Source organism: Streptomyces qinglanensis (assembly GCF_900111245.1).
Taxonomy (GTDB): Bacteria; Actinomycetota; Actinomycetes; order Streptomycetales; family Streptomycetaceae; genus Streptomyces; species Streptomyces qinglanensis.
Genome location: NZ_FOGO01000014.1, coordinates 56,546 through 113,844 on the forward strand (window position 1 = coordinate 56,546; position 57,299 = coordinate 113,844).

47 protein-coding genes and 3 pseudogenes (2 of these 50 running past the window's edge) are annotated in these 57,299 nt (G+C 72.7%); 34 read left to right on the forward strand and 16 right to left on the reverse strand.

All coding sequences use genetic code 11. The features are described 5' to 3' along the window. From BMX65_RS25090 to BMX65_RS25100, 3 genes are all read right to left on the reverse strand, one after another. Nucleotides 1-663: the 5' portion of a methionyl-tRNA formyltransferase gene (locus BMX65_RS25090; protein WP_244905678.1), read on the reverse strand. The gene continues 6 nt to the left of window position 1, outside the view; the window shows 663 of its 669 coding nt (coding positions 1-663); its start codon is at nt 661-663; its stop codon lies beyond the left edge, outside the window. A 251-nt stretch (nt 664-914) separates the two neighbouring features. Then, on the reverse strand, nt 915-1,454 hold the full coding sequence (locus BMX65_RS25095) for a DUF6879 family protein (protein ID WP_075002630.1): 540 nt from the start codon (nt 1,452-1,454) through the stop codon (nt 915-917). Continuing rightward, entirely contained in the window at nt 1,441-1,656 is a 216-nt protein-coding gene (locus BMX65_RS25100; RefSeq protein ID WP_075002631.1) for a hypothetical protein, read from the reverse strand. The genes BMX65_RS25095 and BMX65_RS25100 overlap by 14 nt, the downstream gene beginning before the upstream one ends. 248 nt (nt 1,657-1,904) lie before the next feature. On the opposite strand from BMX65_RS25100, the gene BMX65_RS25105 reads away from it, so the two are divergent. Continuing rightward, a complete protein-coding gene (locus BMX65_RS25105; RefSeq protein WP_075002632.1) occupies nt 1,905-4,349 on the forward strand; it encodes an ATP-binding protein in 2,445 nt (814 codons plus the stop codon). Nucleotides 4,350-4,563: 214 nt separating this feature from the next. Here BMX65_RS25105 and BMX65_RS25110 read toward each other — a convergent pair whose 3' ends face one another. Next, nucleotides 4,564-5,385 carry a TetR/AcrR family transcriptional regulator gene (locus BMX65_RS25110; RefSeq protein ID WP_075002633.1) on the reverse strand — a complete coding sequence of 274 codons (822 nt, stop codon included), beginning with the start codon at nt 5,383-5,385 and terminating at the stop codon, nt 4,564-4,566. A gap of 95 nt (nt 5,386-5,480) precedes the next feature. On the opposite strand from BMX65_RS25110, the gene BMX65_RS25115 reads away from it, so the two are divergent. Together BMX65_RS25115 and BMX65_RS25120 are read left to right on the forward strand one after the other, a co-directional pair. Continuing rightward, complete coding sequence (locus BMX65_RS25115; protein WP_075002634.1) at nt 5,481-6,485, forward strand: ATP-binding cassette domain-containing protein; 1,005 nt, start codon at nt 5,481-5,483, stop codon at nt 6,483-6,485. After that, entirely contained in the window at nt 6,482-7,312 is an 831-nt protein-coding gene (locus tag BMX65_RS25120) for an ABC transporter permease (protein WP_075002635.1), read from the forward strand. Before BMX65_RS25115 ends, BMX65_RS25120 begins: the two co-directional genes overlap by 4 nt. A 57-nt stretch (nt 7,313-7,369) precedes the next feature. On the opposite strand, the gene BMX65_RS25125 is transcribed toward BMX65_RS25120, so the two are convergent. Next, a complete protein-coding gene (locus BMX65_RS25125; protein WP_075002636.1) occupies nt 7,370-7,762 on the reverse strand; it encodes a PNPOx family protein in 393 nt (130 codons plus the stop codon). 106 nt (nt 7,763-7,868) lie between these two features. Beyond that, nucleotides 7,869-8,987: a phosphoserine transaminase gene (gene serC / locus BMX65_RS25130; protein ID WP_075002637.1), complete on the reverse strand. Its 1,119-nt coding sequence runs from the start codon at nt 8,985-8,987 to the stop codon at nt 7,869-7,871. Nucleotides 8,988-9,125: 138 nt separating this feature from the next. On the opposite strand from serC, the gene BMX65_RS25135 reads away from it, so the two are divergent. Beyond that, nucleotides 9,126-9,488, forward strand: a complete 363-nt coding sequence (locus BMX65_RS25135; RefSeq protein WP_075002638.1) for an MmcQ/YjbR family DNA-binding protein — start codon at nt 9,126-9,128, stop codon at nt 9,486-9,488. Nucleotides 9,489-9,776: 288 nt separating this feature from the next. Continuing rightward, entirely contained in the window at nt 9,777-12,719 is a 2,943-nt protein-coding gene (locus tag BMX65_RS25140) for an FAD-binding and (Fe-S)-binding domain-containing protein (RefSeq protein ID WP_075002639.1), read from the forward strand. 59 nt (nt 12,720-12,778) lie between these two features. Here the strand turns inward: BMX65_RS25140 and BMX65_RS25145 are convergent, their stop codons facing one another. Next, nucleotides 12,779-13,438 carry a dioxygenase family protein gene (locus BMX65_RS25145; protein ID WP_075002640.1) on the reverse strand — a complete coding sequence of 220 codons (660 nt, stop codon included), beginning with the start codon at nt 13,436-13,438 and terminating at the stop codon, nt 12,779-12,781. A 115-nt stretch (nt 13,439-13,553) separates the two neighbouring features. Beyond that, nucleotides 13,554-14,483, reverse strand: coding sequence for a helix-turn-helix domain-containing protein (locus tag BMX65_RS25150; protein WP_244905679.1), 930 nt, complete (start codon nt 14,481-14,483; stop codon nt 13,554-13,556). A gap of 243 nt (nt 14,484-14,726) precedes the next feature. On the opposite strand from BMX65_RS25150, the gene BMX65_RS25155 reads away from it, so the two are divergent. From BMX65_RS25155 to BMX65_RS25195, 9 genes are all read left to right on the forward strand, one after another. Next, nucleotides 14,727-15,593, forward strand: a complete 867-nt coding sequence (locus BMX65_RS25155) for a TIGR03084 family metal-binding protein (RefSeq protein WP_079172067.1) — start codon at nt 14,727-14,729, stop codon at nt 15,591-15,593. Continuing rightward, on the forward strand, nt 15,590-17,425 hold the full coding sequence (locus BMX65_RS25160; protein WP_075002641.1) for an acyclic terpene utilization AtuA family protein: 1,836 nt from the start codon (nt 15,590-15,592) through the stop codon (nt 17,423-17,425). Before BMX65_RS25155 ends, BMX65_RS25160 begins: the two co-directional genes overlap by 4 nt. Continuing rightward, the gene (locus tag BMX65_RS25165) at nt 17,422-19,167 is read left to right on the forward strand and encodes an acyl-CoA carboxylase subunit beta (protein WP_239502216.1); all 1,746 of its coding nucleotides are present in this window, start codon (nt 17,422-17,424) and stop codon (nt 19,165-19,167) included. Before BMX65_RS25160 ends, BMX65_RS25165 begins: the two co-directional genes overlap by 4 nt. A gap of 29 nt (nt 19,168-19,196) precedes the next feature. Next, nucleotides 19,197-21,164, forward strand: a complete 1,968-nt coding sequence (locus tag BMX65_RS25170) for an acetyl/propionyl/methylcrotonyl-CoA carboxylase subunit alpha (RefSeq protein WP_075002642.1) — start codon at nt 19,197-19,199, stop codon at nt 21,162-21,164. 151 nt (nt 21,165-21,315) lie between these two features. After that, nucleotides 21,316-22,482 carry an acyl-CoA dehydrogenase family protein gene (locus BMX65_RS25175; RefSeq protein ID WP_075002643.1) on the forward strand — a complete coding sequence of 389 codons (1,167 nt, stop codon included), beginning with the start codon at nt 21,316-21,318 and terminating at the stop codon, nt 22,480-22,482. Then, entirely contained in the window at nt 22,482-23,267 is a 786-nt protein-coding gene (locus BMX65_RS25180; RefSeq protein WP_075002644.1) for an enoyl-CoA hydratase family protein, read from the forward strand. The genes BMX65_RS25175 and BMX65_RS25180 overlap by 1 nt, the downstream gene beginning before the upstream one ends. Nucleotides 23,268-23,485: 218 nt before the next feature. Next, nucleotides 23,486-24,016 carry a TetR/AcrR family transcriptional regulator gene (locus tag BMX65_RS25185; RefSeq protein ID WP_070032733.1) on the forward strand — a complete coding sequence of 177 codons (531 nt, stop codon included), beginning with the start codon at nt 23,486-23,488 and terminating at the stop codon, nt 24,014-24,016. Nucleotides 24,017-24,052: 36 nt separating this feature from the next. Continuing rightward, nucleotides 24,053-24,790 carry a hypothetical protein gene (locus tag BMX65_RS25190; protein WP_075002645.1) on the forward strand — a complete coding sequence of 246 codons (738 nt, stop codon included), beginning with the start codon at nt 24,053-24,055 and terminating at the stop codon, nt 24,788-24,790. Between the two features lie 166 nt (nt 24,791-24,956). Beyond that, on the forward strand, nt 24,957-26,846 hold the full coding sequence (locus BMX65_RS25195) for a serine/threonine-protein kinase (RefSeq protein ID WP_079172069.1): 1,890 nt from the start codon (nt 24,957-24,959) through the stop codon (nt 26,844-26,846). Nucleotides 26,847-27,191: 345 nt separating this feature from the next. Here the strand turns inward: BMX65_RS25195 and BMX65_RS25205 are convergent, their stop codons facing one another. Beyond that, a complete protein-coding gene (locus BMX65_RS25205; RefSeq protein ID WP_075002646.1) occupies nt 27,192-27,692 on the reverse strand; it encodes an ATP-binding protein in 501 nt (166 codons plus the stop codon). Nucleotides 27,693-27,872: 180 nt separating this feature from the next. Between BMX65_RS25205 and BMX65_RS25210 the strand changes: the two genes are divergently transcribed. From BMX65_RS25210 to BMX65_RS25240, 7 genes and pseudogenes are all read left to right on the forward strand, one after another. After that, the gene (locus BMX65_RS25210) at nt 27,873-28,781 is read left to right on the forward strand and encodes a helix-turn-helix domain-containing protein (protein WP_075002647.1); all 909 of its coding nucleotides are present in this window, start codon (nt 27,873-27,875) and stop codon (nt 28,779-28,781) included. Continuing rightward, on the forward strand, nt 28,778-28,984 hold the full coding sequence (locus BMX65_RS25215; protein ID WP_079172071.1) for a DUF397 domain-containing protein: 207 nt from the start codon (nt 28,778-28,780) through the stop codon (nt 28,982-28,984). The genes BMX65_RS25210 and BMX65_RS25215 overlap by 4 nt, the downstream gene beginning before the upstream one ends. 115 nt (nt 28,985-29,099) lie before the next feature. Further along, entirely contained in the window at nt 29,100-29,345 is a 246-nt protein-coding gene (locus BMX65_RS25220) for a hypothetical protein (RefSeq protein WP_019359492.1), read from the forward strand. Between the two features lie 373 nt (nt 29,346-29,718). Further along, nucleotides 29,719-31,012 (forward strand): annotated as a pseudogene (locus tag BMX65_RS25225) (IS256 family transposase). 55 nt (nt 31,013-31,067) lie between these two features. Then, nucleotides 31,068-31,754, forward strand: coding sequence for a cytidylate kinase family protein (locus BMX65_RS25230; protein ID WP_075002649.1), 687 nt, complete (start codon nt 31,068-31,070; stop codon nt 31,752-31,754). A gap of 65 nt (nt 31,755-31,819) precedes the next feature. Beyond that, entirely contained in the window at nt 31,820-32,050 is a 231-nt protein-coding gene (locus tag BMX65_RS25235; protein ID WP_075002650.1) for a hypothetical protein, read from the forward strand. Between the two features lie 188 nt (nt 32,051-32,238). Continuing rightward, a complete protein-coding gene (locus BMX65_RS25240) occupies nt 32,239-33,228 on the forward strand; it encodes an LLM class flavin-dependent oxidoreductase (RefSeq protein WP_075002651.1) in 990 nt (329 codons plus the stop codon). A 140-nt stretch (nt 33,229-33,368) separates the two neighbouring features. Here the strand turns inward: BMX65_RS25240 and BMX65_RS32260 are convergent. Then, nucleotides 33,369-33,487 (reverse strand): annotated as a pseudogene (locus BMX65_RS32260) (IS5/IS1182 family transposase); the annotation flags it as partial. Nucleotides 33,488-33,763: 276 nt separating this feature from the next. On the opposite strand from BMX65_RS32260, the gene BMX65_RS32580 reads away from it, so the two are divergent. Beyond that, complete coding sequence (locus BMX65_RS32580) at nt 33,764-34,063, forward strand: hypothetical protein (RefSeq protein WP_143081886.1); 300 nt, start codon at nt 33,764-33,766, stop codon at nt 34,061-34,063. A 106-nt stretch (nt 34,064-34,169) separates the two neighbouring features. Here BMX65_RS32580 and BMX65_RS25250 read toward each other — a convergent pair whose 3' ends face one another. After that, nucleotides 34,170-35,261: a citrate synthase 2 gene (locus BMX65_RS25250; RefSeq protein ID WP_075002653.1), complete on the reverse strand. Its 1,092-nt coding sequence runs from the start codon at nt 35,259-35,261 to the stop codon at nt 34,170-34,172. Between the two features lie 552 nt (nt 35,262-35,813). Here BMX65_RS25250 and pdxH point away from each other — a divergent pair. Together pdxH and BMX65_RS32265 are read left to right on the forward strand one after the other, a co-directional pair. Beyond that, complete coding sequence (gene pdxH, locus BMX65_RS25255) at nt 35,814-36,440, forward strand: pyridoxamine 5'-phosphate oxidase (protein ID WP_075002743.1); 627 nt, start codon at nt 35,814-35,816, stop codon at nt 36,438-36,440. Between the two features lie 554 nt (nt 36,441-36,994). Next, complete coding sequence (locus tag BMX65_RS32265; RefSeq protein WP_107437572.1) at nt 36,995-38,590, forward strand: PAS domain-containing protein; 1,596 nt, start codon at nt 36,995-36,997, stop codon at nt 38,588-38,590. Here BMX65_RS32265 and BMX65_RS25270 read toward each other — a convergent pair. Beyond that, nucleotides 38,581-39,360, reverse strand: coding sequence for an SIS domain-containing protein (locus tag BMX65_RS25270; protein WP_075002654.1), 780 nt, complete (start codon nt 39,358-39,360; stop codon nt 38,581-38,583). The two genes, BMX65_RS32265 and BMX65_RS25270, sit on opposite strands and share 10 nt — an antisense overlap. Before the next feature lie 258 nt (nt 39,361-39,618). On the opposite strand from BMX65_RS25270, the gene BMX65_RS25275 reads away from it, so the two are divergent. Both BMX65_RS25275 and BMX65_RS25280 read left to right on the forward strand, forming a co-directional pair. Next, nucleotides 39,619-40,314, forward strand: a complete 696-nt coding sequence (locus BMX65_RS25275; protein WP_075002655.1) for an iron-dependent transcriptional repressor DtxR — start codon at nt 39,619-39,621, stop codon at nt 40,312-40,314. Between the two features lie 917 nt (nt 40,315-41,231). Continuing rightward, nucleotides 41,232-42,170 carry an alpha/beta fold hydrolase gene (locus BMX65_RS25280; RefSeq protein WP_075002656.1) on the forward strand — a complete coding sequence of 313 codons (939 nt, stop codon included), beginning with the start codon at nt 41,232-41,234 and terminating at the stop codon, nt 42,168-42,170. A gap of 359 nt (nt 42,171-42,529) precedes the next feature. On the opposite strand, the pseudogene BMX65_RS25285 reads toward BMX65_RS25280, so the two are convergent. Further along, nucleotides 42,530-43,237 (reverse strand): annotated as a pseudogene (locus BMX65_RS25285) (bifunctional DNA primase/polymerase); the annotation flags it as partial. A 296-nt stretch (nt 43,238-43,533) separates the two neighbouring features. On the opposite strand from BMX65_RS25285, the gene BMX65_RS25290 reads away from it, so the two are divergent. The 4 genes from BMX65_RS25290 (at nt 43,534) to purU (ending at nt 49,008) form a co-directional block, all read left to right on the forward strand. Continuing rightward, entirely contained in the window at nt 43,534-44,925 is a 1,392-nt protein-coding gene (locus BMX65_RS25290) for an NsdA family TPR-like regulatory protein (RefSeq protein ID WP_075002657.1), read from the forward strand. A 384-nt stretch (nt 44,926-45,309) separates the two neighbouring features. Further along, entirely contained in the window at nt 45,310-47,232 is a 1,923-nt protein-coding gene (locus BMX65_RS25295; RefSeq protein ID WP_239502215.1) for a hypothetical protein, read from the forward strand. A 214-nt stretch (nt 47,233-47,446) separates the two neighbouring features. Then, a complete protein-coding gene (locus BMX65_RS25300; RefSeq protein WP_075002745.1) occupies nt 47,447-47,947 on the forward strand; it encodes an SCO4402 family protein in 501 nt (166 codons plus the stop codon). A gap of 134 nt (nt 47,948-48,081) precedes the next feature. Beyond that, nucleotides 48,082-49,008: a formyltetrahydrofolate deformylase gene (gene purU, locus BMX65_RS25305; protein WP_075002658.1), complete on the forward strand. Its 927-nt coding sequence runs from the start codon at nt 48,082-48,084 to the stop codon at nt 49,006-49,008. 115 nt (nt 49,009-49,123) lie between these two features. Here the strand turns inward: purU and BMX65_RS25310 are convergent, their stop codons facing one another. After that, complete coding sequence (locus BMX65_RS25310) at nt 49,124-50,251, reverse strand: zf-HC2 domain-containing protein (protein ID WP_075002746.1); 1,128 nt, start codon at nt 50,249-50,251, stop codon at nt 49,124-49,126. A gap of 110 nt (nt 50,252-50,361) precedes the next feature. After that, nucleotides 50,362-50,937: an RNA polymerase sigma factor gene (locus BMX65_RS25315; protein ID WP_075002659.1), complete on the reverse strand. Its 576-nt coding sequence runs from the start codon at nt 50,935-50,937 to the stop codon at nt 50,362-50,364. A gap of 402 nt (nt 50,938-51,339) precedes the next feature. On the opposite strand from BMX65_RS25315, the gene BMX65_RS25320 reads away from it, so the two are divergent. Continuing rightward, on the forward strand, nt 51,340-51,720 hold the full coding sequence (locus BMX65_RS25320; RefSeq protein WP_019359510.1) for an STAS domain-containing protein: 381 nt from the start codon (nt 51,340-51,342) through the stop codon (nt 51,718-51,720). 100 nt (nt 51,721-51,820) lie between these two features. On the opposite strand, the gene BMX65_RS25325 is transcribed toward BMX65_RS25320, so the two are convergent. Continuing rightward, nucleotides 51,821-53,503 (reverse strand): class I adenylate-forming enzyme family protein, encoded by a 1,683-nt coding sequence (locus BMX65_RS25325; RefSeq protein ID WP_079172072.1) that lies wholly within the window; start codon nt 53,501-53,503, stop codon nt 51,821-51,823. Nucleotides 53,504-53,660: 157 nt separating this feature from the next. Between BMX65_RS25325 and BMX65_RS25330 the strand changes: the two genes are divergently transcribed. The 3 genes from BMX65_RS25330 to BMX65_RS25340 form a co-directional block, all read left to right on the forward strand. Further along, nucleotides 53,661-54,851: an amidohydrolase family protein gene (locus tag BMX65_RS25330; protein WP_075002660.1), complete on the forward strand. Its 1,191-nt coding sequence runs from the start codon at nt 53,661-53,663 to the stop codon at nt 54,849-54,851. Nucleotides 54,852-55,071: 220 nt separating this feature from the next. Then, nucleotides 55,072-56,241, forward strand: a complete 1,170-nt coding sequence (locus tag BMX65_RS25335; protein ID WP_075002661.1) for an acyl-CoA dehydrogenase family protein — start codon at nt 55,072-55,074, stop codon at nt 56,239-56,241. An 8-nt stretch (nt 56,242-56,249) separates the two neighbouring features. Further along, nucleotides 56,250-57,299, forward strand: the 5' portion of a protein-coding gene (locus BMX65_RS25340; protein ID WP_075002662.1) for an acyl-CoA dehydrogenase family protein. The gene runs 87 nt beyond the window's last position; the window shows 1,050 of its 1,137 coding nt (coding positions 1-1,050); it begins with the start codon at nt 56,250-56,252; the stop codon falls past the right edge of the window.

Consider the following 57,299-nt stretch of genomic DNA (forward strand, 5'->3'; position numbering starts at 1 on the left):
GTCGGCCCCCGGTGGCTCTCCCGGCGGCTGCCCTGCTGCGGACTCCGTGATCCACAGCGGCCTCCCGTCGTCACCGCACGCGACCGAGAACCCGTCGGCTGGTTCGAGACTGGTGCGGATGATGTGCAACCAGGTGTCGCCGACCTTGGCGACCGGTCGGTCGGGTGACCGCATGAAGCGGTGCGTCCTGACCTGGTTGTGGATCGTGTCGGCGCTGTCGGACCAGCGGATGACGGAGAACGCGGCTTCCATGAATCCCGCATAGCTGGCTTTGGAGTGATCCTGCGGCTCGCCCGTGTGACCGGCTGCTGCCCGGTCCAGTGATCTGCGGAGCAGATCACGAACGACGGGCATTGCCTCCGCACAGTACGTTGCCCAACTGATGTCGTCGGCGAGGCCGATTCCGTCCTGCTGGGCAAGAATGTTTCCCGTGTCGAATTCGCTGTCCATCCGGTGAACGGTGACACCGCTGCTCGGGTCGCCGTTGCGGATCGCCCAGAGCAGCGGCGCCGGGCCGCGGTACTTCGGCAGCATGGACACGTGGATGTTGAGCACGCCCAGCCGCGGAACGGCCAGCACGGGAGGGGGAAGCTTCCAGGCGAAGCCGAAGACGATCAGCAGATCGGGCCGGTGGCTCTTCAGTGCGAGAGCGAGACCGTCCATGCTCCCCGGGAGCAGCAGGTCCATCCCGGGCGGAACGGCATCGAGAATCGATGCCGTTGCCTCGCCGGCGTCAGGGAGGTTTCGGCCACCTGAGCGAAGGGAGCGGCCGTAGAAATAGGCGACCGGAAGGTGACCGGCGTCCGTGCAGGCCGCATGGACGGTGGAGAACTCGGCAGGGCCGGAAGAGATCACACCGATGCGCAGAGGGGCTGACATCTGACTGTTCTCCTGGTCGAGCGGAGCGGCGGTACTCAGCTTGCTGATCTGGGCAAGATGTACTCGTCGTGCGGGGTGCCCAGTTTCCAGGCCGATTCAAAAGCCTTCGTGCACAGCTCCACCACGTGTGGGTCGGTACTCAGTTCGTTGCCGCGCCAGCCGCCGTCCCCGGTGAAATGATTGAACAGTACAGTCGCGCTGTCGAAGATCCAGCAGTCGTTGCCCGGCAACGCCAGGCCGGAGGCGCGTGCACGAGGCAGCCAGTGGACCTCTTCCCCCGCCGCGATGTTCTGCGGCGTTCCCTCGTGCTCGAACTGAATGTACTCGGATGCCGGTTCGGAAATGATGCGGGTGCGGCGAATCCGTACCCCGCGCGTTGCGGTGGCCCGCATCAGGTCCAGCCAGTCGGCCTTGCTCGCGGCGTCCTGTTCAGGCCCCCATTTCCCGGCCCGCCACTTCTCGACATCGGCCAGCTCCTCGGCCACCGCATAGTGATCACGCATTTCCAGATGGCACGCCGATACCCGGCAATCATTGAAGAGCCGGGCCCAGCCCTCCGCATCAAGAGATTCCATTCGACTCCTCCTTTGACAGGTAGGAGAAAATCGAGGCAGGTACCCGGACGACTGTTTCACCGCTGGGGATCTTCATCTGTGCCAGATCGGCGGGGTCGCTGACCACGTAGCCTTGTACGATGAAGTCCCCGCTGTCCTCGTCCCGGTACAACCGCGGTGAACCCCCTTGTCCGGTGGAGCCGCCGACGAACGTAATCCTCATGATCGTCCCTCACCTCTCGGTATTCTGAACCACTCCAGAGTGCGGCAGCGAACAGCGCGTTCGAAAAGAACTGCCTGGTATATCCCTGATCAACTCTACTGATCTGTACCCGTGACGGGCCCTCAAGTGTGCATCTCGCAGGTACGGGGGGACAGAAACAAGCCATTCAATGGTTCCCCCTGACGGATGACCGATTCGGTGTGTCGGTTGGGGGGTAGTCCGAGCAAGGTGTTCGGCGAGGAGGGGATGTGACGGAGAGAGCGGGCGGGCAGGGACCGGAGCCGGAGGCCGCGGCTCACGTGGGCCCCCGCAACGATCTCTCGGGCTCCGCACGTAATGTCGTCCAAGCCGGCCAGGTCAGCGGCGACGTGCACGTCCACACGGCGGCGCTCGCCCCCGCACCCCGCCCCGCGCAACTGCCCGGGGACGTGCGCGGCTTCGTCAACCGGTCCGACGAGTTGAGCGCCCTGGACGGACTGCTGGACGCCCGTACGGGCAGTCATCAGGATTCCGATTCCGACGTGTTGCGCATCGCCGTTGTCGTCGGTACGGCCGGTGTGGGCAAGACGTCGCTCGCCGTACGCTGGGCACAACGTGCCAAGGAGCATTTCCCCGACGGGCAGTTGTACGTCAACCTGCACGGATACGATCCGGGACCGCCGATGACCGTCACGGACGTTCTCGGTCGGTTCCTGCGTGCGCTGGATGTGCCGGTGGGGCGTATCCCGGCCGGTGAGGAACCGCGCGCGGAACTGTTCCGATCGGTGATGGCCGGCCGGCGCGTGCTCGTCGTTCTGGACAACGCCGCTACCGTCGGCGTGATCCGTCCGCTGCTACCGGGGTCTCCGGGGTGCCTGGTGGCCATCACGAGTCGTACACGAATGTCGGGTTTGGTGGCACGGGAAGGTGCATATCGTGTGAGTGTGGAGACGCTGTCGGAAGCCGAATCCGTCCGACTGTTGCGCAGCACCATCGCCGCGTACCGCACCGATGACGCCGACGCGGAACTGGCCGAACTGGCCCGCCTGTGCGCGCGGTTGCCGCTCGCCCTTCGGATCGTGGCCGAACGTGCCGCAGCCCGACCGAGAATGCCGCTGCGTGACCTGATCACGGACCTGCGCGACGAGTCGGGACTGTGGGACGCGCTGTCGGCGACGAGCGAGGAGGGCGCCGAGGAAGCGGACGCAGTACGGACAGTCTTCGCCTGGTCCTACCGAGCCCTCCCCCCGCACGTTGCCCGCATGTTCCGGTTGCTGGGCCTGCATCCGGGGCCCGACTTCCGGGTGGAGGCCGCTGCCGCTCTCTCGGGCCTGAACCCGGTCCGCGCCCGGCGCCACCTCGACAACCTGGCCGGCGTCCACCTGTTGGAAGAGTGCGGGCATGACCGCTACCAGTTCCACGACCTGCTGCGCGCGTACGCCATCGACCAGGCCCAGCGTGAGGAATCGGCCGACGATCGGCGTGCCGCGCTGGAGCGTGTCCTGGGCTGGTATCTGCACTCCGCTGCTGCCGCCGCCCGAGCGGGCTCGTGCGCGTACACCATGCCGCTGCCCCTCGAACCGGTGGACGACCGAGTCTGCCCGATGTCCTTCGACGACGGGAAGCCGGCGATGGCCTGGTACGAAGCCGAGCGCGACAACCTCACCACAGCAGTCCGCATCGCGAGCTCTGCCGGGATGGACCGGATCGCCTGGCAGATCCCGGCTGCCCTGACGATGGTCGTCGCAGACCGGGAACCGGCCGACGCTTGGCTGCCCGCCCAGCGAGTGGCCCTCGAGTCCGCCCGCAGAGCCGGCGACCGATACGGGGAAGCAATCACTCTCGACAATCTGGGCATCGCCTACCGGCACCTGTTCCGGCTGCCCGAGGCCGAGGAGTGCTTCGACGCTGCCCAGAGTGCCTTCCGGGACCTCGACAGCCCCTTCGGATGCGCGCGGGCCGCCAACGGGATGGGTGTGGCATATATGCTCGCGCATCGCGTCGATGACGCCGCGGCCTGCTTCGAGCAGGCGCTGGAGCAGGCGCACGCACTCGGTGACCCGGTCTACGCAGGGGCATTCACCCGCAACCTCGGATGGGCGCTCCTGGAGCAGGACGATCTCGACCAGGCGGAGCGCCGGCTGAGTCGGGCGGCGACGCTGCTGGCCGACGCGGAAGAGCCGCTGGAGCGGGCCGAGGCGCTCACCCTGCTGTCGACGGTTCATCGGCGGGCCGGACGCTTCTCGCGGGCGAACCACATGGCTGAGCAGGCGTTGGCCGTCGCGGGCGAGGCCGACGGAAAGCTCTTCGAAGCCCTCGCTCTCCTGGAGTTGGGACGTGTCTGCTCGGCCCGGGAGAACGGCGCCGAAGCTCTCGGGCATCTGCATCAGGCATCTCTACTGTTCCGACGAGTCGGCCGTACCGATCTGCAGGCCGCCGCGTGGGACGCGACCGGGGAGGCGTATCTCCTGCTCGGGCGCGCCGACGACGCTGCGGCGTTCCATCGCCGGGCCGCCACGGCGTTCCGCGCCAGGGGCGACAACTGGTCGTCGGCGCTCTCCCTGGCCCGCCTTGCCGACGCGTTGACCAAGCAGGGGATGTCCCACGAAGCGCAGGAACATCGCGGCGAGGCTCTTCGCCTGCTTGCAGGCTTTCCTGACAGGGCGGCGGAAGCGAAACGGGCGGAGCTGCGGGCGGCCCGGATGGAGACGTGAGCCGACGCGTGGGCTCGTCGTCAGCGCGAACCGCACTGCCGGTGTTCGGTGGCGGCGACGAAGACGGCCCGGGCAGTTGTGCCGGAGACGACGGCCGGTCCGTGGGGAGCCCCGGACGGGGACGCCGCCGGGGCAGTCGTCCGGCATCTCCATGCAGCCACGCTCCCCGTGGCCGGGGTAGCTGCACGTGCGTCGTACCGGCAGAGCCGAGGTGTCAGGACTCGTCCTCGACGGGGCACCCCCGGAGGGCTGCTCTGCGCTGGTCCAGCAGGTGCTGGAAGCCGTCCAGGAGGGCGCGGACGGCGAAGCGGGTGCTGTCGGCCGGATCGGCGGTGAAGGCGTCGTCGGGGAGGGCGGCCAGCCGGGAGAGGCCGCCCTCTTCCATGCCGCGCACGATGTAGGGCTCCTGGGTGCGCCAGAACTCCTCGTCCGTGACGCCGGACTGCAGGGCCGCCTGCTGGTACAGCACGTGGGAGCGGGCGGCGCCCATGACGAGGTTCTCCAGGGCGACCAGGACGTTCATCTTCTCCTGGCCGCCGAGCGGGAGGTCCTCCAGTGCCGCCAGGGCGAAGTCGAGCCCGGCCGTGGAGCGGGGGCCCAGGACCGGGCGGGCCTGGTTGATCTGGAGCAGCCAGGTGTGGGTGGTGTACAGCTCCCAGGAGCGTTCGGCGATCAGTTCGAGCGTGGCCCGCCAGTCCTCGCCGGGGCGCTGCTCCCGTTCGTCCGGTACGGCCTGCACGTGGTCGTACATCAGGGCCACCAGTTCGTCCTTGCCCGGCACGTAGCGGTACAGGGACATGGTGCCGACGCCGAGTCCGGTGGCGACGCGGCGCATGGAGAGGGCGGTCAGGCCCTCGCGGTCGGCGATGTCCACGGCGGTGCTGACGATCTGCGCGAGCGTCAGCCCGGGTTTGGGGCCGCGCGCGGGGCGGTCCTGTCCCGTCCGGCCCCACAGCAGGTCCAGGCTGCGGACGAGCCGGGTGAGTCCGTCGCGGCCGTGGTCTGCGGGGTCCGTGCCCGGGTGGTTGCTCGTCATGGTCGGGCCATCGTAGGGAATTCTCTTGCCGGTATCTGCGTAGGCTGTACGCTGTTTTATCTGAGTACGGTGTACCCAATTCGAGGAGGGGATGCATGTCCGCACCACCGCTGGACCAGTACTCCGTCGTGGCCGAGGGGCTGCGCAGGACCTATGGCGACGCACGCGCGCTCGACGGGCTCGACCTGGCCGTGCCGCGCGGCACCGTCTTCGGACTGCTGGGGCCGAACGGCGCCGGCAAGACCACCGCCGTACGCGTACTGACCACCCTCGTCCGGCTCGACGGCGGCCGAGCCGCCGTCGCCGGGCACGACGTGAGCCGCAGCCCGCGCGCCGTACGCGGCAGGATCGGACTCACCGGGCAGCACGCCGCCGTGGACCGGATCCTCACGGCGCGGCAGAACCTGGAGATGTTCGGCCGCCTCTTCCACCTCGGCACCGCCAGCGCCCGGCGCCGGGCAGCCGAACTCCTCGACCGGTTCGGGCTCACCGAGGCGGCCGACAAGCAGCCGCAGGGCTTCAGCGGCGGTATGCGGCGCCGCCTCGACCTGGCCTCCAGCATGATCCTCGCCCCGGAGGTGCTCTTCCTGGACGAGCCGACCACCGGGCTCGACCCGCGCGGGCGCAGCGAGGTGTGGGACGCGGTGCGCGGACTGACCCAGCAGGGCACCACCGTCGTCCTGACGACCCACTACCTGGACGAGGCCGACAAGCTCTCCGACCGGATCGCCGTCATCGACCGGGGCCGCAACGTCACCGAGGACACCCCGGCCGGACTCAAGCGGACTGTCGGTGGCGACCGCATCGAGGTCGTCGCCGCCGAGGCCCGTGATCTGCCCGTCGTGACCGCCGCCGTCGCCCGTGTCGCGAAGCGAGGTGCCGAGCCGGAGAGCGACGCCGCCGAACTACGCGTCCACGCACCCGTCTCGGCCGGGGTCCCCGCGCTCACCGAGGTGGCGCGCGGCCTCCAGGACGAGGGTGTGACGGTGGCCGACATCGGCCTGCGCCGCCCCACGCTGGACGAGGTCTTCCTCGCCCTGACCGGCAGATCCGGCGGCGAGCAGCGGGAGAGCGCGGAGCACCCGGAGGCCGCCGTATGAGTGTCGTCGCGCCGGCCGCGGAGCGGCAGCACGCAGGGCAGCGGCTGTACTGGGCGGTGGCCGACTGCTGGACGATCGTCCGCCGCGACCTGACCCACCTGGCGAAGCAGCCGTCCATCGTCGCCTGGCAGCTCGGTTTTCCCCTCGTCTCCGTGCTGCTGTTCGTCTACGTCTTCGGCAGTGCGATGGAGGTCGGCGAGGGGGTGGACTACAAGAGCTACGCGATGCCCGGGATGTTCGCCATGACCATGGCGTTCGGCTTCATGAACACGGCGGTCGCCGTCGCCGTGGACAAGGAGCGCGGGGTCACCGACCGGTTCCGCTCCATGCCGATGGCGCCCTCCGCCGTGGTGACCGGGCGCGGGGTCTCCGACCTCCTGCACGCGGCGCTCGACCTGGCCGTGCTGGCGGCGATCGCCCTGGCCATCGGCTGGCGTTCGGACGGCGGGCTGCTCAGCACGGTGTGGGCGTTCGTGCTGCTGCTCCTGCTGCGCTTCGCGCTCATCTGGGCCGGCGTGCTGCTCGGCCTGCTCGCCAGGAACCAGGAGTCGGCGGGCAACCTGTTCGCCGTCGCCTTCCCCTTCGGCATGGTCTCCAGCGTCTTCACCCCGCCCTCCGCCATGCCGGACTGGCTGGGCACCCTCGCCATGTGGAATCCCGTCTCGGCCACCGCGAACGCCGTCCGCGAGCTGTACGGCAACCCGCTGCCCGGCGGAGGAAGCTGGATCGAGGAGCACGCGGAGCTGATGGCGGTGGTGTGGCCGCTGGCGCTGACGGCCGTCTTCCTGCCGCTCGCCGTCCGCAGGTTCCAGCACCTCGGCAGGTGACGCCCGGACGCTGACGGCGGGGCCCCGGCAGCCGACCTGCGCGCGGGAGCCGTGCGGCTACTCGCCGACCAGCCGCAGCTCGTAGTGGACCGGCCGGTCGAACATCAGCCGGTAGCCGAGCGGCACCAGGAAGCCCTGGGTGAGGGGGTGTCTGCGGGCGAGCTGGGCGGCGGCGTGCCGGGCCTCGCTGTCCCGCAGCTCCCGCACCCGGGCCTTCATCGGCGCCCCGGCGGGGGTGCCGGTGAGGGTGGCGGCGGCCAGCTCCACCTCCGGGTAGCGCTCGATGTGCTCCCGCTGCCGGGCGCGGGCGTGCGTGCGCACATACGCGTGGTCCCCCTCGACGGCGATCTGCGCGCCGTGCCCGAAGGGCGTGCCTTCCCTCTCGTAGGTCGTCAGCCGTACCCGCCGTTCCCGGGCGAACAGCTGAAAACCGGTGCTGGGAGTGCTCATGCGGCATCCCGTACCCGATCGCGGGCGCGGGGATGCGCCGCGGCCGCACGCGAACGCCGGACGGGCTACGCGGTAGCCCGTCCGGCGCTCCGGTGCTCCGAGGCCGTCAGAGGCGCTCGATCACCCAGTCGACGCACGCGGTCAGCGCTTCCACGTCCGCCGGCTCCACCGCCGGGAACATGGCGACGCGTAGCTGGTTGCGCCCCAGCTTCCGGTAGGGCTCGGTGTCCACGATGCCGTTGGCCCGCAGCACCTTGGCCACCTCGGCGGCGTCCACGCTGTCCGCGAAGTCGATGGTGCCCACGACCTGGGAGCGCTGGTCCGGGTCGGTGACGAAGGGCGTCGCGTAGGACGCCTTCTCCGCCCAGTTGTAGAGCCGCGCCGAGGAGTCGGCGGTGCGGGAGACGGCCCACTCCAGGCCGCCCTGCCCGTTGAGCCAGTCCAACTGCTCGCCGAGCAGGAAGAGCGTGGCCAGCGCCGGGGTGTTGTACGTCTGGTTCTTGCGCGAGTTGTCGATCGCCGTCTGCAGGTCGAAGAAGGCCGGGATGTGCCGGTCCGAGGCCGCGATCCGCTCCGCGCGCGCGACGGCGGCGGGCGAGAAGACCGCGATCCACAGCCCGCCGTCGGCCGCGAAGGACTTCTGCGGCGCGAAGTAGTAGACATCCGTCTCGGTGATGTCGACCGGCAGGCCCCCGGCGCCGGAGGTGGCGTCCACCAGCACCAGTGCGCCGTCGTCGGCGCCCGGTACCCGGCGCAGCGGCATGGCGACGCCCGTGGAGGTCTCGTTGTGGGTCAGTGCGTAGGAGTCCACGCCCTGCTCGCCGCGGGCCTCGGGGTGGGTGCCCGGGTCGCTCTGGATGACGCTGGGCTCGCCCAGCCAGGGCGCCTGCTTGGCGGCCTTCGCGAACTTGGAGGAGAACTCGCCGAACGACAGGTGCTGGGACCTGTTCTCGATCAGGCCGTGGGTCGCCACGTCCCAGAAGGCGGTGGAGCCGCCGTTGCCGAGTACGACCTCGTACCCGTCCGGCAGCGAGAAGAGGTTCCGTACGCCGTCACGTACCTGTCCGACCAGGTTTTTGACGGGCGCCTGCCGATGTGAGGTGCCCATGAGCGAGGTACCGGTCGCAGCCAGGGCGCTGAGCGCCTCCGGACGCACCTTGCTGGGGCCCGAGCCGAAACGGCCGTCGGCGGGCTTGAGGTCAGCGGGAATCTGGAGATCAGCCACGGGGCCAGCCTAGTGCCGCCGTCCAGACCGCCTCGGCAGCCGTCCAGCGCCTGAGACGGGCGGCCGGACCCGCCGGGGGCCGGGCGGCGGATCCGCCGGGGCCGGTGCGGATCGCGCTCCGGCCCATAAGCTGGGTGTATGACAGCAGGTCACAGACCCGGTCCCGATGATGTGCGCCGCCTCGCGCTCGCGCTGCCCGAGAGCAAGGAGGTCGAGGCGTGGTCCATGCCGACCTTCCGGGTGGCGGGGAAGATGTTCCTGACCATGCCCGACGACGAGTCCTCCTTCGCGGTGCGCTGCCCGAAGCTGGAGCGCGGCGAGCTGATCGCGGCCGAGCCGGAGAAGTTCTGGGTGCCACCGCACGAGGCGGGCTCGAACTGGGTGCGGGCCCGGCTGGCGGCCCTGGAGGACATGGCGGAGCTGCGGGACATCGTCGTCGACTCCTGGCGGCAGGCCGCGCCGCCCCGGCTGCTGGAGACATTCACCGCACCCGACCCGTAGGAGGGATGAGCCCCGACCCGTACGGGGGAGGGGCCGGGAGGGGCCCACCGCGCCGTGCGGGGGGCGAGTCCCGTACGGCGCGGTACCCACCGCTCCCCGGCCGCTCTTCAATGGCCGGGGTGGACAGCTTCGCAGCCGCCTCTCGGCCAGATCGGCGGGCTGACAAAAACCGGTCTTTCCGCAGGTGGGACCCGTTTCGGCGGGGACGCGGCAGCGTGACGCGGACCACAGACACGAAAGATCCCGCAAGGGCAGCGCGGGGCGGGCTCCAGCGTGCACGCTGTGCCCATGGGAGACGCACGTAGGGCAGACGCACAGGAGCTGGAGCGGGCGCTGCGCGCCGCGGTGCGCGGCGGTGAGGTGGAGTTCGGCGCCCAGGACAGAGCACTCATGACGATGGACGCCTCCAACTACCGGCGGGTGCCGCTGGGCGTGGTGGCGCCGAAGGACGACGACGACGTGGCGGCCGTGCTGGCCGTCTGCCGCGAGCAGGGCGTACCCGTGGTGGCGCGCGGCGCGGGCACCTCCATCGCCGGGCAGGCGACCGGACTCGGCGTCGTGCTGGACTTCACCCGGCACCAACGCACCATCGAGCACCTCGATCCGGAGGCCCGCACCGCCGTCGTGCGCCCCGGCGTCATCCTGGACGACCTGCGCGGGGCCGCCGGAGCCCACGGGCTCACCTTCGGGCCCGACCCCTCGACGCACGCGCGCTGCACGCTCGGCGGGATGATCGGCAACAACTCGTGCGGCTCCCACTCGGTCGCCTGGGGCACCACCGCCGACAACGTGCACGAGCTGGAGGTCCTCACCTACGGCGGCGAGCGGGCCCGGCTCGCGCGGGGCGGCTCCGGGGTTCCCGAGCGGCTGCGCGCCGGAGCCTCCTCCCTGGTCCAGGGCGAACTGGCCCGGCTGCGCACCGGGTTCCCCGAGCTGCCGCGCCGGATCTCCGGCTACGCGCTCGACGAGTTGCTGCCCGAGAAGGGCGAGGACTGGGCGCGTGCCTTCACCGGCAGCGAGGGCACCCTGGGCGTGCTCACCCGGGCCACCGTCAAGCTGGTGCCGACTCCCGGCGCACGGGTGCTGGCGGTGCTCGGCTACGCCGACGAGTCCGCGGCGGCCGAGGCCGCCGCGGGGCTGCTGCCCTACGGTCCGCTGACCGTCGAGGGGATGGCCAACGACCTGGTGGGTGACGCGGCGCGGGCCTCCCTGCCCAGGGGCGGCGCCTGGCTGTTCGTGGAGGTCGGCGGCGACGACGCGGCGCAGGCCAGGGCCAACGCCGAGGCGCTGTGCCGCGCGGCGCGCGAGGGCACCACCGACCACACGCTGGTCACCGAACCGGCCGGGCAGCGAGCCCTGTGGCGGGTGCGCGAGGACGCCTCGGGCACCGCGACCCGGATGCCGGACGGTGCCGAGGCATGGCCCGGCTGGGAGGACTGCGCCGTCCCTCCGGCCCGGCTCGGCGCGTATCTGCGGGACTTCCGCGAACTGCTGCGCGAGTACGGGCTGCGCGGGCTGCCCTACGGGCACTTCGGGGACGGCTGCATCCACGTGCGGATCGACTTCGACCTGCTGGGCGAGGCGGGCATCGCGACGTTCCGGGACTTCTCCACCGCGCTCGCCGACGTCGTGGTGGCGCACGGCGGCTCGCTCTCCGGCGAGCACGGCGACGGCCTGGCCCGCGCCGAGCTGCTGACCCGGATGTACGGCGAGGAGATGGTCGGGCTCTTCGGCCGGTTCAAGGACCTGTGGGACCCGGCGGACGGCCTCAACCCGGGGGTGCTCGTCCGGCCGGACCCGCTGGACGCCAACCTGCGGTTCGCGCCGCTGCCGCGCAAGCCCGTCGACGTCGAGTTCGGCTATCCGCACGACGGCGGTGACTTCTCCGCCGCCGTCCGCCGCTGCGTGGGCGTCGCCAAGTGCCGGAACGAGTCGGCCGGGGCGAGCGTGATGTGCCCGTCCTTCCGCGCCACCGGCGAGGAGAAGCACTCCACCCGCGGACGCGCCCGGCTGCTGCACGAGATGCTCGCCGGGGAGGTCGTCACCGACGGCTGGCAGTCCGAGGAGGTGCACGACGCGCTCGACCTGTGCCTCTCGTGCAAGGGCTGCCGCAGCGACTGCCCGGTGGGCGTCGACATGGCCACCTACAAGGCCGAGTTCATGCACCATTACTACGAGGGCGACGCCGCGTCCGGCACCCCGGGCAAGCGCCGGCCGATGGCGCACTACTCGATGGGCTGGCTGCCGCGCTGGCTGCGGCTGGCCGCCGCCACCCGCACCGTGCCGCTGCTGAACGCGGGCGCCAAGGTGCCGCCGTTGGCCGCCCTCGCCAAGCGGCTGGGCGGGCTGGCGCCGGAGCGGGACATCCCGGCACTGCCCCGCACGCCCTTCACCCACTGGTGGCGCAAGCAGCCCGGCCGCGCTGCCGACGGCGGCAAGCCGGTCGTGCTGTGGCCGGACACCTTCACCAACTACCTCTCGCCCGAGGCGGGCTCGGCTGCCGTGCAGGTCTTCCAGGACGCCGGGCTGCGCCCGGTGGTGCCGCCGAAGCAGGTGTGCTGCGGCCTCACCTACGTCTCCACGGGCCAGCTCGACCGGGCCCGCGCGGTGATGCGCCGCACCCTGGACGTCATGGAACCGGCCCTGGACGCGGGCCTGCCGGTGGCCGTCCTGGAGCCGCCGTGCGCGGCGGCGCTGCAGACGGACGTCCCCGAGCTGCTGGGCGACGACCCCCGCGCGAAGCGGCTGGCGGAAGCCGTCCGCACGTTCGCGCAGACCCTGGAGGAGCAGGCACCCGACTGGGAACCGCCCCGGATCGACCGGCCGGTCGCCGGGCAGACCCACTGCCACCAGCACGCCGTCATCGGCGACGCCGCCGAGCGGCGGCTGCGGGACCGGGCGGGCCTGGTCGGCGACCTCAGCGGCGGCTGCTGCGGGCTGGCCGGCAACTTCGGCTTCGAGAAGGGGCACTACGAGGTGTCCGCGGCCTGCGCGGAGGACCAGCTCCTCCCGGCCCTGCGCGCCGCCGAGCCGGGCACCGAGATCCTGGCCGACGGCTATTCCTGCCGCACCCAGATGGACCAGCTGGGCGGCTTCCGCAGCCGGCACCTGGCGGAGGTGCTGGCCGAGGGCCTGACGGCGCGCCCGGCGTCCGCCGCGGCGGCCGCGTCCTCGGACTCGTCCGCCGATCCGGCCGCCGGCCCCGCCGGGGAGCCGGCCGCCGGGGAGTGACGTGCCCGGCGGGTCCGGGGGTGGCGGCCCCGGACCCGCCGGTCCGCGCAGCCCGCGGGCTAGGCGTTCACCACGAAGTCGAACGAGCCCGCCAGTCCGCGGCCTTCGGCCCGGACGTCCATCAGCAGCCGGGAATCGAAGATCGCGTCCGTGCCGTTGCGCGGCTCACCGGGGAAGTAGAGCTGGGTGGTGAGCACCGGCCGGTAGGGCGCCTGCACCTTGACGTGCAGATGCCGGGTGCGTCCCGGGTACAGGCCGGGCCGCAGGGTGGTCAGCCGGAAGGCGCCCCGCCCGTCGGTGTACTGGTGGCCCCGGAACCGGTACCCCGTGTTGTCGTAGGCGCCGTCCGGGTCCGCCTGCCACCAGTCGAGCAGCACGTGCGCCAGCGGGGCGCAGTTCCGTCCGAAGACATAGCCGCTGACGACCAGCGGCGTTCCCGGGGTGCCCGGCGGCACGAGCGAGTCCCGCTCGGGGGAGTAGGGCTTGAAGTACGGGCCCTCGGTCTGCGGGGGCGTCGGGTCGTCGCCGTCGTCGCAGGAGGGGGTCGGGGCGAGCTGCTCCCCGGCCCCGCGCCGGTCGCGGGCGAGTGCCGGGGTGCCTGCGGCGCCGCCCACGAGTACCGCCGCGGGCCCGGCCGCCACCGCGGCCCGCAGTACGCTCTTGCGGCTGACTCCGCGGCGGCGGCCGGGTGCGGGCTGGTCGTCGTCCGTGTGGGACATGGTCGGTTCCTCGCTCTCCTGGATGGGGGAAGTGCGGGGGACGGACGCGTCCGGCCGGGTTCGGCCGAGTGGGGACGACGCTACGGGCGGCGTGCGCGGGGGTCGATGGACGGAGCTACCGGAGCGTGGTGTTTTCGTCGCTGCCGGGCGTCCCGTGGTTCTCGCGCCGGAACTCGCCCGGGCTGGCGCCGGTCTCGCGGCGGAAGAAGCGGCAGAAGTAGGCGGGGTCGGCGAAGCCCACCTCGTGCGCCACCTGGCGCACCGTCATGGCCGTCCCGGCCAGCAGCCGCTTGGCCTCCAGTACGTGGGCGTGCCGGATGAGCTCTCCGGGTGTCCGCCCGGTGCCCGTGCGGACGGCGGTGTTCAGGTAGCCCACGGAGACGCCCAGTTCCGCGGCGCAGGCCGTGACCGTGCGGGCCGCGGCGGCCTCCGGGCGCTCCAGCAGCCGGACGAACTGCCCGGCGACGGCCGCGGGCCGGGAGCAGGCGGCTTCGCCGTCCGGTGCGCCTCCGGGGTGCTCCTGGGCCGGTAGGCGGTCGGCCTGGACGAGCAGGATGTGCAGGTACGCCTGGAGGACGGTGCGCATGCCGGGCTGTGCCTGGCCGTACTCGGTGCGCATCCCGGCCAGCAGTTCCGCCACGCGGGCTGCCGCGGGCGGGGACAGCGGCAGGGAGGGGTGCGCGCCGAGCCGGCGCAACAGGGTGCGGTCGCCGGGGTGGGCGAGCAGGAACGCCTCGTCGAACAGGACCACGCAGCCCTGCACCTGCTCGTGCTGCTGCCAGTGGTGCGACTGGCCGGGCGTGATGAAGCACAGGTGCGGTGGACGCAGTGTCCACCGCCGCAGGTCGATGACGTGGGCGCCGCTGCCGCCGGTGACGTAGGCGATCTCGTGGAAGGTGTGCCGGTGCGGGTAGGCGGCGCGGGAGAGCGGGCCGATCGAGTCGAAGGTGCCGATGGCGAAGGGGAGTCGGCGCGGCGCGGGGACGTCCAGGCGGTGCAGCGGCATGGTGCGGTGCGCGCGTCGGGAGCTGTCGGTGGCCACCACGGTCCGCCCTCTCTTCCGGTCTGCCGGATGTCTCGGCGCGGCGCCGGGCTGTGCGGTCGTCTGCCGCCGCTGTCCGCCCGAGGGCTACCCGAGGGGATCGGCCGGTCACCCGGAAAAAGTCATGCAAGCACGCTTGCTTGTTTTTGACCGGGCTGTCAGTCTCGGTGCCACGGACGGCGATCGGGCGTGTCCGCGGGGCGGTGCGAGCCCCGGCGGGCCGCACCGTGGAGGGAGGGCGGGGCTGTGGCCTCAGCGGCGGACGTGCTCGGCGAGGTGCTGGCGGACCTGCGCGCCGAGAGCGCGGAGGCGGACCGGCTGGTCGCGGACCTGCCCGCGGAGCGCTGGACGGCGGCCACACCGGCCGCCGGCTGGACGGTCGCCCACCAGATCGCCCACCTGGCCTGGACGGACGAGCAGGCGCTGCTCTCCGCGACCGACCCGGCGGCCTTCCGCCGCCGGGTGGAGGAGATGGCGGCCCGTCCCGACGCGGCGGCGACCTTCATCGACGACACCGCGGCCGAGGGCGCCCGGCTGCCGCCCGCCGAACTCCTGGCCCGCTGGCGGACCGGACGCACCGCGCTGGCCGAAGCGCTGGCCGCGGTGCCGGCCACGCAGCCGCCGGGGACGCGGCTGCCCTGGTTCGGGACGTCGATGAGCGCGGCGAGCATGGCGACCGCGCGGCTGATGGAGACCTGGGCGCACGGCACCGACGTCGCCGACGCGCTCGGCGCCGCACGCGAGCCGACCGCCCGGCTGCGGCACATCGTCCGCATCGGGGTGCGCGCCCGCGACTTCGGCTACGCCGCGCACGGACTCCGTCCGCCCGCCGAGCCGTTCCGCGTGGAGGTGACCGGACCCGGCGGCGAGGTGTGGGCCCACGGCCCCGAGGACGCGGCGCAGCGGGTGACCGGCAGCGCCCTGGACTTCTGCCTGCTGGCCACCCAGCGGGTGCACCGCGACGACACCGCGCTGCGGGCCGAGGGCACCGAGGCGGAACGCTGGCTGGGCATCGCGCAGGCGTTCGCGGGGCCGCCCGGCACCGGCCGGGCGGCGGGCGGCCGGCCGGCGGGCGGCCGCCCGGTGCGGGAGGGACGGGAGGGAGAGGCATGACGGCACCGGAGCCCGCCCCCCGCGAGCCGCTGCGGATCGGGAACGCCTCCGGCTTCTACGGCGACCGCGCCGACGCGCTCACCGAGATGCTGACCGGCGGCCCGCTGGACGTCCTCACCGGCGACTACCTCGCCGAGCTGACCATGCTGATCCTGGGCCGCGACCGGCTCAAGGACCCCGCACGCGGCTACGCCAGGACGTTCCTGCGGCAGTTGGAGACGGGACTGGGCCTGGCCCGGGACCGCGGCGTCACCCTCGTCACCAACGCGGGCGGCCTCAACCCGGCGGCCCTCGCCGACGCGGTACGGGAGTTGAGCGAACGCGTCGGCGTGCCCGCGCGGGTCGCCCACGTGGAGGGCGACGACCTGCTCGCCGCAGGCGACTGGGGCGAGGGCGTGCTGACGGCCAACGCCTACCTGGGCGGCGCCGGGATCAGCGCCTGCCTGCGGGCCGGTGCCGATGTCGTCGTCACCGGGCGGGTGGCCGACGCCTCGCTGGTCAGCGGCTGCGCCGCGGCGCACTTCGGCTGGGCCGACGACGACTGGGACCGGCTCGCCGGAGCCGTCGTCGCCGGGCACGTCCTGGAGTGCGGGACGCAGGCGACCGGTGGCAACTACGCCTTCTTCGTACGGGACGGGATCGACATGCGGCACCCCGGCTTCCCGCTCGCGGAACTCGCGGAGGACGGCTCCGCGGTGCTCACCAAACACCCCGGGACCGGCGGCGCGGTCACCGTCGGCACCGTCACGGCGCAACTCCTCTACGAGACAGCGGGGCCGCGCTATCCGGGCCCCGACGTGACCGCCCGCCTGGACTCCGTGCGGCTCAGCCAGGCGGGCACCGACCGGGTGCGGATCGAGGGCGTCCGGGGCGAGCCCCGCCCGGACAGCCTCAAGGTCGGCCTCACCCGGCTGGGCGGCTACCGCAACGAGGTCACCTTCGTGCTGACCGGGCTCGACGTGCCCGCCAAGGCGGACCTGGTGCGCGAGCAGCTGGAGGCCGCCCTCTCCCGCCCCGGGGTGCGGCGCCCGGCCCAGGTGGACTGGAGCCTCGCCCGCACCGACCGGCCCGACGCCGCGGCCGAGGAGGAGGCCAGCGCGCTGCTGCGGCTGGTGGTGCGGGACCCGGAGGAGAGCGCGGTCGGCCGCGCCGTCTCCGGCCCGGCGATCGAGTTGGCGCTCGCGAGCTACCCCGGCTTCCATGTGACGGCCCCGCCCGCGCGCGGGGCGCCGTACGGTGTTTTCGAGGCGGCGTACGCGGACGCGGGGTCGGTGCCGCACGTGGCGGTGCTGCCGGACGGCACGCGGCTGGACGTCTCCTTCCCCGCCGCCGCTCCCCGGCGGCAGCCGACCGGGTCGCCGGACGACGGGCAGCCGACCGGGTCGCCGGACGTCCCGACCGGGCCGCCGGACGACGCGTCGCAGCCCGCGCCCTCGACCTCGACCTCGACCGAAGAGCCCCCGTCCGAAGTGCCTCCGCCCGGCGCCCCGGCCACCCGCCGGGCCCCGCTCGGCCTGGTCGCCGGGGCCCGCAGCGGCGACAAGGGCGGGAGCGCCAACATCGGGGTGTGGGCGTACGGCGCGGACCCGGACCTCTACGCGTGGCTGCGCGAGACCCTGACCACCGACCGGCTGCGTGCGCTCCTGCCCGAGGTGCGGGAGCTGTCCGTCACCCGGCACGAGTTCCGCAACCTCGCAGCGCTCAACTTCGTGATCGACGGCATCCTCGGCGACGGCGTGGCCGCGCAGCACCGGTTCGACCCGCAGGCCAAGGCGCTCGGCGAATGGCTGCGCGCCCGCCACCTCGACATACCGGAGGTGTTCCTCCCATGAGCCCAGCGACGAGCCCCGGCCCGGTCGGCACCGCGCCCGGCCCCGCGTCCGCGCCGGGTCCCGCGTCCGGCCCCGCCCCCGGTCCCCCTCCCGGCACCGGCCCCGGCATCGGCACCGGGCCCGCGGGACCGCCCGGCCCGGCGGCCCTCCGCAGCGCCCTGGACACCGCGGCGCCGGAATACGCCGACAACCGCGCCGCGATGCTCGGCAAACTGGCCGAACTCGACACCGAGCAGGCCGCGGCGCTCGCCGGCGGCGGCGAGAAGTATCTGACACGGCACCGCGAACGCGGCAAGCTCCCGGCCCGCGAGCGGATCGAACTGCTCCTCGACCCGGACACCCCGTTCCTGGAGCTGTCGCCGCTCGCCGCGTGGGGCAGCGACTACACCACCGGCGCCTCGCTGGTGGCCGGGATCGGCGTCGTCGAGGGCGTCGAGTGTCTGATCACCGCGAACGACCCCACCGTCCGGGGCGGCGCCAGCAACCCGTGGACGATGAAGAAGGCGCTGCGGGCCAACGAGATCGCCTACGCCAACCGGCTGCCCTGCATCAGCCTGGTGGAGAGCGGCGGCGCCGACCTGCCCAGCCAGAAGGAGATCTTCATCCCCGGGGGCGCCCTCTTCCGGGACCTCACCCGGCTCTCCGAGGCGGGCATCCCCACCATCGCCGTGGTGTTCGGCAACTCGACGGCGGGCGGCGCCTACATCCCCGGCATGTCGGACCACGTCATCATGGTCAAGGACCGTGCCAAGGTGTTCCTCGGCGGGCCGCCGCTGGTGAAGATGGCCACCGGCGAGGAGGCCGACGACGAGGAGCTGGGCGGCGCCGACATGCACGCCCGCACCTCCGGGCTGGCCGACCACTACGCGCTCGACGAACCCGACGCGCTGCGCCGCGCCCGCCGCGTCGTCGCCCGGCTCAACTGGCGCAAGGCGCACCCCGACCCGGACCCGGCCACCGTGCGCGAGCCGCTGTACGACCCCGAGGAGCTGCTGGGGGTGGTGCCCGGCGAGCTGAAGGTGCCGTTCGACCCGCGCGAGGTGATCGCCCGGATCGTGGACGGCTCGGAGTTCGACGCGTTCAAACCGCTGTACGGGACGAGCCTGGTGACCGGCTGGGCCCGGCTGCACGGCTACCCGGTCGGCATCCTCGCCAACGCGCAGGGCGTGCTCTTCAGCGAGGAGTCGCAGAAAGCCACCCAGTTCATCCAGTTGGCCAACCAGCGCGACATCCCGCTGCTGTTCCTGCACAACACCACCGGCTACATGGTCGGCACGGAGTACGAGCAGGGCGGCATCGTCAAACACGGCTCGATGATGATCAACGCCGTCTCCAACTCGAAGGTGCCGCACCTGTCGGTGCTGCTGGGCGCCAGCTACGGCGCCGGCCACTACGGGATGTGCGGCCGCGCCTACGACCCCCGCTTCCTGTTCGCCTGGCCCAGCGCCAAGTCCGCGGTCATGGGCCCGCAGCAGCTCGCGGGCGTGCTGTCGATCGTGATGCGGGAGTCGGCCGCGGCCAAGGGCAAGGAGTTCGACGAGGAGGCGGACGCCGGACTGCGGGCCATGGTCGAGCAGCAGATCGAGAGCGAGTCGCTGCCGATGTTCCTCTCGGGCCGCCTCTACGACGACGGCGTCATCGACCCGCGCGACACCCGCACCGTCCTCGGCGTCTGCCTGTCCGCCATCCACACCGCGCCGGTGGCCGGGGCCCGCGGCGGCTTCGGCATCTTCCGGATGTGAGCCGCGCACCGTCGCAGAGGGAGCAGCGAATGATCCAGTCCGTCCTCGTCGCCAACCGCGGCGAGATCGCCCGGCGCGTCTTCCGCACCTGCCGCGAACTGGGCATCGCCACCGTCGCCGTGCACTCCGACGCGGACGCCGAGGCCCCGCACGTCCGCGAGGCCGACGCCGCCGTGCCGCTGCCCGGCAGCGCCCCCGGCGACACCTATCTGCGCGGCGACCTCGTGGTGCGGGCCGCCCTCGCCGCGGGCGCCGACGCCGTCCACCCCGGCTACGGCTTCCTCTCCGAGAACGCCGGCTTCGCCCGCGCCGTCCAGGACGCCGGACTGGTGTGGATCGGGCCGCCGCCCGCCGCGATCGAGGCCATGGCCTCCAAGACCGCCGCCAAGAAACTGCTGGCCGGCACCGGGGTGCCGCTGCCGCCGTCGCTGGAGCCGGACCGGGTGCGGGAGGCCGACCTGCCGGTGCTGGTCAAGGCCGCGGCGGGCGGCGGCGGCCGCGGCATGCGCGTGGTGCGCGACCGTGCCGCGCTGGACGGCGAACTCGCCGCGGCCCGCGCCGAGGCGGCCGCCGCCTTCGGGGACGGCGACGTCTTCGTCGAGCCCTATCTGGAGCGCGGCCGGCACGTCGAGGTGCAGGTGCTCGCCGACGGCCACGGCACCGTCTGGGCACTGGGCACCCGCGACTGCTCGCTCCAGCGGCGCCACCAGAAGGTCGTCGAGGAGGCGCCCGCACCCGGGCTGGACGACGCACTGCGCGCGACCCTGGAGGAGGCGGCCGTCGCCGTCGCCCGCACCGTCGACTACACGGGCGCGGGCACCGTCGAGTTCCTCGTCTCCGACCGGGGCGAGCCCTCCTTCCTGGAGATGAACACCCGCCTCCAGGTCGAGCACCCGGTCACCGAGGCCGTGTTCGGCCTCGACCTGGTCGCCCAGCAGATCCGGATCGCCGAGGGCGCGGCCCTCCCCGCCGAGGGCCCGCCCGCCGCGCACGGCCACGCGGTCGAGGCCCGGCTGTACGCGGAGGACCCGGCCCGCGACTGGGCGCCGCAGACCGGACGGCTGTGGCGGCTGGCGATCCCGGGGACCGGCGCCGGACACCTGCGCGTCGACTCCGGTGTCGAGGACGGCGACCTGATCGGCATCCACTACGACCCGATGCTCGCCAAGGTCGTCGCCTGGGCGCCGACCCGCGAGGCCGCCGTACGGAAACTCGCCCGCGCCCTGGAGCAGGCGGCCGTGCACGGGCCGGTCACCAACCGGGACCTGCTGGTGCGGTCGCTGCGCCACCCCGACTTCACCGACGTCGCCGCGGGCCGCCTCGACACCGGCTTCTACGCACGCCACCTCGCCGAACTCACCGCGCCCGGACCCGCGGACGCGCCGGACGGCGCCGGGCACGCGGTACTGGCCGCCGCGCTGGCCGAGGCCGTACGGGACGCGCCCGGCAGGCCGCGGCTCGCCGCACGGGTCGGCGGCTGGCGCAATCTGCCCTCGGCCCCGGCGAGCCGCCGCTACTTCGACGGCGACGGCACCGAGCACGAGGTGCGGTACGTGTGGGGCCGCGGCGGCGTCGCACCGGAGCCCGCCGCGCACCCCGGGGTGCGGGCCGTCGCCGTCCGCGCGGACCACGTCGTCCTGGAGGCGGACGGGGTGCGGCGGGGGTTCGACGTCGCGGTGCACGGCGACCGCGTCTTCGCCGGACGCCACGCCTTCACCGCCCAGCCGCGGCTCGCCGAGCCCGCCGCCGACACCGCGCCCGGCTCGCTGCTCGCCCAACTGCCCGGAACCGTCGTCCGGGTGGCCGAGGGAATCGCCGAGGGCGCCGAGGTCGCCGCCGGTCAGCCGCTGCTGTGGCTGGAGGCCATGAAGATGGAGCACCGCGTGCTGGCCCCCGCCGACGGGACGGTCACCGAACTGCGGGTCGCCGTCGGCCGGCAGGTCGAAGTGGGCGCCGTGCTCGCCGTCGTCACCCCACCAGCAGCCGCCACCCCATGAACCGGCACGCCACGCGTCGGCAGTCCACGAGCCGTCAGTCCACAAGCCGGCGTTCCACGAGCCGTCGCCACCCCATGACAGGGCTCCGGCCCGCGGCCCGCGTGGCCGGGACCGAGCCGCAACCGTGCCAGCAACCCTCAGGGAGTCGCACATGACCGGCCTGATCGAAACCGAGGAGCACGCCGCACTGCGCGCATCGGTCGCCGCACTCGGCAAGCGCTACGGCCGCGACTACTTCGCGCAGGTCGTCGCGGACGGCAAGCACACCGACGAACTGTGGGCGGAGGCCGCGAAGCTCGGCTACCTGGGAGTCAACCTGCCCGAGGAGTACGGAGGCGGCGGCAGCGGCATCCAGGAGCTGTCCATCGTGCTGGAGGAACTCGGCGCCGCGGGCTGCCCGCTGCTGATGCTGGTCGTCTCCCCGGCCATCTGCGGCACGGTGATAGCCCGCTTCGGCACCCAGGAGCAGCGGCGCGCCTGGCTGCCCGGACTGGCCGACGGTACCCGGAAGATGGCCTTCGGCATCACCGAACCGGACGCCGGCTCCAACTCGCACCGCATCACGACCACGGCCCGCCGCGACCCGGCCACCGGCGACTGGCTGCTGACCGGCCGGAAGGTCTTCATCTCCGGCGTCGACATCGCCGACGCCACACTGATCGTGGGCCGCACCGAGGACGCCAGGACGGGGAAGCTCAAGCCCTGCCTGTTCGTCGTCCCCCGCGACACCCCCGGCTTCACCTACAACATGATCGACATGGCGGTCGACGCACCGGAGAAGCAGTTCGAACTGGTGCTGGACGACGTGCGCCTCCCGGCCGACGCGCTGGTCGGCGACGAGGACGCCGGGCTGCTCCAACTCTTCGCCGGGCTCAACCCCGAACGCATCATGACGGCCGCGTTCGCCCTGGGCATGGCCCGCTGGTCGCTCGAGCGGGCACTGGAGTACGCCCGCACCCGCCAGGTGTGGAAGGAGCCGATCGGCGCCCACCAGGCCATCGCCCACCCGCTGGCCCAGGCGCACATCGAGGTGGAGTGCGCACGGCTGATGATGCAGAAGGCGGCCCGGCTCTACGACGCGGGCGACGACACCGGCGCCGGCGAGGCCGCGAACATGGCCAAATACGCCGCGGGGGAAGCATGCGTGCGGGCTGTGGACCAGGCGGTGCACACCCTCGGCGGCAACGGGCTCACCCGCGAGTACGGGCTCGCCGCGATGATCGCCGCGTCCCGGGTGACGCGGATCGCCCCGGTCAGCAGGGAGATGATCCTCAACTACGTCTCCCACCAGACCCTCGGCCTGCCGAAGTCCTACTGATGGCCGCGCCCGGGAGAACGCTGGGGACCGGCACCGCGAACGGCGTCCGCACCCTCACCCTCGACTCCCCGCACAACCGCAACGCGCTCTCCACCCGTCTGGTGGCCGAGCTGTACGCGGAGCTGGAGCGCGCCGAGGCCGACCCCGGCGTCCGCGCCGTGCTGCTCACCCACACCGGCAACACCTTCTGCGCCGGTGCCGACCTGAGCGAGGCGCGCGCACACGACGGCCCGACGGACGCACCGCTGGAGCTGGCCCGCCTGCTGCGCACCGTGGTGGCCTTCCCCAAGCCCGTCGTCGCCCGGGTCAGCGGCCACGTCCGCGCGGGCGGCACCGGGCTGCTGGCGGCCTGCGACATCTCCGTCGCCGGTCCCGGCGCGACGTTCGCCTTCACGGAGGCCCGGATCGGGGTGGCCCCGGCGGTGATCTCCATGCCGGTGCTGCCGCGCACCGACCCGCGCGCGATGTCCCGCTACTACCTCACCGGCGAACGGTTCGGCCCGGCCGAGGCCGCCCGGATCGGCCTGATCACGCTGGCCGCCGACGACCCGGACGAGGCGCTGGCGCCCGTCCTGGACGGACTGCGGCAGGGCTCCCCGCAGGGCCTCGCGGAGTCGAAGCGGCTGGTCACCAGGGAGGTGCTGGCCGCCTTCGACCGGGACACCGGTACGCTCGCTGAACTGTCGGCGCGGCTGTTCGCGTCCGACGAGGCCCGCGAGGGCATGACGGCCTTTCTCGAACGACGGGAGCCCGAATGGGCAGTGCGGCAGGCGCCCGTGCGGTGAACACACGGGCCGGGCGCGAACGGACGACGACCGGCGGCGCGGACGGCGCGCGCGGCGCCGCCGGGATCGCGGGCGCCGACGGGAGCGCGGCGCCGGCTGAGCAGGGCCGGACCGGACCTGAGCAGGGCCGGACCGGGGGTGCGGCGCCGGCCCGGCAGGACCGTACCGCCCGGGGCGCGGCGCCCAAGCAGGACCGCAGCCGCGCCACCCGGCAGCGCCTGCTGGAGTCCGCCGTGACCTGCCTGGCCGAACACGGCTGGTCGGGCAGCACGGTCAGCGTCGTCGCCGAGCACGCGGGCGTCTCCCGCGGCGCGGCCCAGCACCACTTCCCCACCCGCGAGGACCTCTTCACCGCCGCCGTCGAATACGTCGCCGAGGAACGCTCCCGCGCCCTGCGGGAGCTGCCCGCCCCGGCCGGCGCGCGTGCCGTCGTCGAGGCGCTGGTCGCCCTCTACACCGGGCCGCTCTTCCGCGCCGCGCTGCACCTGTGGGTCGCCGCCTCCAACGAGCCCCAGCTCGGCCCCCGCGTGACGGACCTGGAAGCCCGGATGGGACGCGAGACCCACCGCATGGCCGTCGACCTGCTCGGCGTGGACGAGCGCCGCCCCGGCGTCCGCGAGACCGTCCAGGGCCTCCTCGACATGGCCCGCGGCCTCGGCCTCGCCAACCTGCTCACCGACGACAGCGCCCGCCGCGAGCGCGTCGTGGCCCAGTGGGCTCGCCTCCTGGAGGACAGCCTGCGGGACTGACCCGCGCGGCGGGCGCGGAGCGGGCACGGGCCGGGGGTGAACACCTTCTACGAGCACGTGGCCGAGCACGTCGTCACCTACCGCAGGAAGCACTTCCCCGACGGCTGCCGCACCCGCCTGTACATGGGCGCCCTCAACCACCTCGACGACCCCGCCGAGCGGACCCCGGCCACCCGCCGCTGGCTCGACTTCGTCCACGGCGCTCCGGAGATCGAAGGCGTTGACATCCACCCGCACGTGACCTCCCTCGACGCCGCCCAGCAGTACCTGGACTACGTGCTGCCGCACCTGCGCTCCGACCAGAAGTTCCTCGCGACCGGGTTCTCCCTCGTCCGCCACTGGCGCACCCACCTGCGGGACCGCACCCCGCCCCGCTTCGCCCGCCGCTACGACGTCGCCCCGGACACCCGGGTCTGGCAGCTCCTGAAGACCGCGGTGGACACCCCGTTCCCCCGGGAGAAATGGGACGCCTTCCTGTCCCTCAGCCCCTGGTTCCAGAAGAACCGGCACTACCTGCGGGACCAGGTCCAGCGGTTCCGCGACACCGGAACACTCGCCGTGGCCACCTACGGAGTCGCCCAGGCCGACGCCATGGTCCGCGACATCGGCCCCGACAAGCAGCCCTGGCTCCACAACAGCGTGTATGCCACCCGCACCGTCCGCGCCCACGAGGACGGCGCAACCGGACACACCACGGCCTGGTTCGACGACTTCACGGCGCTGCAACGCCCCCGCGACCGCCGCCCGGTCCGCACGAGCCCGACGTCGACCTGAGTCTTCGGGTCCGCCCCGGCACGAGGCGCCGCCGCCGTTCCTGTGGGCAGGGTCAGTTCCGCTTGTAGGACATGCGAAGTACTCGTATACGGCGGTGGCGGCGATCTCCCGTACTCGGCAATGATGCTCTGGCGAGGGCCAGTTCGCGTGACGTGAGGGGAGCTTCGTGCCGGATCCGATGTGGGGCAGTCCGCTGGACGATCGGGACCCGACGACGGTGGGTCCGTATACGGTGCTGCGGGTACTGGGACAGGGCGGAATGGGCCGTGTCTACCTGGCTCGCGGCCTGGGCACGCGGTTGTACGCGGTCAAGGTGATTCGCCCGCATCTTGCGGACGAAGACGGATTCCGGGCGCGTTTCATCCGGGAGGCATCAGCGGCTCGGGTGGTGAGTGCAGCCTTCACCGCACCAGTGGTCGAGGTGTCTCCGCCGGACGCGGAACTGCTCTGGATGGCCGTCGCATTCGTTGCCGCGCCGCCGCTCGACGCTCTCATCGAGCGAGCCGGGATACTGCCGCCGGGAGGCGTGTGGTGGGTCGCGGCCGGCATCGCGGAGGCCCTGTTGTCATTCCACGGTGCAGGGTTGGTACACCGGGATCTGAAACCGGCGAACGTGCTGGTGACCACCGATGGGCCGCGAGTGATCGATTTCGGGATCGTCAAGGCACTGGATGCGGTGAGTACAACATCGACTCACGTGATGGGCTCATCGGGGTACATGGCCCCGGAACACATCCGGGGAGCCGCCGGGCCCGCCAGTGACGTGTTCGCTCTGGGTGCGGTGATGGTCTTCGCGGCGACGGGACACGCACCGTTCGAAGGGCCCAGCGCCGGAGATGTCCTGGCACAGACGCTGTATCGGCCGCCGAATCTGAGCGGCCTGCCCGGCGAGTTGGCTGACGTGGTCGGACGGTGTCTGGCCAAAGAGACGGAGGCGCGGCCGAGTCTGAGTCAGATCTTTGAGGAGTTCGGGCACCATCGGGACCGGACGTTCACCCCCCACGCTGCCGCGAGCTGGCTCCCCGCCACGGCACTCGCAGTGATCGAGGACTTCGGGAGCCCGTCATCCATGACCCCGACCGCTCCGTTCCAGCCACCGGCGACGACGCGCCCCATTGCGGCGGACCTGCAAGAACGTGCTCGTGCAGCACAGGCACTGGGTGCGGCGGGTGATGCGGCGGTGGCGCGGGATTTGTGTGCCGATCTGGTGCGCGACCGCACTCGGGTACTCACACCTGACGACTCCCAGACTCTCTGCGCACGAGACTGGCACGCTCGTTATACGGGTGCGGCGGGTGATGCGGCGGTGGCGCGGGATTTGTGTGCCGATCTGGTGCGCGACCGCACTCGGGTACTCACACCTGACGACTCCCAGACTCTCTGCGCACGAGACTGGCACGCTCGTTATACGGGTGCGGCGGGTGATGCGGCGGTGGCGCGGGATTTGTATGTCGATTTGGTGCGGGATTGCATACGGGTGTTGGGGGCTGACCATCCTGATGCTCTGTTTGCGCGGGATTGGCATGCGTTCTTTACGGCTGAGGCGGGTGATGCGGCGGCGGCGCGGGATCTGTGTGTCGATCTGGTGCGTGACCGTATTCGGGTGTTCGGCCCTGATCACCCTGATACCTTGCATGTGCAGAATCAGCATGCTCGTTATACGGGTGCGGCGGGTGATGCGGCGGTGGCGCGGGATTTGTGTGCCGATCTGGTGCGCGACCGCACTCGGGTACTCACACCTGACGACTCCCAGACTCTCTGCGCACGAGACTGGCACGCTCGTTATACGGGTGCGGCGGGTGATGCGGCGGTGGCGCGGGATTTGTATGTCGATTTGGTGCGGGATTATATACGGGTGTTGGGGGCTGACCATCCTGATGCTCTGTTTGCGCGGGATTGGCATGCGTTCTTTACGGCTGAGGCGGGTGATGCGGCGGCGGCGCGGGATCTGTATGTCGATCTGGTGCGTGACCGTGTGCGGGTGTTCGGCCCTGATCACCCCGATACCTTGCATGTGCAGAATCAGCATGCTCGCTACACCGCTGAGGCGGAGTGACGGGGGCCTGTTCGTACGGCCACTCATGTCCGGAGTCAGAACGTGAGGCTGCGACGAGGTAGACGTATCGGCGACTGCGTAACCCGTAGCCACTGCCTGAGGCTGCTTTTTGCGGGGCCTGTGCGGACGGGAAAGCGTCGACCGCCGCTACACGCGTCGTCGTCTTGCAAGGCGTGCACCTGGCGCGCCCGTCGGCAGGTGCGCTACCTCCATGGCAGCAGCGGCAGGGAGCGGCTCGTTCGGTTCTCGGGTGTCTCGACACCACGTGACCATCCACGCCACAGCGGAACTGATCCCCCACCTCATAGATGCATGCACTGGGCTGACCGGCTTTTCCCTGAACTCTCACCGAGTCGAGGTGGGCAGCGCCAACTCCGCCCAGAGGGTCTTGGTGATCCGGTCGTCCGTCCTGTCGCCCCAGCGGTCCGCCAGGGCGTCCACCAGCAGCAGCCCGCGGCCGGACTCCTCCTGCGGGCCAGGCGGTTCGGACAGCCGGGGCGGTAGCGGTTTGTCCGCGCGTGCGTCGGTGACCTCCACCCGCAGCCGCCGCCCGGCGGACGCCGTCCCGGTCAACGTAAGCCGCAGCCGGAAGTCCCGGCCGACGCTGCCGCAGTGCCGTACGGCATTCGCTGCCAGCTCCGCCACGACCAGCGCCGCATGGTGCGAGGACGTGCTGCGGTACGGGATCGCGTGCTCGTCCAGCCACTGCGTCGCGAGCAGCCGCGCGAGCCGCGCGCCGCGCCGAGTCGAGCTGAGCTGCACGCAGAACGTGGCCGACGGCTCCTCCGATCCGGCCCCCACCTGGGGTGGCCCGGACTGGCGAATTTCCTGCGTTCGCGGATTCATAGCGTGACGGTCTCGTCACCCGGCTAGCGTGGCCCAGGTCAGGAGCGCGTCCCCCGGCCGTTGGTACGGCCACGCGCGCGCTCTTGCGCGGGGATGTACGGGCCGTCCGCCGTGACCGACCCACGGCATGACGGCGTTGACGCGGAGACCCGTAAGAGGGCGCACGAGGACGTGAGAGCGATGATCGACCCGAACCAGCACACCCCCTCCCCGGAGCCGGACCGGAAGAAGGACGGCCGCGCCGTCCCCGCACCCCGCACGGCCGCCACCCCGCAGCAGCGCAAACGCGAGGACGACCGCCCCGGCATCTGGGTCGGCTACGGCAAACTGCTGCGCAAGTTCCGGCTGGCCGCCGGGTACTCGCAAGAAGCCCTGGCCCCGCTCCTGGGCTACTCGGCGGAACAGCTCGCCTCCGTCGAGCAGGGCCGCCGCCCCGCGAAGGCGCCGCTCACCCTGGCGGCCGAGCGGGTGCTGGACGCGGGCGACGTCCTCTCGACCCTCCAGGAGGATGTGGACTTCGCCAAACTGCCGCCCTTCTTCCGTGACTTCGTGCTGCTGGAGATGGAGGCGGTCAGCCGGTTCGCGTACGAGCCTCTGCTGGTGCCAGGTCTCCTCCAGACCGAGTCCTACGCACGAGCCCTGTTCGAAGGCCATGTTCCGATGCTCGACGACGAGACCATCGAGGACAGCGTCGATGCGCGCCTGAGCAGGCAGAAGATCCTCACCAAGAGCCCGCTGGTGGATTTCTCCTTCGTCGTGGGAGAGGCGGCGCTGCGGCAGGAGCTGGGTGGGCCGGACGTGATGAAGGAGCAGTATCTGCACCTGCTTGAGCAGGGCCGCCTACGCAACGTCGCGATCCAGGTCATGCCGTTCGGTGTCGGCTTCCATCCCGGTCTTCACGGCACGATGGTGCTGGTGGAGACTGCGGAACATCAGCAGTACGGCTACTTCGAATCGCAGGGGATCGGCCATGTGGTCAGTGACCCAAGGCGTGTGAGTGAGTTCGCACTGAGGTATGGGAAGCTGCGTTCGCAGGCCCTGAACGTCGATGAATCAGTCGCCTTCATCCGGCATTTGGCGAGGGAATGATGAGAAGACAGCAGCAGGCAGCCCGTCTCCGGGAGCTGTCGTGGTTCAAGAGCAGCTACAGCGGCCCCGAGGGAGGTGACTGCGTGGAGGTCGCGCAGACCCCCGCTGCCGTGCACGTCCGTGACTCCAAGGACCGGCGCGGCCCCGTCCTCTCCGTCTCGTCCACCCAGTGGGCGGTCTTCGTCCAGCGGTTGGCGAGGTAGCGGCCCGAAGAAGTGTGGGACGGCGTGAACTTTCCGGCGTGGGCCGGCATCGAACTCCCTGCAAGTTGATCATTCGCACGTCGGTCATCCGGGCGTGCAGGCAGAGAGGGAGAGCATGCGCAAGTTCAAGCGTGCAGCAGTTGTCGGTGCCGGTCTCCTGGCCTTCTCGGGAATCGCCGTCGGCGCTGCCCAGGCTGCTCCGGCGGTCCACCAGGGCGAGGACATCGTCGTTCCCGGCACCAGCATCCAGGACTGCCAGGAGGTCGGCGACGAACTGCAGAACGCGGGCTGGATCGAGGGCTACGCCTGCATGGTGAACTCGGACGGCACCGTCTCGGTCACCCCGTACTACCGGGACTGAGCACTACCGGGACAGACGCCGCCGTCCCCGCCACCGCGAAAGCGCGGGGCGGGGACGGCGGGTGTGGGGCCGGGCACGTTCCAAGGGGCACCCGGCGAAGGAGAAGCTCAAGCGGGCCGTCGAGGCATACCGGCAGTCGAACAGGGCCGGATGCCCGCCGGTCCGGGAGCCGACGCGCTGCTGACTTCCTTCCGCGCCGTCGAGAAGAACCTGGCCGACCGCGACATCAGCCCCGACTCGCCCCGACTCGCCCCGACTCGCCCCGGGTCGATCCTGTCGTCGCGGCGCTCGAGCAATGCTCGGAACCTGTGGATCGGCTCCGGGAGGAACGCAGAGGGCGTACCTTCCCGAATGATCCTTTGACGGTCTCCGAATAGGCCCGCGTTGCAGCGCGGGTCGGGAAGGCGCGCCCTTACTCAGCGTAGTCACCGACGCCGGCTCCACCCAGTCCGGCTCCCTGATCGACGAAATCGTGCGCGAAGGTGCCCGCCGGATGCTGGCCGCCGCCTTGGAGGCGGAAGTCAACCAGTACATAGCCGAGTTGGCCGCCAAGACCGACGAGCACGGGCGGCGCTTGGTCGTCCGCAACGGCCACCACCGGCCCCGCACTGTGGTCACCGCGGCCGGCGCGGTCGCGGTCACCGCGCCGCGCGTCAACGACCGTCGCATCGACGAGGTCACCGGCGAGCGCAAGCGGTTCTCCTCCAATATCCTGGCTCCCTGGTGCCGCAAGTCGCCGAAGGTCTCGGAGGTGCTGCCACTGCTTTACCTGCACGGACTGTCGTCCGGGGACTTCGTCCCTCCCGGCGCTGGAGCAGTTCCTCGCGGCACGGCCGGCCTGTCGCCCGCGACCGTGACCCGGTTGACGAAGCAATGGCGCGATGACCACGCCGCCTTCCAGGACCGCGACCTGTCCGACCGCGACTTCCTCTACGTGTGGGCGGATGGCGTGCACCCCAAGGTCCGGCTCGGACAGGCCCACTCGTGTGTCCTGGTCCTGCTCGGCGTCCGCCTCGACGGCACCGAGGAACTGATCGCACTGGCCGAGGGACTGCGGGAGTCCACCGAGTCATGGGCCGATCTGCTGCGCGACTGCCGGCGCCGCGGCATGCGCGACCCCGAGCTGGTCATCGGCGACGGCGCGATGGGCCTGTGGAAGGCCCTGGCCGAGGTGTTCCCTGCCGCCCGCCACCAGCGCTGCTGCGTCCACAAAGCCCGTAATGTGACAAATTATCTTCCGAAGTCCGCACAGCCGGGCGCGACGAAGGCGATGCAGGAGAGCTACAACGCCGAGGACCGCGCGCACGTGGAGAAGGCGATCGAGGCGTTCGCGAAACTACGGCGCGAAGTGGCCCAAGGCCGTCGCGAAGATCGCCGACGACCGTGACGAACTGCTGGCGTTCTACGACTTCCCGGCGGAGCACCGGGTGCACCTGTGGACCACGCATCCCATCGAGTCGACGTTCTCCACGGTGAAGCTGCGGACCAAGGTCACCCGGGGGGCCGGCAGCCCCGCTGCGGCCCTGGCGGTGGTGTTCAAGCTCGCCGAGTCCGCCCAGGCGCGCTGGCGTGCGATCACCGGCGCCCACCTGGTCCCGCTCGTCCGTGCCGGCGCCCGGTTCGAGAACGGCATCCTGGTCGAGCGAGAGGAGACGGCAGCAGCCTGACACACGTGACCGGCCATAGGGTGTGCTCATATCACCAGCCAGGGACGGTGGCAGCATGGACGACGGCACCCGCAGCGAACTCCTGAGCCGCCTGGCCGAGACGATTGAGTCCGTCACGGCCGGGCACCCGGTGCGCGTCGCCATTGACGGGCCGCCTGCCGCTGGCAAGACGACACTGGCCGACGAACTTGCCGTTGTCCTGCGCGCCCAGGGCCGCGAAGTCATCCGCGCGACGATCGAGGGCTTCCTGTTCCCCAGGGTGCAGCGCTATCAGCGCGGCGAGTACTCGCCCGAGGGCTGCTACTTCGACAGCCACGATCACGACACGATGTGCCGGGTCCTGCTCGACCCGCTGGGCCCAAGCGGTGACCGAAAGTTCCAGCAGGCGGTCTACGACCGAGGCACCGACACCGCATTGTGCCTCCCTGTCACTGAAGCACCCACGGACGCTGTGCTGCTCTTCGACGGTGTCTTCCTCCTGCGCCCGGAGCTGGCTGACCGTTGGGACCTCAGCATCTTCGTGTCTGTCACGTTCGAGCGGACGCTAGATCGCGCCCAGACCCGAGGTGAAGCGTTGGCCGGATCCGCAGCCAGCGCAACCGAGATCGAGCGGGCCTGGCACAACCGTTACATCCCGTCCCAGCAGCTTTACTTCGCCACGGCCCGCCCAACGGACCACGCCGACATCATCGTCCACAACGATGAGCTCCAGCGGCCGGCCTGGGAAATCCGATCACGCTGATCAGATCCACAGGATGTGACAATTGCTCCGGCGCCTCACCGCCCGCTGCGCGCTCGATCACGGCCGTGATCACGGCCGCCCCCGATGACGCCGAGCTGCACCGGTGGCTGCTGCGCCGCCTGAAAGCCGCGAGCGATCCGCGCAGAAACGAGTACTTCCGGCTGCTCGCGCTGATCAACGACTGGCCGACACCGGAACGCCTCACCCCGGTGATCGACTGGTCCGTCACGGCTCTGCGGATACGGGCAGCGGGGCGCGCACCGCACGTCATCCGGAACCGTCGCATCGACGCCTGACCGAACCGCGGCGGCCTCGCGGGCCATCCCACGGCCCGAAGTCCCCCGACTCGACGGCCGGTGTCGCCGGGAGACCACTGCTCTCATGTCCTGCGGTCGGTGTTCAGGTGCGGGGATGTCCCGTCCGGCGCCTGCGTTTCGGATTCCACCGGTCCTCGTCGTGCGCGCGTGATCTCTATGCTGACGACATGGTGGACATACCTCTTTCGGCACTGGAAGTCGCGGTGGTCCAAGCAGGCGCCGCGGCGGTGGAAACCCTGCGCGACACCGTGGACTTCGCACAGCACCTCGAACACCTGGGCTACCGGCGTATCTGGTACGCCGAACATCACCATTCGCCCGCGATCGGCGCGTTCCCACCGGTCGTTCTGATCGCACACGCGGCCGCCTCCACCCGTACCGTCCGTCTCGGATCGGGTGGGGTCCTGGCTCCCCACCATGCGCCCCTGCTGCTGGCCGAACAGTTCGCGACGCTGGCCGCCCTGCACCCGGACCGGGTCGATCTCGGTATCGGACGCGGGCCAGGCACCTTCGACGAGGCCATCGCACGGGCGCTGCGCCGTGGAGCCGATCCGACGACGGACGCGGAGTACCGGAACGACATCTCGGCGACCCTGGCCCATCTGATGGACGACCAGGTGGCGCTCGGCCCGCTGCCGGAGCCGTGGCTACTGGCCTCCAGCACCGCAGGAGCCACCCTCGCGGCGGAACTCGGCCTGCCGGTCGCCGTCGCCCACCATATCCGGCCCGACAACACCGGTCCGCTCCTGGAGCGTTACCGGGCGGCGTTCACACCCTCACGCTGGTGCGAGCAGCCGCGGGTGCTGGTGTGCGTGGAGACCGTATGCGCCGAGACGGAGGAGGAAGCCGCCTGGCGAGCCGGACCGATGGACGTCGTCAAGGCGGGGCTGCTCAAAGGCGCGAGTGAGAAGCCGTTCCCCACCCCTGCCCAGGCAGCCGCCCACCACTTCACACCGCAGGAGGAGGAGGCGCTGGCCGCCTTCCGTGCCCAGCAGGCGCGTGGTACACCCGGGACCGTCGTGCGGCGGCTGAGGGAACTGGCTGTTTCGACCGGAGCGGACGAACTGATGCTGACGGCACCGGTCCACGACCTCCGGGACCGCCTCAACTCCTTCGAACTGGTCAAGAGGCACTACGAGGCCACGGCGGCACCGTAGGGCGTTCCGCGCACCGGCACGGGGCAAGGCCCGGAGGAGGTATGCCTTCGCCGACACGGTCCGCACCGTGTCGGTCAGCCCGACTGCGCTACGCCCGGACCAGGTTGGAAAAGGTCCAGTGTCCGGTTCGTCCGTCACTATGCGGCGACCAGCAGGACCCGGTCCGCCATCGACAGGCTCCACGGTCGTCCTCCCCGGACCGCATCCGCGCCTTCGCGGCGCAGCGGGTGATCAGCTTGCTGAAGTGGCGCAGGCCCAGCCCTGTGCACGGGGCTGTTCAGGACGGCTTGAGTATCGTGATCACGCCGGAGATGACGAGATCGTCTCATCCATGACCAGCAGTTGCGGAAAGTCCCTAGATATGGGCATCAGCGAAGAACCATTGCGGTACGACTTCATCTTCACCCCGCCCGAAGAGGACGCTGCTGGCTGGAACCTCACTCTTCCCGGGTTCAGCCGGGCTCTGAGTCATTCTTTTCCGGACTCTTCGGTCTCTCAAGAAGAAGGCGCTCTGGGGCCCCGTGAGGCGCAGTCCATGAGCTTCGAAATCGAGCTCATGCCGGGTGAGTGGCTGGAAGGCATCGTGAGCACGCCCTTCCCCCGGACCGGCTCGGTCTTGCTCAGACTGGCAACGCCCCTCCACGGTGCGGGGTTCGCGAAGTGGCTGCGAGACGCATATGTCCCCCAGCCCGCTCGGATCGAGGCGGTCGTCTCCTTGGCCCTGGAGAACGGAGTGGACGATGTCCGGTCGATTCCCCCAACGGGAGACCTCGGCGCCATTGTGGAGGTACTGCGGGAACATATCGCCGTGGTGGAGCAGCAGCTCGGCGGCTGACCGGGCCGTCGTCTTCGCCGGGCGGCGCCCGCATCGCTGAGCCGAGACACGACGTCCCCGCCACCGCGAAAACGCGGGGCGGGGACGTCGGGTGCGGGGCCGGGGGTCAGGCGGAGAAACCGTCCACCTCGCGGGGGTCCCGGGGGCCGGGGCCGACATAGCGGGCGGAGGGGCGGACGAGGCGGCCGGTGCGCTTCTGCTCCAGGATGTGCGCCGACCAGCCGGCGGTGCGGGCGCAGGTGAACATCGAGGTGAACATGTGGGCCGGGACCTCGGCGAAGTCGAGGACGATGGCGGCCCAGAACTCGACGTTGGTCTCCAGCACCCGGTCGGGGCGGCGGGCGCGCAGCTCGGCGAGGGCGGCCTTCTCCAGGGCCTCGGCGACCTCGAAGCGCGGGGCGCCCAGTTCCTTGGCGGTGCGCCGCAGCACGCGGGCGCGGGGGTCCTCGGCGCGGTAGACGCGGTGCCCGAAGCCCATCAGCCGCTCGCCCTGGTCGAGCTGGCGCTTGACGAAGGCGTCCGCGTCGCCGGTGCGCTCGATCTCCTCGATCATGCCCAGTACCCGGGAGGGGGCGCCGCCGTGCAGCGGGCCGGACATGGCGCCGACCGCGCCGGAGAGCGCGGCGGCCACGTCGGCGCCGGTGGAGGCGATGACGCGGGCGGTGAAGGTGGAGGCGTTCATGCCGTGCTCGGCGGCGGAGGTCCAGTAGGCGTCGACGGCGGCCACGTGCTTGGGGTCGGGCTCGCCGCGCCAGCGGCGCATGAAGCGCTCGACGACCGTGTCGGCCTTGTCGATCTCCTTCTGCGGCACCATCGGCAGGCCCTGGCCGCGCGCGGACTGCGCGACGTAGGACAGGGCCATGACGGCGGCGCGCGCCAGGTTGTCGCGGGCGGTGCGCTCGTCGATGTCGAGCAGCGGTTTGAGGCCCCAGACCGGCGCGAGCATGGCGAGCGCCGACTGGACGTCCACCCGGATGTCGCCCGAGTGCACCGGGATGGGGAACGGCTCGGCGGGCGGCAGGCCGGGGTTGAAGCCGCCGTCCACGAGCAGGCCCCACACGCTGCCGAACGACACGTGGCCGACCAGGTCCTCGATGTCGACCCCGCGGTAGCGGAGCGAGCCGCCTTCCTTGTCGGGTTCGGCGATCTCCGTCTCGAACGCGACGACTCCCTCGAGCCCGGGTACGAAGTCGGACATCTGGCGGCTCCCTCGTAAAGCGCCGTCAGAGCGGGCTGACGGCGGACGACCTCTGGCGTGGCTGCTCGGGGCAGCGGTCTGGCGTGGCTGCGCTGAGGCAGCCGTTCGGCGTGGGCTGCGCGGGGCAGCGTGGTCTGCGGTGCGGGCGCGGCGAACGGTTCCGCTGCCGATCAGGCGGCTCACGGACCGGACCGTCACCTCGGTCATGCCCGCCCCGACGGATGGTCACGCTCCCCTGCCTGTGGCCTGGAGCACGCTGCTGGGCGGAGCGGCAACGATAGCCCGAGGTGTACGACTGCCACAGCTCTCGGGGCAGGATTCTGGTGGTTCCGGCGGCTGCGCGGGAGGGTGAGATGAGGCACAGAGACCGATTCCGGGCGTTCAGGTGTGCGACCGGCGTCCACCGGGCAGACTGTCCGACCGCGGCCGGGACGGATGCTGCAAGATAGCGGCGTGCCTCACGCTGATGACGTTGACGACGCTGCCGCCGACCCCGCCGACGCAACCGCCACCGCGGATCCGACGGATCCGACCACCCTCGACCCCGCCGCGATGCGCGCCCACTACCGGGACGAAGGGCTCAGTGAGAGCGAGCTGGCGCCCGATCCCTTCGCGCAGTTCACGCTCTGGTTCGCCCAGGCCACCGCCAGCGGGCTGCACGAGCCCAACGCCATGATCTGCGCCACCGCCGACGAGCGCGGCCGCCCCAGCACCCGTACCGTCCTGCTCAAGCGCCACGACGAGCGGGGCTTCGTCTTCTTCACCAACTACGGCTCCCGCAAGGGCCGGGAGATCGAGGCGAACCCGTATGTGTCACTGCTCTTCCCCTGGCACGGCATCGCCCGCCAGGTGATCGTCTCCGGCACCGCGGAGCGCACCGGGCGCGACGAGACGGCCGCCTACTTCCGCACCCGCCCGCACGGCTCGCAGCTCGGCGCCTGGGCGAGCGAGCAGTCCTCGCGGGTGGCCTCCCGCCAGGAGCTGGACCGGATGTACGCGGAGCTGGCCGCGCGCTACCCGGAGGGCGAGGACGTTCCGGCCCCGGCGCAGTGGGGCGGCTACCGGGTGCGGCCGGAGACGGTCGAGTTCTGGCAGGGCCGGGAGAACCGGCTGCACGACCGGCTGCGCTACAGCCGGTCGGAGGGCGGCGGCTGGGAGATCGAGCGGCTCTGCCCGTAGCGGGCGGTCCGGCTCGTGCCGGTCCCGCGAGCTTCGTGGCGGCCCCCGGGCTCTGTCGGGCCCGGGCCGCTGCCGGGCCTCCGCCGGACTTCCGCGCGGCGGCCGGACAGGCCGCGGGGGCGGCAGGACGACGGCAGGAGAACAGCAGACGGCCCGTGGGCGACTCCCTCCGCCTGCGCGAGGTGCGCGAGGCGGACGGCGTCGGTCGGACGAGTCCGACGAGCCCACGGGCCGGGTGACTGCTGTGGATTGGCCGGCGAGCCGGCGTCACGCCAGTGGCGTCGGCCTCAGGCCGCAGCCACCTCACACGTCCGGTGATTGATCATCAGCCGGATCACCTCCTTTCCTGTGTAATCCCCACCGTAGGCACCGCCCCCAGAGGCGGCAATCGAATTTCGGGGCGGCAACGATTTCCGGGAACTCGCTGTGCGGTGCGTCACGTTCGAGTTGAATGATCCGTACACGTGTCGTGGCGCTCCGCGACGGGCGCCGCGCCGCGACCTACGGGCGGACGCACAAGCGACGGACAGCCACAGCGACAAGGGGGTGCCGAGGTGGCCGCTCGACCCGAGACTCACTCCGCGTCGTCCTCGGACGACGAGGGCGGGCCCGACGACGAACTCCTGCTCGCCGCGCTGCTGGACGGCATGGACGCGGCACTGTGCGCCTTCGACGCCGACGGCGTGGTCACCCACTGGAACCGCGAGGCCGAGCGGATGCTGGGCTGGACACAGGAGGAGGCCGTCGGGCGCAAGGGGCTGGCCGGCTGGGCGGTGCGCCCGGCCGACGCGCCGGAGGTCGAGGGCCGGCTGCTCGGTGCGATGAGCTCGCCCGGCCGCCAGGTCCACGAGTTCGCGCTGCTGACCAAGGACGGCGGGCGGGTGCTGGTGCGCATCCAGTCCTCCGGCGTCACCGGTGCCGACGGGCGGCCCAAAGGGGTCTACTGCGCGTTCAGCGAGGTGCACGCGCAGATCGACCTGGAGCGCTGCATCGCGCTGAGCGAGGCGCTGCTGGAGGACGCCTCCTGGGGCGTCGTCCTGGTCGACGCCGACCTGCGGCCCGCCGTCGCCAACGCGTCCGCGGCCCGCGCCTTCCGGGTGCCGGCCCGTGCCGCCATGCTCGGCCGCCCGCTCGGCGAGCTGCTGGAGCAGGGCATGGAGGAGCTGGAGGGCGCGCTCCAGCACGTGCTGGGCGAGGGGGCGCCGCCCGGTCCCGCCGAGATCTGGGTGACGCTGCGCCCGCCCGCCGACCGCGAGGGCACAGGCGGTGCCGACGCGGCGGACACCGGCCGGGAGGACGGCGCCACCGCGCAGGACGGCTCCGGCGGTCCCGGCCGCAGCGGCGGCTCCGGACGCGCCGGTGCGGGGGGCTCCGTGGACGACGCGGCCGACGCGGGCGCCGTCCCCACGGAGTCGGCCCGCCGCCGCTGCTGGCGCAGCGGCTTCCTGCGGCTGGCGTCGCCGCTGGCCGAGGAGCCCGTGCCGCTGGGGGTCGCCTGGCTCTTCCAGGACGTCACCGCGCTGAAGCGGACCGAGCGGGAGGCCGCCCAGCTCCGCTTCCGGGACAGCCAGCTGCACCGCGCGGCGCGGGCGGCGGCCGAGTGCGCCGATCCCACCGAGGCCGCCTGCCTGCATCTGGAGTTCGCGCTGGCCGGTTTCGCCGACCACGCGCTCCTGGACCTGGCCGCCGACCCCGGCCCCGAGCCCTCGCGCACCCGGGACGCCTCGCTGGACGCACTGCCGCCGAGCGACCCGCGGCTGGTGCGGGCCGCGCTGACCCCCGCGGTCGAACGCGGTCGGCCGCCGTTCATCGAACCGGGCACCGCCAGCGGCATCCCCGTCGCCTACCCGGAGGGCCATCCGGCGCTCCAGGCGTACCAGCGCTGCACCTCGGTACGGGCCAGCAGCGGCGAACACCGCGGTCCGGATGCGGTGGAGTGGGCCCGGTCGCGCAAGTGGCCGCGGGGCAGTGTGCACGGGCTGTGCACGGTGCTGCGCTGCCGAGGCCGGTCGCTCGGCGTGGTCACCTTCCTGCGGGACGCGGGCCGCCGCCCCTTCGACCGGGAGGACGCGGACTACGCGGAGCAGATCGCCGCGCACGTGGCGGCCGCGGCCGATCTGGCGGGCGTGCTGGGAAACGGTCAGCGGTAGAAGATCCGGTCCGCGTACTCGGCCATGACGCGGGCGTTCCAGTCGTGTCCGCCGTCCACGTTCCCGGAGCGCAGCATGGGCGGCTCCACGCCGCGGCGGGCCAGCGCCCCGGTGGCGGTGGCGACGATGGCCTGCATCACCGCGCTGGTCACCACCGTGGAGGCGGGCGCGAACGGCGCGTCGACGCCCTCGGCGGTCAGTTCGGCGTCGCCGAGCGGGATCCGGCTGTCGACGACGAGGTCGCAGTGGTCCTTGAGGAAGGTGCCGGTGGTGTGCCGGGACCTGGTCTGCGCCGCGTATGCGACCGAGGTGACGCCGACGACCTTGAGGCCGAGCGCCTGCGCGTTGAGGGCCAGCTCCACGGGGAGCGGGTTGCGGCCCGAGAGGGAGATGATGATCAGTACGTCGCCCGCGCGGGCCGGGCTGGAGTCCAGGGCTGCGGCCGCCAGTCCGGAGACCCGCTCCAGGGCGCTGCCGAGGGTGGCGGGACGCACGTCCACACCGACCGCGCCGGGGACGTTGAGCAGGTTCATCACCGCGAGGCCGCCCGCCCGGTAGACGGTGTCCTGCGCGGGCAGTGAGGAGTGGCCCGCGCCGAAGGCGAAGATCCGGCCGCCGTCGCTGATCGTCCGGGCCAGCAGCTCGCCCGCGGCCTCGATCCCGGCCGCCTCTCCGTCCCTGACCTCCTGCAGCAGCGCGACGGCCGCGTCGAAGAAGTCCTCGGCCAGGGTCCTGTGCGCCTGCTCCGGCAGCTCGGCCTGCTCGCCCATCGCGCGCCTTTCGCGTCCGTGGTCCGCGCGGCACTCGTCCGTGCGGCCCGCGGCCCGGTTCCGTTGTGTAGTACGCCGCTCACGGTGCGGTCCGTACGGCGCTCACGTTGAGGTCTGGACCTTTCTTCTGTCAACCGCTTCTGTCAACCGCCCGGTGCCCGTCCGCCGGTCCGGCTCGCGGGCGGGGCGGCGCGGTTGTCGGTGCGATGCGTCAGAATTGCTTGAGGGCCACCGCACGAGCTGACTAGGGGCTACGCAATGTCAGGACTCATCGACACCACGGAGATGTATCTCCGCACCATCCTGGAGCTTGAGGAGGAAGGTGTGGTCCCGATGCGTGCCCGCATCGCCGAGCGCCTGGACCAGAGCGGTCCCACGGTCAGCCAGACCGTCGCGCGGATGGAGCGGGACGGACTCGTCACGGTCGCCGGGGACCGCCATCTGGAGCTGACGGACGAGGGCCGGCAGCTCGCCAAGCGTGTGATGCGCAAGCACCGGCTGGCGGAGTGCCTGCTGGTCGACGTCATCGGGCTGGAGTGGGAGCAGGTGCACGCGGAGGCGTGCCGCTGGGAGCACGTGATGAGCGAGGCGGTCGAACGCCGGGTGCTCGACCTGCTGCGGCACCCCACCGAGTCGCCGTACGGCAACCCGATCCCGGGCCTGGAGGAGCTGGGCGAGACGGCGGAGGCCGACCCCTTCCTCAACGAGGGCCTGGTCAGCCTCAACGACGTGGAGACGGGCGGCGACGGCAAGACCGTCGTGGTCCGCAGGATCGGTGAGCCGATCCAGATGGACGCGCAGTTGATGTACACCCTGCGGCGGGCCGGTGTGCAGCCCGGCGCGGTCGTGAGCGTGAATGCGGGCTCCGCGGGCGGCGTCCAGGTGGGCAGCAGCGGCGAGGCGGCGGAGCTCGGCACGGACATCGCCGCGCACGTGTTCGTGGCCAAGCGCTGAGCGTCGGCTCGTCGGTCCGTCGGTCCGTCGGCTCGCCGGTCCGTCGGCTCGTCGGCCGTGGCCGGTTGAGTGTCCGGATGGTGCGCGGGGTCGGCCTTCGGACTCCTGATGCCGTGCGGCGTCCGATGCGGGCGTTGCCCCGTTGACCAGGTCTGCCGAGCCGGTCGTGCCGGTCGCTCGGTGGTGCGGACTGCCCGCGTCGGCCGACTGCGGGGAGCGGGCGGCTGTCCGTACCGATCGGCCGTGCCGCGGCGGCGTGCGGGCGCGCTGCTCCGGCCCGGAACTCGGTGCCTGGTGGCGCGGTTGGCAGCGGCCGGAGTGCGGCATCTGGGGTGTACTTGGTGCCGGGACCGGGACCGGGACCGGACTGAAGCCGGGACCGGGACCAGTGCCGGGATGCGGCCCCGGTGCGGCGGGCCTCGGCGGGGGCGCATCCGACCGCGAGTGCTCCGGCTCCCGTTCGCCGCGCCCCGGCGCTGACCAGTGCGCCGTGCCGGGCACGGAGCGCCGGGCGCCGCCCGTGGGGATGGGCGTCTTCCCAAAATCTCCCTGCCGTACCAGAGTTGCCCGGACACGAGCGGTCGCGTGGGTACCGTGCGACGCTGTCGCTGCCGGGAGGGGAGCCATCGATGCAGTGTTGCGTGGGCCCTGCGGCGCCCTGCTCGGGTGGGCCGAGCAGGCGGGACTCCGGTGCCTACGGCTCCCGGAGCCCCGCCTCCCCATGTCCCCCCGCGGCGACCCGGAGCCCCGAGCTCTCAGGGTCTGCCGCCCTCCCGGTTCCTGTCTCCCCCGGGGGAGGGCGGGCAACCCCGCGACGATGTCACTCGAAGGTGGGGTATTCGCCGTGAGCCTCGGCTGTTCGAATACGGGTTCGATAGTCTGACGCGGCGGTCACGGGAGTGGGGGTGTCACGACGCATGGTGCGACGGATCGATGTGACGGGTGTGGACGGAATCCACCTGGCGGCCTGGGAGTTCGCCGACCCGCCCAAGGCCGGTCCCGAGGCCGTGGCAGGGGGCGCCCCCGAGCCCGGTGCGGCGCCCCGCGCGCTCGACAGCCGGGGTGAGACACAGCGCCGCAAACCCCCCGGAGTGCTGTTACTGCACGGACTCATGGGCCGGGCGTCGCACTGGGCGAGCACCGCCCGCTGGCTCACCGACCGCTACCGTGCCGTCGCCCTGGACCAGCGCGGTCACGGCCGCAGCGACAAGCCGGACGAGGCCCGCTACGACCGGGAGGCGTACGTCGCGGACGCGGAGGCCGCGCTCGAACAGCTCGACCTGGCCCCCGTCGCCCTCGTCGGCCACGCCATGGGCGCGCTGACCGCCTGGCAGCTCGCCGCCAAGCGGCCCGACCTCGTCCAGGCCCTGGTGATCAGCGACATGCGCGCCTCGGCGCTCGGTGAGCAGTCGCAGCGCGAGTGGGAGGAATGGTTCACCTCGTGGCCGGTGCCGTTCGCGACCCTCGCCGACGTCCGCAGATGGTTCGGTGAGGACGACCCCTCGCTGGAGCGTTCCCGGGCTTCGCGCGGTGAGTTCTTCGCCGAGGTGATGGCCGAACGCGAGGACGGCTGGCGGCCCGTGTTCTCGCCCGAGGTGATGATGCGGGTCCGTGAGGCGTGGGTGCACGACGCGCACTGGGACGAACTCGCCCAGGTCCGCTGCCCCACCCTCGTCGTCCGCGGTCTCGACGGCGAACTGGGCCGCGCCGAGGCGCAGGAGATGGTGCGGGTGCTGCCGCGCGGAATCTACGCGGAGGTCACGGAGGCCGGACACCTCATCCACTACGACCAGCCCGACGACTGGCGCCGCGTCGTCGAACCCTTCCTCCAGGCGGCCCTCCCCGCAGGCACCTGACCGGCCCGCCCGACCACCTGACCGGTGCGCTCCGGTCGCGCGGAGCCTGAGATCCGGCGGCCTCCGCGTCTTCACCGCCGCGGAGGCCGCCGGGCCGCCGTCGCGGCGGTTCCGGCCACCCGGTGCTGCGGGGCGCCGGCCGGACCGCCCGGCGCCGGGTGCGCGCGGGAGGCCGCTCCCGGCACCGGGCCGGGTGCCGGGCTGCCGGGTGCCGCCGCTGCGGGGCCGGTGGCGGCGGGCGAGCCGGTCGCCGCGTGGTCCGTCGTCCCGGTCGGCCCCGCCGCCGGGCGGCCCGGCCCGTACGGCGCCGCAGGGTCCGTCGTCTTGCGGCCCGTGGCGCCCGTGGCGCCCGTGCGGCCTGCGGCCTCCCGGCCGCAGGCGTAGGCGAGGGTGGGGAGCAGTTCGTCGACGTCCGGCAGCCAGCGGTTGGCGGCGTTGGGCTCCCGGGCCCATTGGACGGCCCCGCGGGTGCCCAGCCGGGTGGGCGGCGCCGCCACCCAGTCCCCGGCGCCCTTGGTGTGCAGGTCCAGCGCGGTGGGCGACCAGCCCAGGCGGCGCAGGACGGCGGGCACCTTGGCCGCGACGCCAGGCAGGACGAAGAAGAGCATCCTGCCGTCCGGGGTGCAGATCACCGGCCCCAGCGGCTGCGCCATCCGCTCCAGCCGGGTGAGGGCGAGGCAGCCGGCCGTCTCGGAGACCTCCAGCGCGTCGAAGGCGCGTCCGGTCGGCAGCAGTACGGCGGCGCGCGGTTCCGTCGCCCACAGCCGGCGCACGGTCGTCGCGCTCCCCGTCGTCTCGTCCGCCCAGCGGGCGCGCGCGGGATGCGCGCCGGGCGCGGGGCAGGCGCGCTCCCCACAGGCGCAGCGCGGCACGCCGTCCAGCGTCTCCAGCCAGGTGCCCGGGAAGACGTCCCAGGCCCGCTCCTGGGCATAGCGCACCGCGTGTTCCAGCGGAGCGGTCTGCGGCGCCGTGCGCTGCCCCGGAATGCGCGTGTGCGGGGTCGTTCCAGAAGCGTCAGAAGTATCAGAGGTATCAGAGGTAAGGATGATGGTCTCTTCCACGACCATCACAACTTTCATCCCCCTCAGGGGTTACGGGCGCGGAGCGGGGCGGCCCGGGGCACGACGGCGCATACGCCGGTCGAGCCGTCGCTGATTCCGCAGCCCAGGGGGCAGCCCGCGCTTGGAACGGCGCATAGGGGCATGTGTAGGGGCGCGTACACAGAAGGGCGGTCCTGGGTGGGTAGTCCCCCTGCGGTGCATTGCGCTGTGAAGGGCGGGGTTCGAGGGAATCACGGGCATATGCGCCGCACATGGAGCAGTGATCGGTCCGGGGCAGTACGGAAACCACGGAGGGGGATCTCATGGCCGCCAGGCCACTCGTCGCGAGGCAGCCCAACGAACGCCTCCAGGCGCTCATCCAGGAAGCCGGGTGCTCGAACGCGGGCCTGGCACGCCGCGTCAACCTGTGCGGGTCCGAGCACGGACTGGACCTGCGCTACGACAAGACCTCCGTGGCCCGCTGGCTGCGCGGGCAGCAGCCGCGCGGCCGGGCACCCGGCATCATCGCCGAGGCGCTCGGCCGCAAGCTGGGCCGCACCGTGACGATCGACGAGATCGGCATGGCCAACGGCAAGAACCTCGCCTCCGGTGTGGGGCTGCGGTTCGCCCCCACCGTCGTCGGCGCCGTCGAGCAGGTCTGCGAGCTGTGGCGCAGCGACGTGGGCCGCAGGGACTTCCTGACGGGCTCGACCGTGGCGGCCTCCGCGCTGGTCGAGCCGAGCCGGGACTGGCTGATCACGCAGCCCGACCACCAGGTCTCCCGCTCCTCCGGGGCCCGGGTGGGCGAGCCGGACGTGGCGGCCGTGCAGGCGATGACCGAGGCGCTCTCCGACCTGGACCACCGCTACGGCGCCGGCCACATCCGCCCCGTGGTGGTGCACTACCTCAACAGCGTGGTGTCCGGGCTGCTGGCCGGCTCCTACAAGGAGGCGGTCGGCAGGTCGCTGTTCGCCGCCGTCGCCCGGCTGACCGAACTGGCCGGCTACATGGCCGTGGACACCGGGCAGCACGGGCTGGCGCAGCGCTACTACATCCAGTCCCTGCGACTGGCCCAGGCCGCCGGGGACCGGGCCTACGGCGGCTATGTGCTCGCCGCGGGAATGAGCCACCTCGCCGCGTCGCTTGGCAACCCGCGGGAGATCGCGCAGTTGGCGCGCGCGGCGCAGGAGGGCGCGCGGGGGCGGGTGACGCCCCGCGCCGAGGCGATGTTCCACGCCGCCGAAGCCCGCGGGCACGCGCTGATGGGGGACGAACGGGCCTGCCAGGGCTCCACGTCCCGCGCGCTGGCGGCGATGGACGGCGCCGACTCGGCGGCCGAGTCCGGCGACGACCCGCCCTGGATCGCCCACTTCGACCGCGCCTACCTCGCGGACGAACTCGCGCACTGCCACCGCGACCTGGGGCAGGCCGAGCGTGCTGCGGCCCGTGCGGAGGAGGCCGTCACCGGCCACCCGGAGGGGCGGGCGCGGCGGCGCGCGATCGGGCTGTTCCTGCTGGCCGACGCGCAGGTCCAGCAGCGCGAGGTGGAGCGCGGCTGCCACACGGCCGGCCAGGCCGCGCGGCTGCTGGCCGGGCTGCGGTCGGACCGAGGGGCGGAGTATCTGGAAGACTTCCGGCTGCGGCTGGAACCGTACGGGGAGGAGCCCGTGGTGCGGGAGTTCAACGAGAGTCTGGAGCCCACCTCCGCAGCGTGAGGGGCGGGTACCGAGACGAGCGCCGACCCGAGCGCCGCGAGGAGAGCCGCGAGGAGAGCCGACCCGAGCGCCGAGATCAACGCCGAGATCAGCGCCGAGATCGGCGCCGAGACGAGCGCCGAGGTCAGCGCCGGGACGAGCGCCGAGGTCAGCGCCGAGACGAGCGCCGAGGTCAGCGCCGGGACGAGCGCAGCCGCATGAGCAGCCGCGTGAACCGAGGTGCGAGACCCCTCGAGGAAATGCCGCATGCATCCCCTTCTGAGTGCTTCATGCTGACATCAGGTGAAGGAAGGGTGTCCGCACATCTGGGTGCGTGGTCGCCCGTTGGGGTGACCCGGTAGCGTGACCCGACGCTTCCGCTAGCCATGCGAACGAGGAGTCTTGGTGACAACGCACAACGGACGCGGACAGGACGGGACTTCCGGCTCTCCCGGTGACGCCCTGCCCGCCTCCACGACCCCCTACGAGGGAGTCGTGCTGCCGTCCAACGGCGACCCGTGGACTCCTCAGCAGCAGCGCCAGGTCCAGTCCGAGCGCGACCACGTGCAGCCGCCGGCCGGGCAGCCGTGGGGCCAGCCCTGGGGGCCCGGCTCCGACGCGGCCCAGGGCGGGACACCGGAGACCGGAGCCGCGCCCGGCACGCAGAACAGCCCCGGCTACTGGGGCGCGCCGCAGCAGGGCGACCGGCCCGGTGCGCTGCCGCCGGAGGGCGCCCCCGCCCGCCCGCCGCACCCCCCTTCGATGCCGCCCGAGAGCGCCGGGCCGCTGCCCGGGGCCCCCGGACCCGGAGGAGCGCAGGGTGCGGGCGGCCCCGGGGCCATGCCGCCCGAGGGAGCCCCGGGATACGACCGGCCCGGCCCGGATGCCTACGGTCAGGCACCGTCGGTCGGCACGGGATACCCGCAACCGGGTGCCGGGGCGGCTGATCCGTACGGGGCGCCCGCGCAGGGCGGCGCCCACGCGCTGCCCCAGCAACCACCGGCGTACCCGCCGTCGACCGGCCCCGCGGACGGCTCGGGACGGCACGCCGCGCCCGCGCCGTCGACGGCGCCGCCCGGCCCGCCGCTGCCCGGGGCCGCGGACGGTGACGCCACTCAAATGCTCCCGCCCTTCCCGGCGGACCTGCCGTCCCCCGGCGGGGCCTCGCCGGGCGGAACTGCCGCCCCCGGCGGCGCCGTCGGGCCCGACGACGGCACCCAACTGCTGCCGCCGCAGCCTGCCGGGCCGGTGGGCGGCGGTCCGGACAGCGAGGCCACCCAGTACATGGCGCCGGTGGCGGGCGCCGACTCCGAGGCCACCCAGATGCTGCCGCCGATGTCCGCCGACGCGGGCCCGCCCGGCGCCGGGGGCCAGAGCCCGGGGGAGCCCGAGGCGCGCAAACCGCTCCCGGAGTTCGAGAACCTCTTCCGCTCCGACTCCCCGCGGTCCGGCGGGCCGGGGCAGCCCTCCGGAGGCCGGGACGAGCCGGGCTCCACGCAGAGCATGCCGGTGTTCGACCAGGCGGCGGGGCCGCCGGGGCAGGGCGGCGGTTACGGCTATCCGCAGCCGGGCTCGCAGGGCGGCGGTTACGGCTATCCCCAGTCCGGCTCACAGGGTGGTGGTTACGGCTATCCGCAGCCGGGCTCCCAGCAGTACGAGCCGCAGCCGGGCGGCCGGGCGGCGCGGCGGGACGCCGACCGGGGCCGTCGCCGTACACCTCCGTGGCTGCTGATCGGCGGCGGCCTGGCGGGAGTCGCCGTGGTCGGGCTGGTCGTCGGCCTCCTCCTCGCGGACGGTGGCGACAGCTCGGGCGGCGACAAGCCGAAGGCGTCCACGGCCCCGGCGGGGGAGGAGTCGAGCGCTCCCGCCGATCCCGTCGAGGCGCAGGCCAAGAAGCTGGACGCGCTGCTGGCCGACAGCAACAACAGCCGCTCCCAGGTCATCCGTTCCGTGCAGAACATCAAGAACTGCACGGAGCTGGACAAAGCAGCCAGCGATCTGCGGTCCGCGGCCAAGCAGCGGACCGGCCTGGTGCGGCGGCTCGGCGAGCTGGAGACGGACAAGCTGCCCGACAGCGCGGAGCTGAACTCCGCGCTCAAGAGCGCCTGGCGCTCCTCGGCCTCCGCCGACAACCATTACGCGGCCTGGGCGGACCAGGCTGCGGGCAAGAAGGGCTGCCACAAGGGCAAGGCCAAGACGACCCGGCAGCTCGCGGCGGCCAACCGCGCCAGCGGCTCGGCGACCACCGCCAAGAAGAAGGCCGCGGGGCTGTGGAATCCGACGGCGAAGAAGTACGGCCTCAAGGAGCGCCCGTTCGGCTCGCTGTGAGCACCCCGCGCACCCCGCACGGGCGCCGAGCCGGGACCGAGCGGGCGGCGCCGAGCGGCGGGTGGCGCACGGGAGCCGGGCGGGGCCGGCAGGCCGCACACGGCGGGGTGCCCGCCCGCTGCCCGGCCGGGACCGGGCGGTCCTGCCGGGGCAGGGTGCCTCCGGGAGGGCCCGCGCCCGGCCGCCCGGCAGGCGGAACGTAGGGTCGGTGACCATGCAGCAAGCAGGTTCGGTGAAGTCTTCCCGACGTGGGCGTCGTTCCACCACCATGGACGGCATGCCTGTCAACGACGTGCCCTGGTGGCGCTGGCGCAGCAACGTGCGCTCCGCGCTGCACATGCTCTCCGACCAGACCTTCCAGCACGAGTGCTGGCTGACCGGACGCCCCGGATACGGCGATGTCACGGACGCCGTCTACCGCCTGGTCGAGGACACCTGGCTGGACAACTGGTCCGCGGAGAAGTACGTCGGGACGATCTTCCGCGACGCGCAGGAGGCGCAGGCGGTGGACGCGGCGGTGCTGCGGGTGCTGCGCATCATGCACCAGGTCGGCGCCGACGCGCCGGTCGCCTCGTACCTGGAGCATCCGGAATGGCCGGAAGCCGTCCGGGCCGCGCGGGAGGCGCACACGCTGCTGGCCGGCAACGACGGCGACGACCCCGACGAGCCGCCCCGCTCGCTGGAGGTCCTGGCGATCATGCTCAGGGCGGTGTGACGGGAGGCACCGGGCGGATGTGACCGGCCTCAGGGGCCGGGTGTGCCCGGCAGCCACGGGCCGGGTGCGACCGGACGCACCGGCTGCGCGCACCGGGTGCGGGGGCACGTCCGCGATGTGCCAATCTTGGGGCCATGAGCCAGTCGCACCCCGCTCCCGACCGTTCCGCCGAAGCCGCCGGGGGCACCGCAGCCGCCGGAGCCGCCGAGGGCGGGCAGCCCGGCCAGTTCCTCCTCACCCTCTCGTGCCCGGACAACCAGGGCATCGTGCACGCCGTCTCCAGCTATCTGTTCATGACCGGCTGCAACATCGAGGACAGCCAGCAGTTCGGGGACCGCGACACCGGGCTCTTCTTCATGCGCGTCCACTTCACCGGGAACACCACCGTGGAGAAACTGCGCGCCAGCTTCTCCGCCGTCGGCGACTCCTTCCGGATGGACTGGCAGATCCACCGGGCCGAGGAGCGGATGCGGGTCGTCCTGATGGTGAGCAGGTTCGGGCACTGCCTCAACGACCTGCTCTTCCGTTCGCGGATCGGTGCGCTCCCGGTCGAGATCGCCGCGGTGGTCTCCAATCACACCGACTTCGCCGAACTCGTCGCCTCCTACGACATCCCCTTCCATCACATCCCCGTGACGAAGGACACCAAGGAGGCTGCCGAGGAGCGGCTGCTGGAGCTGGTCGAGGAGGAGCGGGTCGAGCTCGTCGTCCTCGCGCGCTACATGCAGGTCCTCTCCGACAACCTGTGCAAGCGGCTGTCCGGGCGGATCATCAACATCCACCACTCGTTCCTGCCGAGCTTCAAGGGCGCCAAGCCCTACCACCAGGCGCACGCCCGCGGCGTCAAACTCATCGGCGCCACCGCGCACTATGTGACCGCCGACCTCGACGAGGGCCCGATCATCGAGCAGGAGGTCGAGCGGGTCAGCCACGACGTCACCCCCGAGCAGTTGGTCGCCGTGGGGCGGGACGTGGAGTGCCAGGCGCTGGCCCGCGCGGTGAAGTGGCACAGCGAGCACCGTGTGCTGCTCAACGGCCACCGCACCGTCGTCTTCACCTGACGCCCTGACGCCCTGGGCCCGGGACCGCACCTGGTGGCGCTCCGGGGCCGCCTCGGCGCGCGGTGGCGTCCCGGCGGGCCGCGGCCGCCCCGCGGCCGCCCGGGTCCGGGGCCGGTCAGAGGCGGGAGAGCGAGGCCGTGGCGTAGAGGACGTCCTGGATGGCCTGCGGGTCGCCGTCCTGGCCCGCGGCGGCGTCCAGCGGCGGGACATGGCCCGCGGCGAGCTGGCAGAACTCCAGGTCGTCCAGCGCGATGTGGGCCACGGTGCGCTCCGGCGAGGCGCGGGTGCCGGGAGAGTCCAGCGGGATGTACCAGTCGCCGCCACCGCTGCCCTCGATCTCCAGGTGCAGCGTGCGCCCCGGTGCTCCGGCGGTGGCCAGACCGCGCACCGGTGGCGCGAGTCCGCTGCGCCGACGGGCCGCGATGGCGCCGGGAAGCTGCCGGGCTGCGAGGTCGACGAGCTGGTTCAGATGCGCGGGTCCGGGTGGTTCGTACGGGTAGTCGACGGCCTGCGCGACGTCCCCGGCGTGCAGCCAGCACTCGAAGGCCCGGTCCAGGAAGGCGTCCCGGAGCGGGAGCGTGAAGCCGCCGTAGTCCACGCGCCGGTCCGGCGCGGCGTGCTCGCCGCCGGGCCCGGCGTCCTCGGCGGCGAGGAACGACACGTCGCGGATCAGCGCGTGGCTCTGCTCGCGCCAGCGTTCGCGGGCCGCCTGGGCGCGGTGCCCGGCGTCGTCCAGCGCCCAGTAGACCTCCGTCCGGGCCTGCGGACCGGCGCCCGGACCGGTGGGCAGCGCTCCGGAGGGCAGCGGGTCGGGCAGTCCGATGCCGGTCGCGACCAGCCCGTCCACCGCGAGCAGATGGCCCAGGACACCCGCCACGGTCGTCTCCCGCGCGGCCTGCCGCTCGCCGTCGAACCAGCGCAACTGCACCGGAGCACGCCACTCCTCCTCGGCCATGTCGCGCAGCAGCGCATCCAGCCGGGCCGTCTCGGCGTCGTACGGAGCCGCCCAGGCGGGCATCGGTATACGGGCCGGACGGCGGTCGAGGCAGCCTTCCAGGACGCGGGACCGCAGCATCGGATCCAGGTCGAGGCTGTCCTCGGAGTGCAGCAGGCCGACCGCGTCCCGCAGCCGCAGCGCCTCCTCGGCGCAGGGCGCGCAGTCGGTCAGATGTGTTTCGACGGCGGCCGTCTCCGCCGCGGAGCAGGCAGCCAGCGCCCAGGCCCCGAGCAGCGAGGTGAGCACCCGGTGCTCGTCCGGGCCGGGCGGGGTGTCGGCGGTGCCGGTCGCGGGCGCTCGCCCGCTCGGCTCCGGCCCGGCGGGCTGTTCCGGGCCCGGTCGGGCCGGTGGCCGGCTCACGGCCGGTACTCCGCGCCGGGTGGCGCCAGGGCGGGCCGGGGCATGGCGGAGGAGAGGAGCTGGAGGCCCAGCCGCAGCCGGCGCCGGGCCTCGTCCTCGGTGACGCCGAGGGTGCGCGCGGCCTGCCGGTAGTCGTGCCGCTCGAAGTAGGCCAGTTCGAGCGCGGCACGCAGCGAGGAGGGCATGGAGGTGACGATGTAGTCGGCCCGGGCCGCGGCGGCGGCCGCGCGGACCTGCTCCTCGAACCGCTCGGCCTGCTCCGGGGAGTCCGGGTCCGCGTCCCGCTGCTGCTGCCGGCGGAGTGCGGCGGTCGCGGTCCGCTGGGTCAGTGCCGCCACCCAGGCCCGCATGGGGCCTTCGCGCGGATCGAAGGCGCGTGGGTGCTCCCAGATGTACGCGAAGACCTCCCGCGTCGCGCTGTCGGCCGCCGCCTCGTCGTCCAGCACCCGGTGGGCGAGGCCGTGCACCAGGGAGGCGAAGCGGTCGTAGAGCTCGCCGAGCGCCGCGGCCTCACCGCGCGCGAGCCGTTGCTGCATCTTCCGGTCCCAGCGCGGTGATGTGTCGTTCGCCAAGGTGGCCCCCAGTCCTCCGGTTCCGCCGTCCGCTTCCGTTCTGCTTCCGTTCCGCGTCCCGCGGTGGCGCGTCCGGCGGTTTCCCTTCCGCTCCTGTGATGCCCGTCAACCCCTCGAATGTAGTGCGAGCCGTGGACAACGCACGCCCCTTTTGACGCAACGCGCGCCCCGACGGTGTCGCCGAGGGTGCATATCGCGTCACGCTGTGCGTGTTCCGGGTGGGAGGTGAGAGATTGGAGGGGTGGATGCGGTCCGGTGTTATGGGGGCGTGACCACAAGTTCCCGCAGGTTCCCGCGGGTAAGGGCAGGGGAACGCATAGGGTCGGTTCCCCGGGACCAGTTTTGGAGGGATGGGCCAGGGCAGCCGACTGCTGTAGGCGATCGACGAAGGGGTTGCGGGGCGTGTCGTTGAAGGTGCTGGAGGAGGAGCGGGACGGGTGGGCCGTGCTCCGGGTCTCCGGTGAGCTGGACCTGGTCACCTCACCCGCGGTGCGGCAGCATGTGCACGATGCCGTCGCGGAGGGGCGCAGGAGCCTCGTGCTCGACCTGTCCGACGTCCTCTTCTGCGATTCCAGCGGAGTGGGCGTCCTGATCGCCTCCCGCCGGCTGATGCGCTCCTGCGCGGGGCGGCTCCGGCTCATCCTGCCCGCGCGCGGCGCCGAGGACGGCTCCCACGTCAACCGGGTGCTCTCCGCACTCGGTGTACGACGGCTCTTCGACTGCTACCCGGACCTGGCCGCGGCCACCGACGCGCACACGACCACCGGCCCGCTCACCGCGTGACACCCCGTCGCCGCGCGGTGTGACGGCACCGCGTGCGCAGGAGTCCGTTTCCTCCTCCCACCCCCGCCTCCACCTCTGCCTCCCACCCCCGCCTCGCGCTTCATCCCGGACCCCCGCTCCCGGCCGCCTCTGCGGCTCCCGAGAACCTCTCGCGCAGCTTGTACTTGAGTACTTTGCGCAGTGTCCCGCTGCGGGGCAGCGCCTCCACCACCTCCACCTGCTCGGGCAGTTTGTAGGTGGCCAGCCCCGCGTCGCGGAGATGCGCGGCCACCTCCTGGAGTGTGATCCGCGCCGCTCCCGCGGGCTGCTCGACCACCGCGCACACCCGCTCCCCCCGCTCCGGATCGGGCAGTCCGATCACGGCCGCGTCGGCGACCGCGGGGTGCCGGTAGAGGAAGTGCTCGATCTCCTTGGCCGAGATGTTCTCGCCCTTGCGGATGATGATGTCCTTGGTGCGCCCGGTCAGCACCAGGTGCCCGCTATCCAGCACGCGGCCCAGGTCGCCGGTGAGCAGGAAGCCTTCAGCGTCGAAGGCTTCGGCCGTCCGCCGCGGGTCCAGATAGCCGTGGCACACCGCCTCGCCGCGCAGCCGGATCTCCCCCTCGCTCCCGGTCGGCAGCGGGGTGCCGTCCGGTGCCGTGACGCGTATCTCCATTCCGGGGGGCGGGCGGCCCTCGGTGGTGGCGAGCTGTTCCGGGGTGTCGTCGGGGGAGCCCATCGTGATCATCGGTGCCTCGGTCATGCCGTAGCCGTGCGCGAGCCGGCAGCCGAGTTCGGCGACCACCTCGTGGTAGAGCTCGGGGGGCTTGGGGGCACCGCCGCCCGCGAGCAGCCGCAGGCTCGGGATCAGCCGCTCCCCGGGCCGGGCGCGCTGCTGCGCCAGGAACATCGAGTAGAACGCGGTCGAGCCCCCCGCCGTCGTCACCCCGTGCCGCCGGTACCCCGCCAGTGCGCCGGGCAGCGCGAACTTCTCGAACAGCACCGCGGGGAACCCGTACAGCAGCAGCATCACCAGATAGTCCGGGCCACCGATGTGGGCGTAGGGGAAAGCGATCGAGCCCACGTCGTCGGGGACCGGCCGCAGCGCGTGGGCCAGACAGGAACCTCCGGCGAGCAGGCTCCGGTCGGTGTGGCGGACCCCGCACGGTGCGGCGGTGGTGCCGGAGGTCCAGTAGATCCAGCGCACTTGCGTCCCGTCCGCGGGCGGGGGCGGGGGCGGGGGCGGGGGCGGTGGTCCCGCGGTGGGTTCCGGCTCGGCGAGAGCCTCCCCGGCCGTGAGTGTGCGCGGGGCGACTCCGTGCCGCTCGCGGACGCGGTCGGCCAGCGCGGCGTAGTCGGTGCCGTGCCGGCGGCCGGGGTGGACGTACCAGGCGGCCCCGGTCGTGCGCAGCGCGAGCGCCACCTCCCGCTCGCCGTGGCCGGGGAGGAGGGGCGTCTGCCGCGCGCCGAGGCGGGCCAGCGCCAGGGAGAGCACGACGGTTTCGATGCGGCTGGGGAGCTGCCAGGCGACGGTGTGCTCGGGGCGCACGCCCCGCGCGCAGAGCCCGGCCGCGGTGCGTTCGGCGTGCTCTCGCAGCTCGCCGAAGGTGAGGGACTCGTCGTCGGCCGGATCGTCCGCCGCCTGGATCAGCGCGCGCGCTCCGGGTGTCAGGTCGGCGCGGCGCACGACCAGTTCCCACAGGGTGCGCGAGTCGGCGAGGGCGCGGGCGACGGCGGTGGCGTCGGGCCCGCGGGCCGTGGTGCCGTCGCCGTGCCGCTCGTCTTCCCGGTGTCCGGCGGTCATGCTGCCACCCCCATGCCGAGTTTTTCTGACGTTCCGTCAGTTAGTGGGGGAAGCGTAGGGGGCGGCGCCTTGTCGGTCCAGGGGTGCGGGGCTAGCCTCGTTCCGAGCCTGTTTCTGACGGAGCATCAGATCCTGGTATGGCGAGGGGGCCACGTCCGTGACCGAACTACCGCGCATCGTCAGCGTCGACGACCATGTGATCGAGCCCGCGCACCTCTTCGAGACCTGGCTGCCCGCCAAGTACCGGGACCGCGGCCCCAGACCGCTGACCGCCGGGATCGGCGAACTGGAGTACGTCGGCGGCAGGTACCGGATCGCGATGGACCCGGACGGACCGCCCGCCGACTGGTGGATCTACGAGGATCTGAAGTTCCCGTACAAGCGCAACATCGCCGCCGTGGGCTTCGACCGGGACGAGATGACCCTGGAGGGCATCACCCGCGACCAGATGCGCCCCGGCTGCTGGGATCCGGCCGAACGCCTCAGGGACATGGACCTCAACCACGTCGAGGCGTCGCTGTGCTTCCCCACCTTCCCCCGCTTCTGCGGTCAGACCTTCGCCGAGGCGCACGACAAGGAGGTGGCCCTGGCCTGCGTACGCGCCTACAACGACTGGATGGTCGAGGAGTGGTGCGGCGACTCCGGCGGCCGGCTCGTGCCGCTGTGCCTGATCCCGCTGTGGGACATCGACCTGGCCGTCGCCGAGATCCGTCGCAACGCCGCCCGCGGCGTCCGCGCCGTCACCTTCAGCGAGATCCCCACTCACCTGGGGCTGCCCAGCATCCACAGCGGCTACTGGGACCCCTTCTTCGCCGTCTGCGAGGAGACCGGAACCGTCGTCAACATGCACATCGGCTCCTCCTCCCAGATGCCCGCCGCCTCCCCCGACGCACCCCCGGCCGTCCAGGCGTCGCTCTCCTTCAACAACGCCATGGCCTCGATGATGGACTTCCTCTTCAGCGGCGTGCTCGTGCGGTATCCGCGGCTGAAGCTCGCCTACAGCGAGGGCCAGATGGGCTGGATCCCCTACGCGCTGGAGCGCGCCGACGACGTGTGGGAAGAGCACCGTGCCTGGGGCGGTGTCCGCGACCTGGTCCCCGAACCGCCTTCCCGCTACTACTACCGGCAGATCTTCTGCTGCTTCTTCCGCGACAAGCACGGCGTCACCGCACTGGACGCGGTCGGCCGGGACAACGCGACCTTCGAGACCGACTACCCGCACGTCGACTCCACCTTCCCGCACACCCGGCAAGTCGCCCTCGACCACGTACGGGGGCTGGATGAGGAGACGGTGCACAAACTGATGCGCGGCAACGCCATCCGGATGCTGGAACTCGACCTGGAATGAGGCGCGGAGCGCGCGCGGGGCGTGCGAGGGGCGTGCGCGGGACGCGAACGGGGCGGGAACAGGGACTGTGCGCACGGACCGGGAGCGCGGCTGCCCGGGAGCGCGGCGCGGCTGCCCGGGGCGCGGGGCGCTGGTTCGACTCGGCGCAGGGCGCAGGGCGCAGGGCGCAGGGCGCGGAGCGCGGGGAGCCGAGGGAGCCGGACGTGGTGAGGAGGACCCGATGGAGCTGGCGTACACGCGGGACGACGAGGAGTTCCGGACCCGGCTGCGCTCCTGGCTGGCCGCCGTCCTGCCCACCCTGCCGCCGCGCCCCGACCCGCTGGACTGGCCGGCGCGGCGGGCCTACGACATGGGCTGGCAGCGCAGGCTGTACGACGCGGGATACGCGGGACTGCACTGGCCGCAGGCGGCCGGCGGCCGGGGCGCAACCCCCGTCCAGCACCTGATCTTCCTGGAGGAGACGGAGGCGGCCGGAGCCCCCTACGTCGGTGCCGGATTCGTCGGTCTGCTGCACGCCGGGCCGACGATCGCCGCCGAGGGCGGCCCGGCGCAGCGCGCCCGCTGGCTGCCGCCGATCCTGCGCGGTGAGGAGGTGTGGTGCCAGGGGTTCTCCGAGCCGGAGGCCGGCTCCGACCTGGCCTCGCTGCGCACCCGGGCAGTGCGCAGCGGCGACAGCTACGTGGTGACCGGAACGAAGATCTGGACCTCGCACGCCGAGGTCGCCGACTGGTGCGAACTGCTCGTGCGCACCGACCCGGAGGCGCCCCGGCACCGCGGCCTCACCTGGCTCGCGCTGCCGATGGACGCGCCCGGGGTCACCGTGCGCCCGCTGCGCACCCTGGCCGGGTCGCAGGAGTTCGCCGAGGTCTTCCTGGACGAGGTGCGGGTGCCGGTCGGCAACCGGGTCGGCGCCGAGAACGACGGCTGGCGGGTCACCATGGTGACTCTCTCCTTCGAGCGGGGCACCGCGTTCGCCGGCGAGGTCGTCGCCTGCCGCCGCACCCTGCGGCAGCTCGCCCGGCGCGCGCAGCGCGACGGCCGCTGGGAGGACCCGGCCCTGCGGCGCCGACTCGGCAGGCTGAACGCGGAGTTCACCGCCCTGTGGCGGCTCGTCCAGTGGAACGTCAGCGAAGCCGCCCACGCGCTGCGCCACGGCGGCAGCGGAGTGCCCGGAGCGGGCGGTTCGGTCTTCAAGCTGCGCTACTCGCACGCGCGGCAGGAGCTGTACGAGACGGCGGCGGCTGTGCTGGGTCCCGGGTCGCTGGACCTGGCCGAGGAGTGGACGCGGGAGCGGCTCTCCTCGCTCTCGTACACGATCGCGGCCGGCACCTCGCAGATCCAGCACAACATCGTCGCCGAGCGCGTCCTCGGCCTGCCGAGAGGACGGTGACGGCGCGGATGGACTTCCGGCTGACGCGGGACCAGGAGGCGCTGCGGCGCGGCATGCGCGACCTGCTGGCGGCGAGGTTCGGGCGCGAGGAGCTGCGGGCCGCCGTCGACGGGGCGGACGGGGCGGAGGGGGCGGACCGAGTGGCCGGGGCGGCCGGGGCGGACAGGGCGGCCGGGACCGACAGGTCCAACGCGGGAGAAGGCGCTGACCGCGCCGGGGAACGGTCGGTGCCGGGCGGTCGGCTGTGGCGCGAGCTGGGCGCGGCGGGGCTGTTCGCCCTCCGGGCACCGGAGCGGTCCGGAGGTGTCGGGTCGGGCCTGCCGGAGGCGGTGCTGGTGTTCGAGGAGGCGGGGCGGGCGCTGCTGCCGGGCCCGCTGGTCGCCACGGAGTTGGCGGGCAGTACGGGCCTGGTGCCGGGAGCCGCGGAAGGCACGGTGCCGGTGACGGCACTGGCGGGGGCCCGTGCCGGGGACTGCGCCCTCGTCGAGCACCTGGCGTCGGCGGGCGCCGTGCTGCTGCTGGAGGAGGGCCGCCCCGCCCGGGTGCTGGACCCCGCGGCGCCGGCCGCGGTACCGATGCGCTCGGCCGACCCGCTGACGCCGCTGCACCGCGTCCGGGCGCCGCTGCCGGGACCGGACCGGGCCCCGTACCGGTCCGCGGACGGGTCCGCGGACGGGGCCGTGGACGGAGGCGAGGGCGCGGCGCCCGACGGGGGAGTGCTGCTGCTGGAGGGAGCCCTGCTCGCCGCCGCACAGCAACTCGGCAGCGCCCGGCGGACGCTGGAGCTGGCGGTCGGGTATGCGCGGGAGCGCGAGCAGTTCGGTCGGCCGATCGGCAGTTTCCAGGCGGTGCAGCACCTGTGCGCGGGGATGCTGGTCCGTTCGGAGACGGCCAGAAGTGTGGTCTACGCGGCGGCTGTGACGGCGGACGAGGCGGAGATCCGCGCGGCGAAGCTGCTCGCCGACACCGCCGCCGTGGACAACGCCCGCGACTGTCTCCAGGTGTACGGCGGAACGGGCTTCACCTGGGAGGCAGATGTCCATCTGCACCTGAAACGC

Bases quoted from the DNA above. Each gene is read 5' to 3' on its own strand.
- BMX65_RS25095 (WP_075002630.1), bottom strand. From the start codon at position 1,454: ATGGAATCTCTTGATGCGGAGGGCTGGGCCCGGCTCTTCAATGATTGC.
- BMX65_RS25100 (WP_075002631.1), bottom strand. From the start codon at position 1,656: ATGAGGATTACGTTCGTCGGCGGCTCCACCGGACAAGGGGGTTCACCG.
- BMX65_RS25110 (WP_075002633.1), bottom strand. From the start codon at position 5,385: ATGACGAGCAACCACCCGGGCACGGACCCCGCAGACCACGGCCGCGAC.
- BMX65_RS25115 (WP_075002634.1), top strand. From the start codon at position 5,481: ATGTCCGCACCACCGCTGGACCAGTACTCCGTCGTGGCCGAGGGGCTG.
- BMX65_RS25120 (WP_075002635.1), top strand. From the start codon at position 6,482: ATGAGTGTCGTCGCGCCGGCCGCGGAGCGGCAGCACGCAGGGCAGCGG.
- BMX65_RS25125 (WP_075002636.1), bottom strand. From the start codon at position 7,762: ATGAGCACTCCCAGCACCGGTTTTCAGCTGTTCGCCCGGGAACGGCGG.
- BMX65_RS25135 (WP_075002638.1), top strand. From the start codon at position 9,126: ATGACAGCAGGTCACAGACCCGGTCCCGATGATGTGCGCCGCCTCGCG.
- BMX65_RS25140 (WP_075002639.1), top strand. From the start codon at position 9,777: ATGGGAGACGCACGTAGGGCAGACGCACAGGAGCTGGAGCGGGCGCTG.
- BMX65_RS25145 (WP_075002640.1), bottom strand. From the start codon at position 13,438: ATGTCCCACACGGACGACGACCAGCCCGCACCCGGCCGCCGCCGCGGA.
- BMX65_RS25160 (WP_075002641.1), top strand. From the start codon at position 15,590: ATGACGGCACCGGAGCCCGCCCCCCGCGAGCCGCTGCGGATCGGGAAC.
- BMX65_RS25165 (WP_239502216.1), top strand. From the start codon at position 17,422: ATGAGCCCAGCGACGAGCCCCGGCCCGGTCGGCACCGCGCCCGGCCCC.
- BMX65_RS25170 (WP_075002642.1), top strand. From the start codon at position 19,197: ATGATCCAGTCCGTCCTCGTCGCCAACCGCGGCGAGATCGCCCGGCGC.
- BMX65_RS25175 (WP_075002643.1), top strand. From the start codon at position 21,316: ATGACCGGCCTGATCGAAACCGAGGAGCACGCCGCACTGCGCGCATCG.
- BMX65_RS25180 (WP_075002644.1), top strand. From the start codon at position 22,482: ATGGCCGCGCCCGGGAGAACGCTGGGGACCGGCACCGCGAACGGCGTC.
- BMX65_RS25205 (WP_075002646.1), bottom strand. From the start codon at position 27,692: ATGAATCCGCGAACGCAGGAAATTCGCCAGTCCGGGCCACCCCAGGTG.
- BMX65_RS25210 (WP_075002647.1), top strand. From the start codon at position 27,873: ATGATCGACCCGAACCAGCACACCCCCTCCCCGGAGCCGGACCGGAAG.
- BMX65_RS25215 (WP_079172071.1), top strand. From the start codon at position 28,778: ATGATGAGAAGACAGCAGCAGGCAGCCCGTCTCCGGGAGCTGTCGTGG.
- BMX65_RS25220 (WP_019359492.1), top strand. From the start codon at position 29,100: ATGCGCAAGTTCAAGCGTGCAGCAGTTGTCGGTGCCGGTCTCCTGGCC.
- BMX65_RS25230 (WP_075002649.1), top strand. From the start codon at position 31,068: ATGGACGACGGCACCCGCAGCGAACTCCTGAGCCGCCTGGCCGAGACG.
- BMX65_RS25240 (WP_075002651.1), top strand. From the start codon at position 32,239: ATGGTGGACATACCTCTTTCGGCACTGGAAGTCGCGGTGGTCCAAGCA.
- BMX65_RS32580 (WP_143081886.1), top strand. From the start codon at position 33,764: ATGAGCTTCGAAATCGAGCTCATGCCGGGTGAGTGGCTGGAAGGCATC.
- BMX65_RS25250 (WP_075002653.1), bottom strand. From the start codon at position 35,261: ATGTCCGACTTCGTACCCGGGCTCGAGGGAGTCGTCGCGTTCGAGACG.
- pdxH (WP_075002743.1), top strand. From the start codon at position 35,814: ATGCGCGCCCACTACCGGGACGAAGGGCTCAGTGAGAGCGAGCTGGCG.
- BMX65_RS25270 (WP_075002654.1), bottom strand. From the start codon at position 39,360: ATGGGCGAGCAGGCCGAGCTGCCGGAGCAGGCGCACAGGACCCTGGCC.
- BMX65_RS25275 (WP_075002655.1), top strand. From the start codon at position 39,619: ATGTCAGGACTCATCGACACCACGGAGATGTATCTCCGCACCATCCTG.
- BMX65_RS25280 (WP_075002656.1), top strand. From the start codon at position 41,232: ATGGTGCGACGGATCGATGTGACGGGTGTGGACGGAATCCACCTGGCG.
- BMX65_RS25290 (WP_075002657.1), top strand. From the start codon at position 43,534: ATGGCCGCCAGGCCACTCGTCGCGAGGCAGCCCAACGAACGCCTCCAG.
- BMX65_RS25300 (WP_075002745.1), top strand. From the start codon at position 47,447: ATGCAGCAAGCAGGTTCGGTGAAGTCTTCCCGACGTGGGCGTCGTTCC.
- purU (WP_075002658.1), top strand. From the start codon at position 48,082: ATGAGCCAGTCGCACCCCGCTCCCGACCGTTCCGCCGAAGCCGCCGGG.
- BMX65_RS25325 (WP_079172072.1), bottom strand. From the start codon at position 53,503: ATGACCGCCGGACACCGGGAAGACGAGCGGCACGGCGACGGCACCACG.
- BMX65_RS25335 (WP_075002661.1), top strand. From the start codon at position 55,072: ATGGAGCTGGCGTACACGCGGGACGACGAGGAGTTCCGGACCCGGCTG.